We start from the raw sequence: 57,671 nt of genomic DNA, 5'->3' as shown, positions 1-57,671 counted from the left end.
AAGGCAGAGGAATCAGTTTGCCTGTTTGAGGATCTCTTTCGCTATTATATTGTGTAATGGGCTGGCCTTCGAAACGGGGTCCCCAGATGTTATAGTCATTATCGTTGATACCACCACCACGACCGTCTACAAACGAATATTGAAAATTACTTCCCGGACCATATTCAGTTTGGTATTTAGGTATGGCATTGAAACCGGTTTGGAGCTGCGTGCTGGAGTTGAAGTCAACAGTAAATCCTTTTTTTCCTGAAGAACCCTTTTTCGTCGTAATGATGATAGCGCCATTCTGGCCTCTGTTCCCATATAGAGCTGCCGCACTGGCTCCCTTTAATACAGAATATGTTTCGATATCATCAGGGCTGAGATTCCAGGAATCCGTATTGATTGGCACTCCATCAACAACATAGAGCACCCCGCTGCGGCCCCTTAATGTAACAGTTGGGTTAGAAAACAAATCGGGACTTTGAGCGATCGTCAGACCCGCAACTTTACCCGTCAGTGAACTGATTGCGTTCGGTTCACGGGCTTTTACCATTGTCGCGCCTTTCACTTCCTGAACCGCATAACCCACCGCCTTTTTCTCTTTCTTGATACCCAACGCCGTAACAACGACCTCGCTCAGCTGTCTTGGATCAGTGTTTAAAGCGATATCGACGACGCTTCTTTTTCCCGGTTGAACCTCCTGGCTCACAAACCCAAGAAATGAAAAGATCAGTACGTCGGCGTCGCTACCCATATCAATCGAATAGGAACCGTTCGCATCGGTAATTGCTCCTTTTGAAGTTCCTTTGATCAATACGTTCACCCCTGCAAGCGGTTCACTGGTAGCAGCGTCTGTGACTTTACCGGATACCTTCTCAACGGCGTTTGGCAAAAATGAACCTGTAGAAGTATACGCTGATGACGTTGTAACGTCCATTCCGGCGTATGAAGAAATTGCAGGAAAGCAAAGCCCGGCAATCAGAAGCAAACTGGATGGCCCAAAACCCGTTTTCCAGTGGGGGTTCTTCAAAAAGTAAACCTTGTTTTTCATAGGATAGAGTTAGATTTTTACTATCCTTAATCAAAAACTGACCCAGAGGCCGGTGTGCTCAAAATCAGTAAGTTAACTGACGTAAGTTTTTAAATTTTGATGATTTAATGAATTTTTGATGATATTTAGTCAAAAAATTGACATTCGATTCTTTTAGTTAACATTAAGATAATTCTGCGTAATTAAAATTTACCGAAGAATCCACCTTATTATCTGTAAAATTCAATTGTTTTTTTTGAGAAATTAAAAAATACTGGAAGTAACTACTGATCACAAAATGATCACATGATAGCAAAGAAGATATACTGATGATTATTCATCAATACCGTCAGGACGCCGGATTTGCAATTTTCGGATGCGTGACTGAAGCGTTCGCTCATTGATTTCCAAGAGCCTTGCTGCACCCTGATCACCCGTAACCCGCCAGTTGGTTTGCTGAAGCGTCCGGAGGATATGGCTTCGTTCATTTTCTTCGAGAGATTTGATGATTCCGTTTTGGTCCTGGCTTTTTGAAGAAGCGGATGGATCTTCCAGCAGCCAATTATCGACTTTGAACTTGTCACCGGTACTCATAATGATACCCCGCTCTATGACATTTTCAAGCTCACGGATGTTGCCCGGCCAATTATGCGCCTGGAGAAGCTGATATGTCTTCTTCGATATTCGACGGATCACTTTTCCATTTTTAACGGCATACTTTCTGACAAAATGCCTCACCAACAGGGGAATATCCTCTTTTCGCTCACGCAGCGGAGGAGTATGTAGCGGGAAGACATTCAAACGATAGAACAAATCGGCACGAAACCTTCCCTGCTGAACTGCGGCTGCAAGGTCAACGTGCGTAGCGGCAATTACCCGAACATCCACTTTCGTCGTCCGGGTCGCGCCCAGTCGATCAAGCTCCCCTTCCTGCAGAACCCGCAACAGTTTAGCCTGTAGTTCCAGTGGAAAATCGCCTATCTCATCCAAAAAAATGGTTCCCTGATGGGCCAACTCAAAGCGACCCGGGCGAGCTGAAACGGCCCCAGTGAACGCTCCTTTTTCGTGACCAAACAACTCGCTTTCAATCAATTGAACAGGAAGAGCTGCACAGTTGATTTTTATGAATGGTTTTTGCCGACGATGACTTAGCCGGTGGACAGCCCTTGCAAGCAGTTCCTTACCAGTCCCCGTCTCACCAGTTATCAGCACCGTTGCATCAGAAGCCGCCACGCGCTGGGTTCGGTGTAAAACTTCTTGAAAAGCCGGACTGGAGCTTACGATATCATCGAAATTGAACGACTGGTTCACCTCTTCCCTAAGCAGCTGATTTTCTTCTTCCAGCAACATCGTCAGTGTCTCCACCTCTTTAAGTGCCGTACTGAGATTTTCATTGGTTAACTGCAAATGCTGGATAAGCCGCGCATTTTCCCGTTGTAACACCCGAATTTGAAGAGCCCTTTCGAACAGCTTATGTAGTTCGTCTTCCACCCAGGGTTTGTGAAAGAAATGGAAAATTTTGCCTTGATTAACTGCGCGAACAAGCGTTTCCAAGTCGCCATATCCAGTCAATAAAATGCGGGCAGGTTCGGGATTTAATTCGTAGATCTGTTCAAAAAATTGAACTCCCGACATACCTGGCATCCGCTGATCGGCCACCACAAGATCGACCTCCTGTTGCTTGAAAATTGCTAAACCTTCCTCTGCTGAAATCGCCGTCAGCACATTATACTCCCATGAAAACGTTGCAGCGAAGAACTTTAAATTAACTTCCTCATCGTCAACATACAAGATCGTATAGGGTTTCAGCTCCATCCTTATATCTGTTAATAAATATTAAACTTAGCTCCTAAAATACGTATATTAGTTAAGCCAGTGTTAAATTTGTTGGCAGACTGATAAAAAATGTGGTCCCGCGTCCAGATTTACTTTCTACCTCGATGGACCCATCATGTTTTCGGATAATTCCGTAAGTGATAGACAAGCCGAGCCCGGTACCCTCCCCCACCTGCTTGGTGGTAAAAAATGGATCGAAAATTTTGTCCAGAATGCTTTGAGCAATTCCTATACCGTTGTCACTAATTGTGATCTCAACCGCCGCTCCGTGCTGTCTTGTTTTAACTTCGATATACCCTTCCGTCTCATCCGTTTTCGCTTCGATGGCCTGAATAGCGTTTGTAATCAAATTCATGAAAACCTGATTCAACGGTCCTGGATAACAAGCCATTTCCGGAACTTGATCATCATATTTCTTTATAAGTCGTATATCGGAGTCCTTGAATTTGAATTGCAGTAAGAGCAACGTGGAATCTAGACAGTCATGGATATGGGCCCGGGTACGTTCCGATTCATCAGTGCGGGCGAAATTGCGTAAGCCACTGACGATATCAGCCGTTCGTTTAGCGCCAAGCCTGATTCCATCTATAAACTCTCCCAAACTGGCTTTTACAATTTCGTAGCGGTTATTTTTCTTGACTAACGCAACGCTATCCAGAAGACTGGCCTTATCAATGGACGAATCTTCCATTTTCTCCATCTCAGTCATCACCGCCATGAGGGCTTTTATGTTTTTCTCCAGACCATTGATGCCCGTAAAAATGAAATTAACAGGGTTGTTAATTTCGTGCGCAATGCCCGCTGTTAGCAGACCAAGGGAGGCCATTTTCTCCGAGTGGATCAAGGTATCCTGTGCGAGCTTTAAGTCTGAAAGTGCGCGCTCAAGCTGGTGATTCTTCCCAATTAACTCCTCGTTCATTCGCTGTTTGGAACGGCTTGCACGCACTACAAGGGTAATAATCACAATGATGCCGATTACTAACAATCCTAATAGATATAGCGATAACGTCTGAGTTTTTATCTGGATAATTTGCTTGTCCAATATCTCTTTTTGCTGTTGAATTTTAGAACGCTGACCGTCGATCAGCCCATCGCCTTTTTCCAGTTCCAGCGATTGCTGCGCCAGACGCTCCTCATAGTAGTTCAGGAAATAAACCAGTTTACCTACCTTGTTAGCAGCCTCCTGAACAGAAACAAAATCCGCGTCAGATGCATCGACAAACCGAGCCGGATTGACCGCACCCCAGTTCTCCTGAACATGGTGCCATATCGCAGGATCTTCACGATTCAGACTGAGAAATAAACTCCTTAAATGTTGTTTCAAATTGTCGGGTAAATCTCGACGAATCACCACCGGACTTTGCATGATCGGGTACGAAGTCCAGATAATCTTTACTGCATTCTTTGACAATTCGCCGCTCGTTTGATAATTGATTAAATCATCATAGGAAACAAACGCCGCGTCGGCCCGCTTTTCGATCACAGAACGGATAGCAGCAAGATGCCCACCCGAAAAATTGACGCCTTCAAATTGAGCTTCCGGATATTGTACTCCCATTGTAGCCAACTGCATCCTCGGAACAATGTGTCCCGAAGTAGAAGCGACATATGCGAAATCTATCTTCACTTTACCCGCTTCATTTATGATATCATAAAGATCGCGATATGGGCTGGAAGGTCTGACAATCAGACAGCTTCTGTATGTTTTAGCTTTCCCGCTGCTATCACCTAAAATTACGAAGGGCTCGATATTCGTGATATGGTCGCTCTTGGCAAAAACATACTGGAACGTATTCATCATAGCCAGATCTACCTTTCCCTCCCGAAGCAATTCGTGCATTCGTTTCGTTGAAGGTATATTCTCATATTTGACCGGGATCTTAAGTCTGGCAGAAATATATCTACAGAGCAGTAAAGTCCGCTGTTCATCAAAATACGACGAACCTGTGATTCTGAGTGTATCTTGCTGCGTCAGCGCTACCCTCGGAAAGCAAATGAACAATAGCATCAAAGCGATTACCCGCGAAAGTAATTTATTCATATCAATTTAACAGACAAGCAGAAAGATAGTCACCAAAAGCGATTGAGAGGCCGTTGTAGCCGGAAAATTATTAGGAATCACTTCTAATATGGTGAATTACCCGTGCTTGTCGTATGATAAAAATTACTTTCAGCCAACCTAATTTACTAACCAGCTAACACCCCTTACCAACGCAAGGACAAAGAAACGTCGCCCCGGAACGCGGGTTTGCAAAATATAGTCGTTCCCTGGTTTCCAGTCGAAATCTGGCACGATAGAGAGCAATTCCAACTCATCCATATCAGTACCAGCAAGATGCGAAATGCAGAACTGTGTACCAACGAACGAAAACAACAAATGGCGACAATCATTATAAAAGCCTACAGAATCGGATTTTCAACAAGCTTGTTCTTTTCAAGAAAAATTCCATTAAAACGATTCTTCCATCCTTCAATGATGGTGTACATGACGGGCACAAATACCAGCGTGAAGATCATCGAACTTGTTAAGCCTCCGATAATTACCCAGGCCATTCCGTTCTTGGTTTCGGAACCCGCATCCGACGAAAGTGCCATTGGCAGCATGCCCAGAATCATGGCAAGAGTTGTCATCAAAATTGGGCGTAATCTCTCCCGTCCTGCTTCAACCAGCGCATCTTTTACAGACCTGCCCTTCTCTTTTTCTTGATTGGTAAAGTCCACAATAAGGATGGCATTTTTGGCTACCAGCCCTAAAAGCATAATAATACCTAATATGGAGAACAGGTTGATAGTATGTAAGGTAAGCGCCAATGCCAATATGGCGCCGATAATAGCAACAGGTAAGGAGAATAATACCACAAAAGGGTATACAATACTCTCATACAATGCCACCATAATAAGATATATCAGCAATATGCCAATACCGACCGCCATAAACAGGCTGCTGAATGCCTCGCTCTGGTTCTTCCCGAACCCGGCCTGTACCACCGCCGTACCTGCGGGAAAATTCACTTTTTCAAGCTCCTTTTTGATATCATCCGAAATACTGCCTGAAGGGCGGCCTACCGCAATGGCATTGATAGTAACCGAGTTGAGCCGATCTTTTCTTTCGAGTACTGATTGGCTCGATGTTTCGGTAATAGTGGCAATCGCTTCCAGCGGAATGCTTGCTCCACGTGAATTTTTCACATTGAATCTTCTTACATCTTCAATGGACTTGGTATTGGAACCATCTAGTTGCAGGTTGATCGCATATTCTTCTCCATCATCCCTGAATTTGGCGTTGTCATTCCCACTGAATGCATATTGCACGGCACTGCCTACATCGCCTACCGTCACGGCGTAGTTGGCCATTTTGTCGTGGTCCAGCATGATAGAAACCTGAGGTTTGGCTTCCTTGCTGCTGTACTGCACATAGTCGGTACCGGGTGTTTTTTCAAAAATACCTTTAACAATAGCCGCCGCCTTCATGATGGAATCCCTGTTCACGCCGCGAACGTCCATCTGAATATCGAAACTTGCATTGCCTGTCATGCCCACTGTTTTTATGGTGGGCTTCACACCAGGTATCTGCATGATTTCATCTCTTACCTGCCTTCCAAAATTTACAGTACTTACCGAACGTTCGTTTACATCCGTAAGCTGGATGGAAATTTCCGCAAGATTGCTGTTGGATGATGCGTTTGCTCCCATTCCGGCACCGCTTTGCGTGCCTACTTTTGAAAATACATTTACCACCTCAGGGTGTTTGAGTATGATGCTTTCTATCTGTGCAACCTTTGAATTTGTTTCTTTTAAAGGCGTATTACCCGCCAGATCAATTTGTATGTTCAGTTCACCACGGTCAGACTGCGGTATAAATTCGGTACCCACAAAGCCGGCAGGAATTAATGCAACAGAACCGATAATCATCAAGAAAATCGCAATAATCACATATCGTCTATGATTCAATGACCATTTCAGAATGTTTGAATAAAACTCACGGAAATCGTCGATCAGCGATTCGAACCAGCGATTGGTCTTTCCCCATAAGGAAGTCGTGCTCAAATGCGGAAGTTTCGCCCAGCGGGATGCTAACAAGGGCGTAAGTGTAAAAGCCACAAACAAACTCATCATCGTAGAAAATACCACTACAAGTGCATATTCTTTCACAATATTGCCAATCATGCCGCCAACGAATCCAAGCGGTAAAAAAACAACAACGTCTACCAGCGTAATGGCCACAGCGGTAAAGCCTATTTCATTGCGGCCTTCCAACGCAGCGGTACGCTTATCTTTTCCCATTTCCATGTGGCGGAAAATGTTCTCGAGGATCACGATGCTGTCATCTACCAATACACCTACTACCAGTGAAAGGCTCATCAGCGTCATCATATTCAGCGAAAAATCAAATACCCACATCAATATAAAAGTGGGTATCATCGCCGAGGGCAATGCCACCAATACGAATGTTGAACTGCGGACGCTGTGTAAAAAGAACAACATCACAAATGCCACGATGATAATGGCGAGCACCAAATCGTGAACCACCGCATCTGCGGAAGCCTGTGTATATATGGACTGGTCGGAAGCGATATGATAATCGAAATTATCGGCGGCATAGTCCTTTTTAAGTTCCTCCAGACGCTCTTTAGCCAGCTTGCTTACCTCCACGGTATTGGCTTCTGTTTGCTTTTTTATTTCGATACCGATAGCAGGCTCGCTGTTCAGCCGGTTTAATTGCGTTACCGTTTCTTTTCCATCGGTAATAGAAGCTACATCTTTCAATAAAACCCTGCTTCCATCATCGTTCTGACGTAAAACTATAGCTCTCAACTGCTCCACGGTTTGAATCTTTGCATTCAAATCGAGTGAATAACGGTTGTTTTCACTTTGAATTTTACCGGACGGAAATGAGGCACCACTGGTACTTACAACAGAGTTTACGTCGAGCAACGACAGATTATATGCTTTCAGTTTATCATTATCTATTTCAATATTGATTTGCCTTTGTGTGCCACCGATCACGGTTACATCGGATACGCCGGGTACATTCGTAAGTAATGGTTTTATTTCATTATCGATAAAGTCATACAGTTCCGTATCGCTCATGTCGGAACTGATACTTAATTTCAATATGGGATCATCGTCTGAGCTCATTCGGCTTACTACCGGGTCGTCAACGGCTTCTGGCAGTGTGGCCAGTATCTGGTTTATTTTTCTTTCCGCATCCAGCTGCGCGTCGCTTGTACTCACACTGTTGGTTAATTCCAGCGAAATGGATGACGAACCTTCCTGAGAGCTGGAACTGATGGCATCAACGCCTTCAACGGAAGAAAGGGCGTCTTCCAATGGTTTCGTAACGCTGGTAAGCACTTCCTCTGGCGACGCGCCTCTGTAAGTGGTATTGACCGAAACCATATTGGTCGTAAACTTGGGAAGCAGGTTCAGGCTAAGGGAATTGTAGCTGATAATGCCAAACAAGATGAGCGTTACAAATATTACCGTTATCAGTAACGGACGTTTTATGCTTAATTCTGTGATACTCATTTTTTCTAATTTCTTTTATGATATACAATAACACAACCCGGCCTTCCGACTTACTTTACCTGTATAATTTGCGCTTTGCTGCCGTCTGATAAATTGATCTGGCCATTGGTTACCACCAATTCACCAACAGACAAGCCCCTCTTTACTTCTATGTAATCGCCTTGCTCAACACCTGTAACCAGACTCCTTTTTTCAACCGCGCCATTTTTAAAGACAAAAACAACCGGGTTTTTCACACCTTCTGTCAATGCGTTTTTATTAATCATAATGGATGATTGCTTTGTCGCCTGACCTGTAAATTCAACGTTCACATATAGCCCGGCTTTTAATTGCAGCGAACCAGTGTTAGCTATGGAGAGCTGGACGGTATAGTTGTGATTCTCGTCACCCTTGGGGCTTATATATTCCACTATACCCGTAAAAAGGGCACCGGAATAAGACGCTGACGTGATGTTGGCCTTCTGCCCTTTCTTTATATTCAAGATCTGGCTTTCTGGTACACTTACATTGGCCTTTAAGTTATCGACGTTGGTTATAGTCGCCAAAGTTGAACCGGTCGTAACATACTCGCCGGCTTTCTTTTGTCTTTCGGTAATCACCCCATTCGCCGGGGCTATGATACTCGCCCTGCTTATTTGTGTACGTAGTTGGGCTGCTTCCAGCTTCTTTGCATCCAGTTCATATTTTGCATCCGTTACCGCATTGGCATTGGTGGCGTTGCCCGCCAGGAGCACTTTATTTCTTTCGTAATCGGAAGTAAGTTTGGTAATGGACAGCTCAGCTGCTTCCAGTTTTTGCTGGCTCTCAGTAACGTCGATGTGCCCGACCACCTGACCTTTTCTTACATATGTGCCCAACTGTAAGTTAAGGCTGCTGATCTTTCCGGCGGTTTCCGCAGATATACTTGCGTCGTCATCGCTGATCAGGGTAGCAGGCTGCATAACAGAGCCGTTCATCGTTTTCGACGTAACTGTATCTACGGTTACTTTAATGGCTATATTGCTTCTGTCGACCGGCTTTTTGGCATCTTCCAGCTTGTTTTTATTAGCCATCAATCCGATAGTGATGGCTATCGGTATCAATGCAATGACTAAGATGGTTATGATTCTTTTTGATTTCATTGGATGATAGTGTTATTTAAGTTGGTTTACAAATTGCGAGATAGTACCGGTACTCTTATAGTAGCTCAACTGGGCGTTAAGGTAATCGAGCAGCGTGGTAGTGTAGTTGGTCCTTGCCTCCTTATAGGAATAATCAGCGTCGAGCAGGGAAGATAATGTGGTCGTGCCTTCCCCGTATTCCACCGTTGAGGCCTCCATCATTTCCTTGGCAAGCATCAGGTTTTCTTTATTCTTTTTTAGATTGATGTATGTGCTCGCAACATCGGTAGCGGCATTTTCCACATTAAGTTTATAAGTCTGCAGATTCAATTTGTTGGTGAGCTGCTGAGACTTGAAACTGAACTGGCTCTGAGCCAGTTGACTTTGCTTTTTAAAACCGCTAAAGAGCGGTATGGTAGCTTTCACTCCGATCACCGAGTAGTCATACCAATGAGTGAGCGAAGGAACAAATTCGGTACCGAATGCCGTACCTCCATACTTCGCGTATACAGAAAACGTCGGCAGGAAGGCCGCCTTCTTTTGAAAAACATCCAGATTTTTCAATTCAAGATTTTTCTGGTCGATCTGAAAATCGACTAAATTGTTTCCGTCGAAGCCACTGCCTTTGGGTAGGTACACCTCGCTCACATCGATACTACTAACGCTGTCGCCGATCGTTATGGACGTCTCGAGGTCAATACCCATATTGTTTTTCAATTTATTTATGGCCAACTCGTAAGCGTTTCTGTTCGCCATTATTTCCGACTGCACATTGTTGTAATTGACCCGGGCGCGATCATACTCACTCTTCTTTACTACACCTTGTTCGTACCTGAGTTTAAGAATACCGACCATCGTCTCATACTGCTTTTCACTCTCTTTAAGCAACCTACCCTTCTCCTTATACGTCAGCGCCTGATAATAGGAGGAAGCCGTGTTATAAACTAGCGTTTCGTTTTCCTTAGATACCGTCAGATCGGCTACTTCTCTGTTCACCTTAGAGGTCTTTATTCCAATTGAAGCACTTTTATCAAATATGCTTTGATCTGCCTGTAGGGATGCCGAGTTACTAAACTTATTTCCAAGCTGCAGTTTGGTCTCCGTGGGAGAGAAGCTTCCTGCCGGAATCACGTTTGTCTGGAGTTTCAGATTGTAATCCAGGCCAATGCTGCCCGAAACTGACGGCAAAAATGCAGCCTTGCTTTCCCTAACCTTTTCTGCAGCCGACTGCGCAGCATTCTGGTAAATTGCCGTACTGGGATGGTTCCGTAATGTATATTGGATACAACCCTTAAGCGATAACGGCTGGTCCTGGGACCTGGCCTGTCGTGAAAGGAGGACAAAGGCTAATGCAATCACCATGCATTTTCCCATTAAATAAAACTTCATATATTATTTTTTTAGTTGACTAACAAGAAAGTTGATTTTATCAATTATTCAGACAAAAAAAATTATTCGGTTTTTGCTTTCATTTTATTCAATACCGAATCAAAAACTTCGAGATCCTTCTGCGAAATACCCTCCAGCAAACCATTAAAAATATCAGCCTCGATCTGCCTGAATGTCTCGACTTTTTTCAAACCAGCCGGGGTAAGTACAATCGCTTTTCTTCTTCTGTCCTCATTGTCAGGCACCCGTACGACCAATTTCAGTTTTTCGAGAACATCAATTTGCCGCAGCACGCCGGATTTGTCCTTTTTCATAATGTTTGCCAGATCATGCTGAATTACATCCTCCCGTCCGTATAATATGTTCAGCAGAAAAAAATATTCCATCGACAAGGCAGATTCTTCACCACTTAACGCCTCATCAATGCGCTTGCCGATCGACTTAATCAATTCTCCCATTTTAAGACCTATGTTCATCCCTATCTGGTATGTGGTTCGTTGCACATACAAAGGTATAAATAATGTTGACAAAGTCAACTATCTTAATTTGAGTATATTATTTTTTATCGGTGTCACCCGCTTTAAACAATAGGGCACGAATTGAAACCAAGCTAATATGCAACCCATCATTTAAGTTTTGATCATCTTGAGCATTTATAAATCTAGTCCTGTAATACGAATCCCGTCTCCGATCGAAAGAACTATTATTCTGTCAGAAATTGAGTCTATGATGATTTTCAAAATTTTTATAGTCGACTCAGGAACAACTGTCGATGCTGTCAAATGGTCTCCGATATGCCAGAAGTGAATACCATTTCCCTGCCCATTTATTCGTAATCTGTTATTATCCAACATTATCCGGTAGTTTCCATGTTCGTTTTTTGACACGGTCGTAAGATACTTTGACAGCGCATAAGTACTTAACGATATTTTTACTTCCATGATAAAAAGCGTCTTGATCTGTAAATTCTGATCCACGGAACAGCCCAATGTTTGTTTGTTATCCCCGACCTCAGCTTAAGTTGCGTTCGGAAAAAAACTTGCGCTGGTGGCATCATGAAAAGCTGCAGATTAAATATCATAGATTCGGAATAAGGTCTTGTCACCGCTTCGCGATTCTGTTTTCTGTTAGGCATATTCAGCTATAATAATCTCAGTCCTTTGGACTTTCCAAGATCTTGTCGCCGTTCAATGTCAGACAACTCCCAACCTGCACCATTATGCTTTTTGCAACTCATAAATAGTCTTAAAGCCATCGTAAAACTGGTTTCCTACAGGTATCTCCTTTTGAGCCACCCATATTTTTCTTTTTTGGTATGCTTCTATTTTTTCAACAGACACAATGTAAGACTGATGAACCCTGCAAAAAAGATCAGGTGGTAAAAGCGCGTAGATACCTTTCACATTCATTCGGGTTAGCAGCGGATTGCATCTTGAATTGGTGAATATTTTGACATAGTCTTTCATGCCCTCAATATAAAGAATGTCAGCATACAAGATCTTGATTGTCCGATATTCTGACTTGATATACAGTGCCCCCTGCTCATCAGTTGTCTCTCTGGCGGTCACTCTCAACTGATGCATCGAAAGTGCTTTCCCGGTCGCTGAAACGAGCCTTTCGAACGAAATCGGCTTTAATAAATAATCAACGACATTTAGCTCAAAGGCCTTCACAGCGTATTGTTCGAAGGCCGTCGTAAGAATGACCATCGGAGGGTTTTGCATCTGAGAAAGCAACTGCAGACCTGAAAGTCCTGGCATATGTATGTCCAGAAAAATCAAGTCAAAATCTACATAATCCATTACTCTTCTTGCATCAGCAGCACTTCGACAGGTCTTAACCAAATTCAAAGTACCAATTTTGCGAATGTCATCTGACAAAATCTCCAGGGCAAACGGCTCATCATCTACCGCTAAACATTTCAACTTATCCATGCGTCAGGCTTAGTTTAAGGACGACACTAAACATATTTTGATCTTGATTGATCGTTAAAGTATGTGTTCCGGGATAGTGAAGTTCAAGTCTCTTCCTTACATTCGGCAATCCCTGCCCCGTGCCCGGTACCTGCTCATCGTTCGTTAAGTCGAAACACTGATTTACACATGTAAATAACAATTCACAACCTTTCACTATGAGATAGATTGATATTCGGGAAGGCAGGTCAGAATGGACACCAAACTTGAACGCATTCTCAACAAAAGGCATCAAGAGCAGCGGTTCAATTTTAACACCCTGGTAGTAACCGCTGCAGGTAAAGTCGACCTCCGCATCCTGATGAATCCTTAGTTTTTGTAAATTAACATACCTGTTAAGATAAGTTACCTCATCGGTCAGGTCCACTTTATGAAGGGAAACCTGGTAGAGCATATACCTCAGAATCTCAGACAGTTCCATCACCGAAGTCTCAGCCAGGTCGGACTTAATTCGGGTAAGCCAGCGAATATTGTTGAGCGTATTAAAAAGGAAATGTGGGCTGATCTGAAGACGGAGAACGGCCAATTCAGCACTGGTTTTTTCATAAAGTATTTGCTGACTGAATTGTTGTTGACGCAATCTGTCTGTTAAAACGGCCCATAATGAGCTGGAAAGCACAATCAGTGCAAATAGTATCAGATTTGCCAAAATCTGTCGTGGATTTGGAAGACCATTTCCTGACAATTCCTTTAAAAAGGGATCATAGGTCTCCGTTTTCGCAAAGTACACCTGTAGATCAGCTCTGATCGCCTGAAGCAACAAATGATCCAATAATATCACCGCTAGGAACAACAATATCAGATATGAAAAGAACCCAAATAAGTTTTTTGTTGATAATAATCGGGGTGTTAAATGATAGAGGTTCAGATAAAATACGCCAATCAGGAGCACATTGATAACGGTCCTGGCGATGAGCAGGTAACTGACATAATATTGGGGAAGTTGTTTGAAAATTGGAATTGGCAAGATCAAAGGAGAAGCAAAAAACACAAGCCATCCGGTTACATGCAGCCAAAACCGATAATTTAAAAGATAATTTGGCCGGATAAGTTTTAGCATGGGTAGTTTGGCTATAATCGAAGTTGTTCTCTTGTGTATACTGATAATTAGACCCTAGCGTTGCAAAAGCAGGGATATAGCTCTCAAATGAATAAATTTCAAAACTTCACCCGATAAATTACTCCAAAGTTGAACCTGTTCTCTTGAATACCAATCAACTGATAGTCTGTAAAACCATATAAATCAACGGATTGTCTTTTGGTAATCTCCACTTCGACGCCTGCTTTGTTGCGAATCTGATCAAAACCTGTTCCTGTTCTATAAAAAAGATCCGCTGACAGGTATGGCTTAAACCTGCTATGGTTGGGGTATGAAATTTCAAGCTTATTTCGGACATAGCTTTTGTCCTGCCCCTCACCGTCACTATCGTCCTTAAACTGGTTTTGGTATCTTAACCGGTAGTCAAACTTAACCTTCCACCATTTCTGGTCATATGACAAATCTGCGTAGAACCGATGAAAAGGTTGGTAAGTATATTTGTAAAATTCGTCATTCCATTTCCTCCGGGAAATGTTCCGGTAATAACCAGTAATCTCCCATCTCTTACTGATCTTATACGACAATCCGAGCTCCCCCAGTAATGCACTTCTGACAGCCAGATTATCTCTATAACGTACCTGAGCATTCATATGAATAGAAAATGAACGCGTTATATTTTTCTCAAGATTGATTCCCGTCCACAATCCCATTTCGGGAGCCTGTGCATAGTTAAAGCTGTGTATGCCAACTGTGAAGAGGACAATTAAGAAAAATTTATGAGGCAAGTACTGTTTCCTGCTGCGTAGTTTCAACATAGCTGATGGGTTCACTCTGGTGGTAGTAAATGGTAATTTGTGCCGAATCTTTAAGAAAGTCGAGGTCTTTGATCTCGACCCTGTGGATTACAAGTCCGGTCCTTGCAGTCAGGTCGCGAATTAAATCCGGTCGCTTGTCTGGCATAATCAATTCGATGCGGTCGTAAAATACGGTCTTGGCATATTCCCTTTTAATGAGCCAATTACTTTCCAAAAGGTATATACAAAATAAAATCATGGAATTTATGAGGGCGATCTCATCCCAGCCACCTTTGATAATCGCAGCGATAAGCCCCACTGAAATCACCACAAAGAGATAGGTCATGTCCTTCGCCGACAATCCCTCGGTTCTGTATCTCAGCATTGAAAATACTGCGAATAGCCCGAAAGCAGCACCTATCGACATCTGGACTTTATTAAGCAGATAGGTGATCAGGAAAATAATCAGATTGAAAGCAAAAAACGTGAGGAAGAGATCCGCCTTTCGATAAATTCTGTAATAGATGACACGTATCAGTACAAAAATTGTCAGCAGGTCGGTTCCGAGCCTGAGAAAAAATTTGGCAGAAAGTTTATCGAACCATTGGAACCCCGGAAGTGCGTCCTGAGAAAGTATTTGCTGGAGTATGTCCATAACTTGTTTTATTCAGCTTGTAAAAATCATTGAATCTTCTTTTGAACCGATTGTATCGAATTTGAGGATATAAACTGATGATACCGATACAATATTTGCTTAAAGAGCCTTTCTTGAATTGCTCATTTTTCATCAAATCAAGAAATGGCGAAGGGCAGTTCCTATCTTGTTTTACCTCTGCAACGACAACCTGAGAATATGCACTACACACGAATTGGTTGTGAAAACAAAGGTTCAGGTCAAGGGTGACCCGCTCAGTCCCTTTGTGATTAACCAATGTAATTCTTTGGTAATCCACGCGTAGCACAGCCCTCAGAGCGCCAGGATCGAAAGGAAGAACACCGCTTAAAAAACAATTGCTTTCCAGGTCGATACTGGGCAGATCAGATATCCTCCCCTTTGATTTGATCCGGATCCGATTTTTGATCGTACGCCCTTTGTTATTTTTGAATTTGACTTCGGTAAAAGATAATCCTGACTCCACATAGCTTCGCTGCCTGACCTTATACCGGTTGAGCCTGCCTCCAAGATGTTCCTTATAAAGCATCAAGTCGGGAGTGTCATAATAGAGCGTTTGATACTGGCAAATTCTGAGCTGGTCAATCTCAACTACCCGGTAATTTTCCTTTAAGCTGCCAAGTATTCGGGGCAGTCGCGCCGCAGGGATTACAAACTTTGAATCAATCCTATCCATCAGCCTGACGTTCTCCATTTCAGCCAGCGTAACCGGCGGCAGGTCTTCAACTTTCTTCCTGATATCATGTATCAATAATTCAGTCATTGTAGCGATACTTTTTAACCAGGATGAGTTTTCCGGAAGGGTCGAATGTTTTCTTTTCTTTTTTCAATCCCCTACGATCCAGTATATACGTAGACTTGCTAACCAGTGCAAGTTTTCCGTCGTACCGCATTTCACCTATTCTTTCGCCTAGCTCGTTAAACTGATAAGTTTCTTTTCGAAGAAGCTTGTTGTCGGCATCTACGACAATCTCCTCGGACTTATCTTCAAACTGATTGAATTTGCTTATTATTTTTTCCTTTATCTTCCCGGACTTATCATATTTGATCTCCTCGACCGTATTTCCATGTTTATCAAATTTTTGGTGAGAGTCATTGCGTACAATCTCCTTTTCTCCGGTGTAATCCGTAATTGTGATGGTCGTGGCAGCAATGTTATACTTTTTCACTTCCTTTTTCTTCTGAGCGGCACACAAAGTGACACTTGCGAGGGTTAAAACCAACAGCAGATATTTCATCTTTCGCACGTTTATGTTTAAAATTACTTGAGGTAAGTCTTTACGGCCTCGTTACGTTTGGAAACGTGCTCTTTAAGGGTAGTGAGTTCCTGTTTAAAAGCCGTTGCAGTAGTATAACTGTAATTGGTTTGTTCTACCGCATCGGGTCCTATCACATACGGAGAGATCAAATTCGAGTAGCGGTCAAACAACTCTGACATTTTCGAATAGGTAAACACCTCATCGTTAAATGCGCGCACATATTCCTTATAACTTTGCTGATAAACGGCATCGTCCATCATGTACCTGATGAGCGGCCAGCTGCTGTTCACCTCCGACAAGGATAACGACAGGCCCTGTCCCACACCTCCTATTCCTCCCCCGTTGCCGCCGGTGCCTCTGCTGCTCATAGCTTCATTGTTATCCCAGGGAATCCAGGTGAGCCCTTTGCCTGTCAAGTTATATAAATAGTGATTATGTGCCATACTCCCGTAAGTGTCCCAATTGACCATCGTTGTATTGACAGCAAGCCATTTCATAAAATAATCTGCATTAAAAGTCTTCTCCAGATTTGCCCGCCAGGCTGTTGGATTACTCGTTCGCTCGCTGCTGTTAAGCGTGGCAATAGTGCTCTCCACATCACTGTAATCGTTCTGAGTTTTGTTATTTTTCTTTTCGAACTCGCTCTGTGTAAAGCTCTTGAAGGTTGACTCCGGCTTATAAATATTTCCTGAACCCTCGCCAAACTGATCTTTCACCATGGTGTCATCAATAACCTCAACCGCTGTGTAGACACCAAAATACTTCAGGCCGTCGCCAAGGTCGATATATACCTTGTAAAAAGCTGTTTTTGCAGATGCTACGCCTGCCATCCGAAAAATGTCCGATGCAACCTTCTCCCTGATCAGTGAGTTGTCGTTATAACCCGGAGAAAACGAAAGTTCGTTAAACCCGTAAAAACGCTGATTTTTGATCTCCGGGTATTGGTCTTCAAATTCATCAAAGTCGAGGCGGAACGGAAGTTTGTAATTACCGGTTCGCCACGCGCTCGACAGGCTTGAGTTTCCTTTGAGCCGGAATCCGACCTTATACCATTCCTTATCGCCGTAGGTTAACGATACTGCAACGTAATTGGGATCGCCGGTTCCGAAGTTGCCATTTCCACCGATATTCCCGTTTCCCCCCGGAAAGTTTACATTAGTCGTGTCCATACCCGGCATTGGTCCTAACCCGGTTGTGTCAACAGGTATTTCTCCTCCAGGAAAATCACCACCGGGCGTCTGTCCGCCTCCTGCTCCAAAATCAGAACCAAATTTGCTCTGCATATCGGTCCTTATGGCTTGCCAGTCGCTGGAAGTCATTCGTATCTCAATGGTGTTAACCTTCTCTTGAGGAAGGACCTGCTCATAATCAGGAGCTGTTTCATTACCGTGACTTTCACTGGTCCAATCCGGCGTAGCACTACCCGAATCCGGCTCTTTGCACGAAATAGCAAGGCACACTAGAAATGCGCCAAAACATAAATTGAATCTCATCATAATTGGTGTTTGTCTGCTTAGATTCAATTACGATGTATGATCATGTCTTGTTGCCAGTGCCGCCCGATTGTAGAAAATGAAGTAAAAACTGTATATATTCAGGTTTAATATCCAGTTTAGAAATAAAATTTCTTCCCTCTGCCGGATACGGCAGCTACATTAAAAAAACCCACCACGGCTGATCCGTTAGCATTGGAATTTACGATGTTGGTTGACACGTTGGAAAGCGGAGCAGAGGTAAATAGCTCTGATATACCGCCCATTCTATCGGCCTGAGAAATAACCTCTGCCAGGTAGTTAAATGATACCAGGTTAATTGAATGAATCTCGACATACATCGAATCCCCGTTGACCAGAGGAGAAACAGGTCTATCGTCATCATCTACATCGTCTGCATTCATCCCCACTCTAATGGGCGAAATGAATGTCACACCATCAAAACCGCTGCCTGACGAAGTTCCAGCATCATACGCCGTAATAATTTCACTTGCTTTATTAAGTAACTGTCCATCTTTGTAAGCCCTTATCCAGTAAGTATCTCCTTTGCCCATCGGATCTGTTGCCCAAAATTCTGCACGGTAGATATCGTCCAACATGCCCGGTCCCTCCTGATAAGATAAGGTAAGACTGTCTACCGGTGGAACACGGTTCATTACAGATTTGGCTGTATAAGTTTCTCCCTTGTAGACCACTTTTAGCGTATAGCTTGTCCCAACGACGCCAAGTGTCTCCCCCTTTGCAGGATGCCAGCTGTAAGCTCCGTTCACGTTGCTACTGTCTTCCGTAAATTCAAATATCCTCCCATCGTTATCGGTAACCGTTACAATAGCCCCGGAAACAACGGGCGGCAGGTTTTTATTGTCAAAATAATCCTGGGTAAGTGTAAGATAAATATGCTGAGTTTCAGGCTTGTTATTAATCCAGGCATCTATATTCAGTATTGGATCGGCCGAGGAAGTTTGTAAATCAATTTCATCGTCACACGCCCATAAAAGCAGGGTCCCGAATAAGCAAAAGTATCTCAAACAGGTTTGAATGGCTGTCGATATCATATTATATTCCACGCTTTTTTTAAAATTTAAAGTTGTACGAAACGGACGGAACCATAGATCCTATGATAGATACCCGGTGCGCCTGAGTCTGTATTGGCTGATAGGCAGTAACCCGGTCGGATGATTGGGTAAAATAGGTTGAAAATGCATTGCGACGACCATATACGTTATAAACTGAGAAAACCCAGTAATCACGGTTTTTCCTTGGTTGGCCATTGTTTTTCAGTATTTTGCCTTCCATTCTCAGCGAAAGATCAAGCCGGTGATAAGCTGTTAACCGAGCGTCGTTACGGGCGTTATTTGTATTGTAAGGAATTAGAATACCCTGTGATATATAGCGTTGATTTGGGTAAGTTGTAGGTGTACCGGTTGTCAGTGCAAAATCAGCAGTGGTGGACCATTTTGGATTAATGGTATAGGAAGCTACAATTTTCAGATTATGGGTTTGATCGAAACGGGTGGGATACCATTTTCCATTGTTAATCCCATCAACTCTAAGTTCCGAGCGGCTCAATGTATAACTCACCCAGCCGGTAATCAGCCCCCTTTTCTTTTGGAGGTACAGTTCCAACCCATATGCCCGGCCATTACCACTCAGCAGATCACCTTCCAGGCGGTCATTGTTCAGAAGTTCAGCTCCATTGATGTAGTCAATCTCATTGACCGTATTGCGATAGAAGGCCTCGGCCGAGAACTCATAATCCGCATTCCGTCCAAGATCGCTGAAATAACCTACAGTATACTGGTTGCCCACCGCTGGTTTGATGTTATTGGTACTCGGTGTCCAGATATTAAGCGGGTTGGAGGCGCTGGTATTGGAAATAAAGTGCACATACTGCGCCGTGCGGCTAAAACTTGCTTTGACCGATGTCCTGTCGTTAACCTGGTATTTCGCGGAGATGCGAGGTTCCGGATTGCTGTATTTTGCGATCGATTGCCCGCTTTTATATTGTTTTTCGGCAATCGCGGTTCGTTTTCTGCCTGGAATGGTATCGTTGTAAGTATATGCCGTGCCAGGCCCAAGATAATTAAAAGACGAAAATCGGAGGCCATATTGCATTTCCAGCTTCGAGCCTAATTTGAGCCTGTGGCTGACGTATCCGGCCAGCTCCAAAGCATATTTTTTGGGCTGGCTGCTATCAACTGTCTCTCCATTGGTAGTTCCCACTGTATTGGATGGACTGAACTGATAATACGAACTTTCCAGACCGAATTTTACTTCTGAATTACTATTGATGAAATAGCTAAAATCAGGTTTGAATACGTAATTGCTGATTGAGGAACTCCAGCTGTACTTATTGTTCTCGTCCTGATTGAAACCCAGGTTGTAATTGTAATTACTGAATACCGCTGAGACATTGGCAAACAACTTACTATTGATAACCGTGTTCCATCGTAGCGTGCCCGATTTGTTGCCCCAGTTGAATTTCGCATCGTCCGAAAGCCCGAAATTGTCACGGCCAAAGAAACCCGAGAGATACAGGCGGTTCTTCTGGTTTAAAGTGTAATTCGTTTTAAGAGTTATATCATAAAAGTTTAATCCAAAATTGTTGCTGGTCAGCAGCTTGGCGAGCCCGTCAATATAGGATCTCCGGACGGCTATTAGATAGGAGGCTTTATCCTTGACCAGCGGTCCCTGAACAGCCAGTCTGCTGAAAATAAACCCAACCCCGCCATCAACTTCCGTCTTTTTGTTATTTCCCTCCTTCAAACGGACATCAAGTACCGAGCTGATCCGTCCTCCATATTCAGCCGGGATCGCCCCCTTGTAAAGTTTTACATCCTTAACCGCGTCAGGATTAAAAACCGAAAAGAAACCGAGCATATGTGAAGAGTTGTAGACCGGCGCTTCGTCGAGCAACACAAGGTTCTGCCCTACACTTCCTCCGCGGACGTTGAAGCCTGATGAACCCTCACCAACCTGGCTGACTCCAGGCAGAAACTGAAGACTCTTGACAATATCAACTTCGCCCATAAGCGCCGGGAGCTTTTGAATGGTTTTGATATCGAGCTTATTCACACTCATTTCAAAGTTGCGGGAAGTGGATATCCGGCTTTCGTCAACGATCTTGACTTCATCAAGAGTCCTGGACAAAGCAGGCAATTCGATATCCACCGTAACATTGCTGGTCAGCACCAGCTCTCTTACGATCTTTTCATAACCTATATAGGAGTATTCCAAAGTATACTTACCCTGGGGTAGAGTTATGGAGTAGAAGCCATAGACGTTGGTAGCGGCACCAGATGACTGGCTTTCCTTCACAAAGATACTCGCCCCGATAAGAGTTTCGCCGTTGGACTTGTCCTTCATTGTTCCGCTGATTGTAAATTTGCTTTGTCCAAAGGCCGTAGTGGCGGCTGCAATGAAAAGTAGTAAAATACCACTATAAGTACTTAGGGAAAAAGACATATAATACTTGTTCATTTTTTATAGCTAAGGGGAAACGGAAGCTTTTTAAGGCTGTTAGCATTGATGATATAGCCTAACCCGAAGTTAAGATTCAGACCTCTTATCGCATCGACTTCACCAGCACTCTCAAAATTTGCAGAATGCAGGTACCGAAGGTGGGCTCCGACCGTGAAACGCTTTGTAACCCGTAGATCAATGCCGGTCCCTATGGTAGTATGAAATACCATTCTCATCTCAGAATTCAGGTTAGGTCTGACTCCCGAGGTCATTGAACCCGGATTCATCTTGCCCCCAAACACCATTACCTGCATGACACCTGATCCCAGTAAAAAATAAGGGCGGCCCCTGACCCTTGGAAGCGCATATTTAAAACCTAATGTGAGAGGCATGATCATTCCACCCCCTGTTCTTATACTACCGCTAGCCGTCATTTCCTGTGTTTGAGGTACTTTCAGTCTTCCAATGTCGATGAACCATGCCATAGAATCATTCATCCATTTTGTCAGATGTATATCCAAAAAGGAGCGGGAATTGTATAATTTAGCGTAGGTTCCATCCTTAATTCCGGTCTTCACAGAACCCAGCATCGCGAACCCGCCGTATCTGACCTCGAGAATCAAGCGGTTATGTAGCCGGTATCCTTTAAGAGAATCAATCGGATCCATCTTTTTTCGTACCGCTGGATCGTCCCATAGTGAATATGTAGAATCGGCATGAATGTTTTTCGACAGCAAATTCTGAACGCTGCTGAGTGAAGTCAGACTATCATTCATACTGGCCTTCCAGGTTTCATGATCGGTTAATACCTTGGGATACTGCTGCCGGAACTTTTGTACAATACATTCATTGTCTTTATCACTTACAATGAATACCCGGTTTCGGTTATGGTGGAAATTGTTATAGGTATCCGTAAGAATGAATTTTAAAAACCGTACCTCTTTATCGGCCGCAGCTTCGTCTTTACAATCCCAGACATTTTCGACAGCATTGGGAAAAATCAGGATTACTGGTTCTTTCATAGATTTCCAGGCCGCTTTAGCAAAAGCATCCCGAGCAGTTTCGCTTTTTTTATGCAAAATGATTACAACAGGCCTGTTACTATTGTATTCGTTGTTAGTGCTATTGGAATAATAAAGGAAGCTACGGCTTACCCCTTCAATGGTATGAACAAAGACACGCTGTGCAGAAGATTTAAGGGAAAAAAGAAGAAGTAAAGATATAAATATTCCGACCTGTTGCTTCTCTAAAAATAGCGGCATATTAATAAGGATGTAGTATTGCTTAATTCAATATCTACCGATACTTCCTTTTAATTCCGATTAGTGAAAAACCGCATACAAATAGAAGTTTTGTGTAGATAAACGAACCTAGGTGATGGGCCGGCCCACTACACTGATCCGGACCAGTCGGTCATCCTGTCCGGTGCAATTTCACTAACGCCTGGGCAAATCTTGCCGTTAATACTGTACAGGCCTTAGGAGTCATTCAGAAAAACTGTTTATCCTGGCGGCCGTGCGGACGCTTCTGGTATTCAGCCCTTCGATGCTCAGAGCCCCGCCGTACCCGTGGAAGGCATTGGAGATACGCCTGGGAAAATGTACGTGATCATAACTTATCAATTACCTTTCGACAAATGATGAAAGTGTCCCGACAAATCGGAAAGCCGGCTATAAGCAGTCAGGTGGTTACTTTGCTAATTGTGAAGATGCGTTTACCTTTGGACCTCAAAAAATCTTTGTAGAACTTCATACCTCTTGTGAAAAACGCATATAGTTTTCTATTTTTTTCTCTTTGCCTGCTCTGTTTGTCTTGCAAAAAGAAGCCTAACCTGGACGTAAACCCTGATATACCTGCAGATGTCTATGTCACTTTTTCAAACACATATAAAACATATGGCCAATACTGGAAAAATGGTGAGATTGTAAATCTGGCCACCCCTAATAATTTTGCAAATACCAGGGGAATTTTTGTATCGGACAACGACATATACGTTGTGGGGGACGCGTCAGCGAGTGGCAATGTCATATATTCCCCTTTTACTGGGCAATATTGGAAGAACGGCGTTGTATCAAATGTTGAAAATGGGATACCTGCGAAGCTATTATATGATGTTGTAGTTTCAGAGGGAGATGTATATATCACTGGAGATGGCCTTAATAGCGTGCAATCAAAAATGCAGGCTGCTTATTGGAAAAATGGCGTAGCAGTACCATTGAATGAAGCTAACGTTAGAGATTCCCGCGCACGAGGAATTTTTGTTGCTGGCAAAGATGTATACGTAGCAGGTTCACTTAACTTCCAAAATGAAACCGCCGTTTATTGGAAAAACGGGACAGTTGTAACCCTGGGCGACCCTCTGAACACTTCCTTCGCAACCTCAGTTGCTGTATCAGGCAATGACGTATATGTTGCTGGAAGTGAAAGCGGCAACATCGTTAGAAGAGCCAAATATTGGAAAAATGGGGTCGGCACTTTCCTCACAAATGGCTCAGAATTCGTTTCAGAAGCAGTTGATATAGCCGTTTCAGGTAAAGATGTATACTGCGTTGGAAATTTGCAGTATTACGACAACACCAGAGCTGCAAAACTCTGGAAAAACGGCATACCCCAAAGCCTTCCCGGGGCCATTCTGGTCTCCAGTGTTTTTGTGTTTAACAATGACGTATATGTGGCAGGTGAAGGTCTATATAACTCTATTAAGAGTCCTACGTATTGGAAAAATGGAGTACCGGTTATATTGCCCAATGAGGGTAATGGGCAACTTGCCAGTTCAATATTTGTAAAAAAACGATAGTCATTACACGGATGCAGCAGGAATATTCCAAACGATTGCCACAAAGTCCTGTTGGAAAGGCGAAAGGATTGGCTATTCCGCTCCGTGCCTCCCCTAATACCTCGGTTTTTAAGTGCAAATTTAACGAGCGGCACGCCCAGCAGTGAATATTGCAATGCATAAACGGTAGAGCAGCAGCGGGAAAAAATTATTCCCGCCAACGAAGTGCCTGTATAATTCGCTTCAAACAGCTATTATTTTTCCACAAGATCGCAATCCGTAACCAAGCCGTCGGAGGTCAGATGGACGAGTATATAGGTGTCCGGCTGATTGGACTTCAATTGGTAAGTTACGATTTCGCTTACGTCGCTTTCATGGCGTTGAATTCCCCGGCCAGCGACGTTTTCTGAATGAATAAAAGTTAATGATTTCAAAGTTTCCGGCTCTCGCATTCCTCCTGCAAAATCGCGTTTGGCTCCCAAAGTGAGGCCTGATGCCTCTTCCAGTATTTTACCACCTTTTACCATAGCCTGCAAAGCCGCCATGATTTTGGGTGTGCGCGACGGATCAGGATCGGCATTGATTTTATGGGGATCCGTAAGCGGCCCGATACGTGGCACTGTTCGCTCATAGCCTTGTTCTTTATCTTTAAGCGTGAAGCCGGTTACATTTCCATTGGCGTCGGGAATGAATGTCACAGAAACATTACGGTCAGTCGATGTAAACGTATTATTTGCGACGGGCAGAAATTCTTCATCAACAAAACCATCTTCTATGGTAAAAAGTCGCTGATTCTCTGCTTCAAAAGTGACAATTCGATTATTAAATAATTCATACCGACCTTCGAAGGCCGTTAAAGTTTGGGAATCCACAGCTACTGCGGCCGGTTTGGTCTTTACAGGAAATCCATCCCAGTGGTAATAGCCAGCGATAAAATCAACAATCCTGTTCATCATATGCGAGTTGTCGTTCGCATTGATCATGATCACAATGCCTTGTCCTTTGCCCACGCTAGCGGTAAGCAACGCATCAAACCCCTCGTCGCGCCCACTGTGACCGAAGCGGAGCGTAGTACTGTCACCCTGCAAAAAAACACCAAGACCATCCCTGTTTTTCTGTTCTGTCAACATCTGGCGGGTCATGGACTGAGATAATACATGTCCTGGTTTTCCAGCATAAGCACTCTGAATACCAATCGCGAATAAAGCCAGATCGGACGGTGTAGTCCACAATCCTGCTGCTGCCATCTCAGGATAAACGTGCCAGCGACCTTCTACTACACTTCGATTGTTGTAGTGACCGGATGCCGTCAATTTTGCCAGTTCTGGAGGTAAAGGTTGTTGGTAGGTACTGTTTTTCATACCAAGTGGCGAAAGAACATTATTTTTCATAAAGCCAGGAAAAACAGCACCAGTCACATCCCCTATCAGTTGTTGCATGACGGTGTAGCCACCACCCGAATACCTCCAACGGGAGCCCGGAACAAAGTCAACGCGAACCGGAGGCGTACTGGCCGGAGTTGTTCCATCCAGAATCTGAACTACCGAAGGGATCGTCACCCCTACAGCGTATCCCGGGAATCCGTGCACTGTAAGGCCGGTGGTATGACTTAGTATCCCGCGCAGTGTAACCTTTTTGTCATTTGTAAATTCATTATCAGGAACTTTCCAACTTTTAAGTTTTACATTAACGTCTTCATCCAGAAAAAGTTTATTATGTTCAACAAGATACAGAGCGCCCATAGCCGCAACCGATTTACTGACCGAGCCTGCCTGAAATAAAGTGCTCGTCGTGACAGGTATCTTTCCTTCCTTATCAATAAATCCATACGCCTGCGCCTTCAAGATTTTTCCGTCCTGAATGATAGCGAGGGACAAACCGGGGATACCCCGCTTCTGCATTTGGCTCCGGATGAAATCGTCCAGATCATCCGCGTTGACGTGAAATACAACTAATAAAAAGGAAATAATCAAAATGAGGCGTTGCTTTTTCATGGATGTTTTGGTCGAAATGGTCATTTATCTCAAATATCAATTAAAAAATTGTCACAGAAAGCATCGGCAGTCCAAAAGGTATCGCGTAGCGAAATTAGAGCAGTATATACGAATACAGTTCTTTCATTTCCTTTTTTGCTTTCAGGGATTTCAACCACAGCGGTGGCCCCCACTGCGGTGGCCGCAAAGCTAAAAGTTGTTATCCTGGCGTGTGTTAAGGATCGGTAAAAGAAGGTTAATGAACCGTAAAAATCTTTGCTTTCTTGCCATAAAACAGAATACTTAGTCTCGTTTCCATACACTCAATCTTATTTTTGGTTATCAAATCTACATTTCAATCTGGCTTCGGTCAAGATGTTCATTTACCGAACAACCTGCTGATTAATTTATCCCCTAAGGATTGAGAGAATTTGAATAATTTGAGCGGCGGGAGAAAAACAAAAAAGCTTGCAAACCTATGATTTTCAAGCTTTTAACTAATTTTGATTTGTTATCTGGCGGTCTGGACCGAACTGAATCTAATTCACAAAACGCTTATTTTCAATACTTTAAATGCTTTTAAAAATCTGTACTCACCAGATTTTGATTTTGCCGTCAATCTGGATTGAAAAAAAGACGAATTATTATTAACATTTCAAACCCTAAACATTTCATAATCCAAGCAAAGGGAGGTGTCGGTAAATTTCTTTTGATATATCTATTTTGCCCTTAAACACAATATAAGATCAGAATGCCTTTTCGTTGATCTGGATGCTTCAACACATACTGCTAGACGTCCGATGACTTTTGTAGATCCAGATCAGTTTGATATAGTAAGTCTGATGGATGAAAAAGGACTGCTGGTACGCGACAACTTGATCAACTATTCGCAATCAGCCGCTGAAAGCGAGTTTGAAGAAATGTATTTTGATGTTGGTACTCCGGAAAACGAACAGCTGCCATCGCTAGTGGAGTTTGATATTCCTTTCAAAATATTTGCCGAGCAGCTTGATTAAACACATATTTAATGGAAATCCTCTTGTAGAATTAATTTTTATATATTGTGTGAATTATTATAACGAACTTCATTTGCAAAAAGGGAACAATTTATTGGATCAATGCATATTTTGTACGCCAGATCAGACGCCCATATCCAAATCAAATGAAACAGGCAGTAGTTATCGCGTTTATTTGTTGGGTACTAAATATAGTTGTTCATGCCCAGAGTGTAAAATTCACCCACCTTACCACAAATGAAGGACTCGCACAAAGCCACGTCTCGGCAATACTGAAAGACAAAAAGGGTTTCATGTGGTTTGGAACTGAAGATGGATTAAATAAATATGACGGTTACGTTTTTACACATTACAAACATGACGCTTATGATAAAAACAGTATTTCGGATAGTTATATCCAGGATTTGCTAGAAGATAAGCAGGGCAATTTGTGGGTTGCGACTTCCAATGGGCTGGACAGATTTGACAGAAACAAAAACAGTTTTGTTCACTACATAACTCTGGATATCAACGACATTTTTGAGGATAGCAAAAACAGGATCTGGCTGGCTACGCAGCAAGGGTTGTTTCTGTTTAATCGGCAGAAAAAGACGTTTACACTGTTTTTACGCCCCGGGCACACGCAGGACAGCAAAACTAAAAATCCTGTCTACCGCATTGAAGAAAATAGCGAAGGTTCGCTGTGGCTGGGAACCGGAAACGGGCTGTACCAGGTCACAATCCGCAACGACAGGTATACCAGTAGAAGCATTGATATCAACTGCAGCAACTGTTCTCCGAAACCGCCAATCAGAGCTTTGAGTATGGACCATCGTGGGAATTTGTGGATTGGCACGAAAGGGGAAGGCATGTTTGTTTACAATCCTAAGAATAAGTCTTTCCATCACTTTTTCCATAGACCGACTGATCCCAATTCTATTGCGCAGAACGACATTCTTTCCATTCTTGAGGCCAGGGACGGCAAACTTTGGATAGGGACTGAAAATGGGGGAATCAGTGTTTACGACAGGCGTAAAGGGCAATTTCTGAATTACAAACACAAACCCAACGATCATGCTTCCTTAAGCAATAATTCTGTATACACAATCTATCAGGATGAAGCGGAAAATATTTGGGTGGGAACCTATGCCGGTGGCGTCGATCTCTTGCCGAAGTTTGGTGAAAAATTTCTTTCTTACAGGCACATACAGGGGGACCCGGGGAGCCTTACCGATAATGTAGTGCTCTCATTATGTGGGGACAGTTCGGAGAATAAAATATGGATTGGCACAGATGGCGGAGGCCTGAATGTATTTAACTATGACCAGAACACTTTTAAAAGTTACCGGCACGATCCCCGAAATGCAAATTCAATCAGCAATGACTATGTGATTTCTATCGTACGGGTTTCTGCCGATGTACTGGGATTGGGATACCACGAAGGCGGCTTCGATCTTTTTAACACCAAAACAGGCATTGCGAAACACCATTTGCCAAATACCAAGGATGCAAATAGTCTTTCCATTGCTGATGTCAACAACCTTTTTACCGATATAGACGGGAATTTATGGATCGGGACCTGGGGCGGTGGATTGAACTATTACAACATCAAAAGCAAGAAATTCAAACATTATCGTACTGACCCCGGTGACAGTACGAGTATTAGCTCGGACATTGTGACAACTGTTTTCCAGGATAAGAATCGGGTAATCTGGGTAGGAACCTATAACGGGCTGAACAAACTGGAAAGTGACAATCAGCATTTTACACGTTATCAGCGCAACCCGAAAAATATCTCTGGCCTGTCCCATAATAAGGTGCAGTGCATTCGGGAAGCGGCTGGCGGCAATTTGTGGATAGGAACTGTGGGGGGAGGGCTTAATTACTTTGATACCCATAAACAAACATTCAAAGCCTTTACCGAAAAAGACGGCCTGGCCAGTAACGTGGTTTTTGCAATGCTGGAAGACTCAAAGAAAAACTTGTGGCTGAGTACAAACAAAGGAATCTCGCGGCTCAATATCGCAAGCAAAACCTTCCGGAATTTTGGGGTGAATGACGGGCTTCAAAGCAATGAATTCCGTGACAACTCGTGCTTTGTTACCAAAGCCGGGCAGATGTTTTTTGGTGGCGTGAATGGTTTCAGCACATTCTTTCCCGACAGTATCAGGTATAATGCCTTCATTCCCCCGGTTTATCTTACCAGCTTCGAGATCTTCAATAAAACGGTTGCCGTGGGTGATAAATCCGCCATTCTGAAAAGCGATATCAGCGATACGAAGTCTATTACTCTTTCTTACAAACAGTCCGTATTTACATTTCAATTTGCCTCACTCAGTTATACTATTCCTGAGAAAAACCAGTATGCATACAAATTGGAAGGGTTTGATCCAGATTGGAGTTATGTTGGAAACAAGCGGACGGCCACTTACACAAATCTTGACCCCGGAACTTACACTTTCAGGTTCAGGGCATCCAACAACGATGGGGTATGGAATAACAAAGGCAATTTTGTAAAAATTATCATTACCCCGCCGTTCTGGCATACCTGGTGGTTCAGGCTGATTTCGCTGATTGGCATTACCGGCCTGTTGATCCTTACTTACAAACTCCGCACCCATTCCAGCCGCAGGCAGAAGAAATTGCTTGTAACAAAAGTCAGACAGCGCACCATGCAACTCGAAGCGGCGATCGAAGAAGAAAGGAAAGCAAAACAAGTCGCGGAAATCGCGATTGAGGAAGAAAAAAAAGCGAAGAAGGAGGCAGAGTTGGCCAGCCTTGCAAAAAGCTCCTTTCTGGCTGTCATGAGCCATGAGATCCGGACTCCTATGAACGGGGTAATTGGTATGGCTTCGCTGTTGGCGGAAACCGACCTGGATGAAGAACAACTCAATTACACAAGAGCTATACAGGCTAGCGGTAGTAGCTTGCTCACTGTGATCAATGATATTCTGGACTTTTCCAAAATAGAGTCCGGGAATATGGAACTGGAAGAAAGAGCTTTCAATCTCAGGAACTGCATCGAAGATGTGATGGATGTTTTTATGCCAAAAATGGTCGAGTCGAGGCTAAATCTGTTGTATAAAATCAGTCACGATGTGCCCGAGCAACTGATTGGCGACGGGCAGAGGCTTCGTCAAATTTTGATCAACTTGATAGGGAACGCCATTAAGTTTACCAACGAGGGCGAGGTGATGTTGCGTGTAAGCCTGGATGGCAGGTCAGATGACAACCAGGTCGGATTGTACTTTGAAGTCAGGGACAGCGGGATTGGTATTTCCGAAAGCAAGAGGAATCGCCTGTTTAAGGCTTTTTCACAGGTAGACTCTTCGACAAGCCGACAATACGGCGGCACTGGCCTGGGTCTCGCCATTTGTCAAAAGCTGGTGAACCTTATGGGGGGAACCATTGGTGTGACCAGCAATGAAGGCGAGGGCAGTACGTTCTATTTTTCGATTGTTGCCAGGAAGCAGATTTCACTGGATCAAACCCAGCCAGGCGATCAGCCCCATTCTGGAGCAACCGAAATCCAGGTCACGGACGATAATAGCAGTAGTCGTAAAATTTTGTATCAGGATTTTTCCAAAAAATATCCTTTGAAGATATTGGTTGCAGAGGATAACAAAGTGAATCAAATTGTGATCCTGAAAGTGTTGGGTAAGCTTGGCTACCAGGTTGAGATGGTTACCGATGGCCTGGAAGCTGTGAAAAGGACGATGCAAAAAAAAGAGTTTGACTTAATATTAATGGATGTACAGATGCCTGGTATGGATGGTCTTGAAGCGACTAAAAAGATCAGGGAAACTAACCCTGCCAGGCCTTACATAATTGCTATGACGGCCAATGCTCTGCAGGAAGATCGGCAGCAATGCCTTGCCGCAGGGATGAATGATTATATCAGCAAGCCGGTAAACCTGGAAGAACTAATGGAAATGCTGGAAGAATTGTCACAAAAAATACAAGGATGACAAGTTCCCTGGCAAAAACGTGCTCCGCTTTAGGCCGCCCAGCCCTGCGCTTGGAGAGTAGGTCAACCAGTCGTCAAACGGATGAACTGGCAGAAACAGGTACACATCCGCGCTCGCTTTACCGCTTGTTGCGGTTTGTGCTAGTGTTGGCATTTTTACAGAGGATGCAACCAAACGCTTTGGAATGACTGTACCAAAGCGGAAGATGGCCTTGAGGCGATCAGGACACATCATCCCCAGGTCGTCTTTCTTGTTATTGAGATGCCTAACATGAATGGATTTCAATTGCTGGATACCCTGGAATACATCGATTTTACTAACGTCTTTGTAGCCGTGTAAGACAAGTTTGCAGTAAAGGCTTTTAAATTCAGTGCGCTAGACTACCTTCTTAAACCTACCGATCCCAAAGACCTGATGCTGGCGGCACAAAAAGCAGAGCGTAGCTTTGGGATCAGCCAGCAGCAACTTGATTTGCTCCGGCAACAGATGCAGACAGCCTCACCTTTTCCCGAAAAATTTGCTTTACCCTACGTAAACGGAATTATTATCGTCGAGCTCAAAAACATAATCTGTTGCCAGGCTGATGACAATTATACCTTTTTCCATCTGGTAAACGGACAAAAGTGCTCGTCGAAAAAACTTCAACGAGTTTCCTGATGTAAATTTTGCTGACCCAATGTTAAAATATGCTGACTTATCGGGTGATGGGCTTCAGTATCTTGTCCTCTGATATCAACCTTTCAAAAGTGACGAGCTTACAGGCTAACCGGATCATGTTAGGCAAAATTGAAGTTCCATTGGGAGGCAGCCATAAGCATGAATTCCTCAAAATATTGGGTGTTTAGCCTAAAATTCAAACCCTGATCATTTTTTTAAACGGTCGATAAGATTATAAGTGTACCGCAAAGGCGTATCTCTTCCGTTAACATAGTCAAGCACATTCGGAATTACCTGATAATCAGGAATAACACCCCTATCAGTATAAAAGGATGCTTCGACTTGATTTAGATATTTTAATCCTGGAATAATAACCTGAACGCGGCTGTTCGGCAGTTCTATTTTCATTGTTTGACCTGATGTATTTCCCAAATACCCTCCGCCTGTTTCTTCACCTATGAATATCGCTCTTTCATTACTTTTTGCGATCGCGCAAAATTCGGCAGAGACAGAAAAAGTCAGACCATTGATCAGGACAAATACATTACCTGCAAATCTATTTACCTGCGGAGACAATGTTCCAAGTAACAGATTCTCTTCCCTTTTAAAAACCTTGCTGGTCGACTCTATCGACGCATAATACCTGAATGGTTTACTTGTCAGGTATGAATAAAGAAGTGCCCCATACTCATCCTGACCGCCTGCATTGTCACGCAGGTCAATTACCAGATTATGAATCCTCCTTTCGTTCAACTCTGAAAAGCTCTTGGCAAGAAACTTCTCAAAATCCTGCTCTGCTGCTTCCAGTCGGCGCCTGTCAAAGGTTTTAATAGTAAGCAGCCCAACACCCTTCCACGGATATTCCATACTTAGCATCTGAGTGTTCTTGCGGTAGGCCCCGATTTTGCACTCGAAATCGCTGGCGAGTCGTGCTGGGATCTGGACTTTGCCAATTTTACCATTGCTCTTTTTATAGGTTATTGAAAAAAAGTCTTTAATCCCAAAAATCCAGCAATACAAAAACGGGAATGCTCCATTATTATTAAGGGTCTGGCTTTTCTTGGTTTCAATACTTCCATCGGAAGGGAGATAGTTGAATAACTTCTTTCTGACTTCTAAAATCGGCTTGTCGTCAATCGATAAAATTTCAGTTCCCACTGGGAGGCTGTCGGTATTATTGCAGCTAACAAACGCCTTATTATTAACAAAATACAGATATAGCGGGAACAGTTTTGTCGATTCCAAATACCTTTCAACCAAAATGGAAGAGATATTCGAACCCGTATGCCCGTCCTGAATTTCACTGATTGCAAACAGTACCATTTTGGCAAATTCCAGCCTGGTTTGTGGTCCTGTTATCGAAAGCAAGCAGCTATCAAGTACAGCTTCAAGCATCTCCCTTGACTTAAAGCGGTATAACCCCGGGTGCTCGCGATGAAGATAATTACGAAAAACGACAAAATCCATCGCCAGCATTTCCGGGCTGATCAGTGCCTCAAAGTCGCTGATGCCTTCTTTTTTGCTTTCTGGTCCCATAGAGGAGATGCGAGTAAAACAAGAATCCTTCCCATTCAATAGCACAACAAAATCATAGCTATTATCGGGAACAACTTGAAAGGATATCGAGTCGATATCAGTGTAAAATGTAAGATTGTGTTTGGTTTCAGGCCTCAAAACCTGGTAGACATCGGGCTTTTGCTCTGGAGAAAGGCTCCAGATTCCCTCGCGGATTACATATCCGTCTTTGATCTTTACATGGGTGGCGCTTGCTTTGATAATTGGCAAATTATGCTGCGCATTGCATATTATTGACAAGCTCAACAGAAAAAAACAGATAATACCTACCCCTACCCAAAAAGGGTTAACTCCGATTAGTTTCATAATTTTATAGGATTTGATTTCGTACTATTTTTCCGAAAAATGGATATAGCGGTAGTAGCCTAGAAATGCAGCTGCCAAACTGAATGCAATTATTGCAAATGAAAGAGTGCCCCAGGGAAGCGTATAATTGATTAGTGTTAAGCCAATTCCCAGCCCGGAAAAAATGAAAGTCCATTTGATGCTGGATTTCCTTTCCTTCCAAGGTTTGTCATTTAAAATTACGGCGGCAAGTTCTTCCGGCACCCTTAGCTCCAACGCCTTTCTTTTGATCTGATAATCAAAAAAACGGCTGAACATTTCCAGGATAAACACCATCGCTAACCCAAGGCAAATGATGGCAAGGCATATTTTAAGCATATCGCTATCAACAAAAACCTCACTGACTGTTTGAGCATTCGAGTTCCAGGGAACTATACCGGCAAAAATCGTAAATGTTATCTTTTTCATATTTTATGCTTATATCGGATTAGACAGCCGCGAATCCTTTTTGTTTCAAAATTCAGTTGAAATTTAATTGCCTCAATTCCCCCTGAAATTCCCGGTAATTCTCGATGACCAGAAAGAGGGTCAAAGCGGCGACGAAAGCTGTCGCCGCATAAAGCGTGATTGAGCTCTCACTGCTAAGAAGATCGAGCAATGGTTTGCCAAAAAGAAAAAAAGTAGTCCCCAGAACAATAACTGAAAACATCCAAATACAGCCAATGATTAATCTTTGCCTAATTGGGTTGGTTTTAGGTTTTATCAGTTGGCTCATCACCAGCTTAGACAAATCGAATTCCAATTGCGGTTTGGATTGCTGTCCAACTACATTAAACAGCAATGTATACTCCCGGACTCTCATCTGACAGCTCTCACAATGCCGGGTGTGCTCTTTCGCGTCCTGACCAACAGCCTCCTCATGAAAGACGTGCTGCTGAATTTCGATATCGGTTAAATGAATTGTTTTCATAACATCCCGTTTTTATACGCAGTTAATAACTGATCCTTTAATACTTTCCTTGCCCTAAAAAGATAACTCTTAACTGTTCCCTCTGGAAGGCTTACAATACGACCGATTTCGATGTAGCTCATCTCTTCCTGGTGATATAGTGTGATGAGGGTTTTATAAAGCGGTGAAAGTTTATTGATCTCATTTTCCAATATTTTTGACCTTTCACTATTTATCAGTTGCTTTTCCAGGTCACTCTCAAAAATATCCGAGCCATCGGCAAACCCGTCTTGCCAATCCTCAACTTCATTTTGCAAACTTGGATGGTCAACAACGGTTAGTTTACTTTTTTGCAGATAATTGGAGCATGTGTTAAATGTGATCTGCCATATCCAGGTAGAAAGCTTTGACTGGAATTTAAAACTGCCAAGCTTATAAAAAACTTTTAAATAAACGTCCTGAGCAATATCACGGCGGTCTTCCGAATTAACCACCATTTTAAAAATAATCTGCGTGACCAATCCTTGAGTGCGATCGATCACAGAACGGAATGCCTCAGTGTCGCCATGTAATATACGGGCCACTAAAAGCTTTTCGGCAAGTCTGTCATTCGCATCGTCGTCCATCGATTGGATTAGACAGAGGGCTTGTAAAAAAGTTGCAGATCAGACAACCAAGCTATCCTTGGCGGAAGAATTTGACAGCCCGCTTTTCCTGAATTTGGAAACAAAAAAGCCAAAGGAAAGACAAAAAAGCGTAAGCAAGGAAACGTTAATGAAGGATTCAGGATAATGGGTGATGCGCAGGTCGGGTTCAACGAAATGCACAAATGCGGCAAGACCGGCTAGGGATAAAAATAAAAAAGACAAAAAAGACATCCGGAAAAAGTCAAACCCTTTACATCCCGAAATCCTCCGTTTCCACAGCCACCTGCCAGCGTAAACACTGCAAATAACTATCGAAAACCCAAAAATGGCCATAGCTTCCCTGTTCTGAGACAAAGGTAACGACAGGCTGTACAAAAAGAAAAGCAGCAGAAGGCAGCAAAACGAAACATGGACCGCAGTCCGTGTTCCAAACCAGTTGCCGAGACCTGTTAAAAAAGTTTTCATTCGCGTTCAGTAAGTTAAAGTACAGAATTCAGTTTCACACTTTTGCCTTAATGCAAGTTTCGTCTTTTTCGCATTTTTTCAAAATCGTGAAGTTCCCTGCATTTATTCCTAACCGTTTTATTCCGAGAGGTACCGGAAAGTGTTACAATATTGCGATTTGCAAAAACAACGCCTTTATAATCGGGATCAAAAGCTTAAAACCGCCATTTTGACCCATCATCTTTTGCATCACCTGATACTCAAAACCGGACTCTGGTGCTCATATTCGCACAAATCGATCGCATTTTTTTTATAGCCATTGTGACCTTGCTCCTTTCAGCATCTGGTTTGTTTGCGCAAATTTCATTGAATACAGACAAGCGCAGCAAAGAAATTGGCATGCGTAAAGTTCTCGGGGCTTCCTTATCCCAGATCATTGTATCTGTAAATCAGCAGTTCGTGCGCATCCTTTTGGCTGTATTTGTGGCTGGCTCGACTTTCGGTATCTGTTTACCAGCAAGTTCATTTTTCAATTCATCTTCAAATATCATCCCGATGCAGGGCCGGAGCCATATATTGGGACATTCCTGGCCGTTACGCTTTGCTGCTCCATTATCATAGGTTCGAAAGTGTATTATGCTGCAACGGCAAATCCGATAGAAAGCCTACGTGCAGACTAGTCCCTTTTTTAATATCTCAGGCTTGACGATTAACTTTGCGACATAAATTAAGTATTAAACACCCTGAACAAGATTGGGGTGTTTTTATTTGTATTCGACCCTCGGTTTTCTTTCGTTTTAACATAAGAGAGATAAATCAAATCTATGAAGAAGGCTGTTTTCATAAAGTGTTTTATTAACTTCAATTAGAAAGGTTTAAATATTGCCAGTTAAATTCTGTCGATTAAGTCTTTTTCCCCCTTTATACTGGTGGGTCCAGTAGGCAACCTTCATAGACACGAACCCTACTCCAGCACCGACCAAAACGTCACTAATATAATGTCGGTTATTGGCAACCCGGAGAATCCCTACCGAGGAAGCTACAGTATAGGAAGCATATGGCATCCATTTATATGTGCCTTTGTATTCTTCGCTCAGGAAAGTTGCTGCCGCAAAGGCCTGTGTGGTGTGCCCGGAGGGAAAAGAGTTATAAGAACTCCCATCCGGCCGCTGGATATGGAATGCCTTTTTCAAAACCGTAACCGTTGAAATGGCCAGGATCTCGCCCTTCATAAGAATTACCGAACGGTTGACAAAATCCGTTTTGGATTTAACCCCCGCTGCATCCAGTCCATAGGCAACTGCCAAAGGAGAGAACTGAAGATAATCATCCAGCCTTGTTTTAAACCTGGGAATATGTTCATTCCGCTCTTCGGCTATTTCATTTTTGATCGACTCCCGAGAATGGCCATTAGCGATGAAGCCTGCCAGTATAAGAGCAGAGGGTGCATATAGCTGACGAAATGAAAAACGCAGCTCCTTCCGGGTAGAATCTGCGGATTGCGAAAATGCTGAAAAATGTAATACAACCAGAATAAGAAGCGTAGCCTGGACCTTTTTCATGATAGGAAAGGAAACAATTTGATTTTTATATACCTATTTAATCTCAATTCTGGCTGTAATCATCACATCTGCTTCACTCAGCTTTAAGCCTTCGGCGTTCTTTTTTTCATTTTCAGACTATCCGCAGGATATTTATTTTTCAGCATCGTCATTTGCTGCTTTGCCCAGTTGATCATCACCTGGCGTTGCTGATCGGTCAGATTTGCCTCTTGATGCAGCCCTAAAAATGTATAGGATTTCAGCGGCATTTCCTTTTCATCTACCATTTCAATGATCTCATCGAATTTATGATTCTGGACGGCAACCGGAAGTTTTGTGAAAGTGGAGAAGTTCAATTCTCTTTTTCCCTCCTGAACGTGATCATCCAGAAACCAGGCGACTGGCTGGATATTGACATACCAGGGATAAGCTGTTTTATTACTATGACAATCATCGCATGCCACCTTTAGAATTTCCTTTACTTCACCGGAAACCGGGTATTTCAACGCAATGTTGTGCGTCTGATCATCGGAAAGATTTTTCTCCGGCCTGAAAAATTGTATGATCACCAGAATGGCAAACAAACCGAGTGCTATTTTTTTGAACATAAGAGAGATGATTTATGGTGAATAAAGGTGAATGCTATTTAACCTGCTACGGAAACACCAATCAGTCTTCCGATTCCAAAAGTGACAGCAGCGGCTGCAAGTCCGAAAAGAACCTGCCTGAAACCAGAATACCAGACACTTTTCCCGGTAAATAAGGTGATGGCTGCCCCGATCAGAAACAGTCCGAATGCACTGAAAACAGTACTTGCCAGTATCGCCTGAATACCGCTTAGAAAAAAGTACGGAGATACAGGAATGATTGCGCCAACTGAAAACAAAAGAAAGGAAGTCACGGCGGCTTCCATCGCAGAACCTTTCAGATCTTCCACATTAATGCCGAGCTCTTCTTTGATCAGAATTGCCATTGTATCGTCCTTACTCGCCATGATGTCACGAGCCATTTTCAGGGCTTGTTGCTGCGGGATTCCTTTTGCCTGATAAATGAGTGCAATTTCCTTTTCTTCACCGGCGGGATTGGTTTCGAGTTCGTCCATTTCCAGCTGCATCTGATTCTCACTGAGCTCCTGAGAACTTTTAACAGAAATCCACTCGCCCAGAGCCATCGATAAAGCACCCGCCAGAAGACCGGCGAGGCCTGTCAGCAGTATTTCCCTTTGCCCTATGGCAGCACCCGCAATTCCCATCACCAGACTGAAATTGGAAACAAGTCCATCATTTCCGCCTAATACCGCAGCCCGTAACGCATTGCCTCCGACTGACCTGTGTCTTTTTTCAAACCGGGTAAGCGTTGATCCGGCAATCTTGGGATTGTTATCCAAAATATTTTTCAATATCGCCACATGCGCTGTGTCGGAAATTGAACTTACAGATTTGTTCTTATTTCTAGCACTGGCAACAGACGACGAAATACTCTTTTCCGTATCCAGAAGCACCCCCAATATGTAGTCATATCCAAAAATTTTACCGATCGTTTTCAGGATTTTCGCTCTCGCAGACGGGCCCGGTAGTTGCGACAAATGCAGCTCATTCTTAGCCATAAATGCCAGTGCATGGCCATGCTCTATTTCACTCATCTGGCTGAAAACGCTTGCCACATTTTCGTCTTCCTCGTTTTTTGCAAGAATTCCGTACAGGAAAGATGCGTCAATTTCGGTTTGAATGTTTTTAAGACTGACCATGGTTTGTTTACAGTTTAAAATTGATGTGCAAAGTGGATTGTCCTTTGCCAGTTAAATACTACTCTTCCGATTTATTCTTCAAATACATCAGAAGCGAATATGCACCGTTGACCACACAGAGCTGGTTGTCAAGTTTTTCCTTTGAAATAATTTCCGTAAATCCGTTCTCAGATGTTCCGGTTTGGACCTGCTTCATTTCAAAGCTGCTTTTGCCTTTTGGGATAAAAATGTACTGCCTGTTTTCATACGTCACAATGGCGTCGTCGGGCAGCACAAGCACGGAGCGGCTGTTGAGCTGTATGTCCGCATTCATAAACATACCGGGCAAAAGTTCGGGCTCGTAACTTTCAAAGTGCGAATGCACCTCGGCGGTTCTCTCAGCAGACAGATCCTTGCTGATCAGGATAATTTCACATTGATATTTTTTATCTGGCGTGTTGTTAGTGTAAGCCAGAATCTGCTGACCAATCTTTATTTTATCCAGATCCTTTTCAAAAACTTTAAGGGCTAAATGGATGTCAGTCGGATTGATCAGTTCAAAAAGCACTTCTGTAGGCGAAACGTAGCGGCCGATATTGACATTCACCTTGGACACGTAACCACTAATGGGTGAATAAATGCTGATGCTTCTGGTAATATTATCCTTTGTTAAATGATCGGGATTGATGCCGGCCAGTTTAAGTTTTTCATATAGCGATTTCATCATCACCTGCTGGCTCTGGTAATCAGACTCAGCCTGCTGAAAGATCTTATCACTGCTTGATTTGCTTTTGTTAAGATCTTTCTGGCGTAGATAGTCACTTTCCAGAAAAACAACCCTTGCTTTACCGGTCAGGTAATCCTGCTGTAACTGGATGTACTGCTGATCTTCCATGACAGCCAGAATTTCTCCTTTTTTGACACGGGTTCCGGGCAACAATTTTGTGGTTTTCAGGTATCCACCTAAAGGCACGCTGATCGACACGATGTTTTGCGGCGGAACATCAATTTTTCCATTTAGTTTCAGAACCGAGGAAATCTGTTTTTGCTCTGGCAGTGCGGTTTTAATATCCGCATTTTTAATCTGCTTGTCATTCAGTGACGCAACATTGGAGTCAACACTCTTTTCAGCCGTTACGTTTCCATTTTCAGCCTTTTTGGTACAGGATGGAAAAAGTAAAATCAGTAAGCTATATATCAGATATTTCATCATGGCGATGTTAATTTTGAAGGTAATAATTAAGTTCAATGGCTTTGCTATTCAGGTTCATCACCGCATCCAGATAAAGGCTCCGGATGGAAGTGGCGTGGCCTATAAGCTGCACCCATTGCAGATAATTGATGCTTCCGCCTGCTAATTGCTGATTGGCGGTTACAGTAATCAGGGCAGCATTTTTCAGTCCACTCGTTTCGTAATACTGCACGGCGGTCATGAATTTCCTGTATTCTGTCAGAGCTGAAAAGTACTGTGATTTCAGTATCTGGGCACCGGCCTGATAACTTTGCCGGCTAATATCCTGGTTGATCCGGGCAGAATTTATACGTGCCTTCTGAGCTCCTGCAAAAATGGGAATACCAACCCCGATCTGCCCAGACTGGAACCGCTGAGAACTGCCATAGGTTTTGTCATCCGCACCGGTTCCACGCATGCTCATGTTGTTGTAACCTACAGTCAGCTGCGGTAAAAGTCTGGCCTTTTCAACATCAATATTGGCCGCAGCAATCTGCTGCTGCTGCGAAAGAAACCGCATCTGAGGGTGATTTTCGAAATGAATTGAATCAGGAACTGCAACCGGATTGTACAGATTACCATGTAATTCCGGCTCTGGATTATCCGGCGAATTGAGCAACAATTGAAATTGCAACCTTGATAATACTATATCGGATTCGAGCTGCTGACGCTGCATTCTGATATCGGCAAGCTGGGTTTCCACGGTGGTTTTTTCAAGAATATCGCTTTCCCCCTTTTCAAAACGCTCCTTTGCCCTTTGATAAAAACCAGAATAAAGGCTATCCAGAGAAATGAGCAATTCTTCCTTTTTCTTTTGGTATAAAAACATGTAAAAAACCTGCGCGACGTTTTTTCGCAGTTCATTTTCTCTTACCGCCACATTGAGAACACTGGCCGAAAGTTCGCTTTGCAAAAGCGTTTTTTGTCTGGCGTAAACAACTGGCAGACTAAGCGATTGTGTAATGTTAAAGCGCGTGTCTGTATAAAAACTGTTGATTTGTCCGGCCTCCACCTGAACGCCCGTTTGAGGTAATACCACCGCCGTTTTTATAAGCGCTTTCTGGTACTGGGTTCTGAGTTTTTCCGTTTTTAAATTCTGATTGTTGGCCAGAGCAATGTCTGTGGCCGTTTTCAAATCAATTTTATTTTGAGAAAAACCGCTTGAAATTCCAAATAGTATCATGGCCGGAATCAGCAGTGAGACCAGTTTTGCTTTACCATTCATTTTAAACTTAAAACCATTTTCAAAAAACAGATACAGCACCGGAAGTACAAAAAGTGTCAGAAAAGTTGCGACCAGAAGTCCGCCGATCACGACAGTGGCCAATGGCCGCTGCACTTCCGCCCCTGCACCATTACTGATTGCCATGGGAAAAAAACCAAGTGAGGCGACAAAAGCAGTCATCAATACCGGACGTAGCCGATGTTGTGTACCTTCCAGAACAGCTTGTTTAATGTCCTTTTGTTCTTCTTTTCTGATCCTGTTGAATTCTGCAACGAGTACGATCCCATTTAAAACCGCGACACCAAAGAGCGCAATAAAACCAATTCCGGCACTGATACTGAATGGCATACCGCGAAGGGCCAGAAAAAATATCCCGCCAATAGCAGATAGCGGTATGGCTGAGTAAATCAATAATCCGTCTTTTACTGAATTAAAAGCAAAAAATAAAAGCACAAAAATGAGCAGTAGTGAAACCGGCACAGCGATCATCAGCCGCTGTTTGGCCGCGTTCAGGTTTTCAAAAGATCCACCGTAGGTAATATAGTAACCCGTCGGCAGTTTTAGGTTTTGGTTGACCTTGATTTGCAGTTCGTTCACGATCGTTTGCACATCCCTTCCAGCAATATTAAACCCGACCACAATCCGTCTTTTTGCGTCTTCCCGCTGGATCTGATTTGGGCCATCCTGGATTTTTACATCCGCGAGTTGATAGAGTGGAATCTGTATTCCGTTGGGCGCGGCTACCAGCAGGTTACGGATATCTTCCAGACTTTTCTTACGTTCACCGCTGAGTCTCACCACCAGTTCAAACCTTTTTTCTCCTTCAAAAACCATCCCGGTACTCTGCCCGGCCAGGGCGGTATTTACGGTTTTATTGATGGCAGAAATATCCAGACCGTACTGCGCCAAAGCGTTGCGGTTATAATGAATTGTAATCTGCGGCATACCGGAAACGGCTTCAACATACAAATTTTTTGTGCCTTCAACCTGGTTAACCATCGCTCCGAGTTTCTTTGCATAAAGCGCAAGTGTATCAAGGTCTTCGCCGAAAATTTTGCAAACCACATCCTGTCTTGCGCCTGTCATCAGCTCATTAAAACGCATCTGGACAGGAAACTGAAACCCGGCTGTAATGCCTGGAACTTCTTTGAGCGCTTCTCCCATTTTTTCGGACAGTTCAGGAAAAGTTTTCGCTGATGTCCAGTCTTTTTTGTCCTTCAAAATCACCATCATATCGCTGGCTTCCATTGGCATCGGATCGGTCGGGACTTCCCCGCTTCCTATTTTGGTAACCACTTTTAACACCTCAGGAAACTGCGTTTTCAGAATATGGGCTGCTTTCGTTGTATTTTCTATCGTCGTTGTCAGGCTGCTGCCGGTGAGAACACGAGTGTCTACGGCAAAATCACCCTCTTCCAAAGCCGGAATAAATTCGCCGCCCAAGGTAGTAAGCAGGTAAAGCGCCGATCCAAAAAGGATCAGCACCGACATGAGAATCATTTTAGGATGACCGATTACCCGTTCAAGTGCGTAGCGATATTTTTTGGCAAGTTTGTCCATGATCCGGTCAGAAAAGCCGGGCTCCGTTTTGATTTTTTTGCTCAGAAAAACAGCACTCATCATCGGAATGTAAGTCAATGACAAAATGAACGCACCGAGTAATGCAAAGGCAACCGTTTGCGCCATAGGTTTGAACATCTTCCCTTCAATTCCCTGCAAAGTAAAAATCGGCAGGTACACGATCAGGATGATCACCTGGCCGAAAACCGCGCTGTTCATCATCCTGTCTGCGGACTCATTCACTTCTTCGTCCATCTGCTGCTGGCTGATCCGTGCCAGACCGGCAAATTTTTTGTTGTGCGTTATCTGGTGCATCACCGCTTCTACGATAATAACGGCACCATCAACAATCAGTCCAAAATCCAATGCTCCAAGGCTCATCAGGTTGCCGCTCACACCGAAAGTATTCATCATAATCACCGCAAAAAGCATGGCCAGCGGGATCACCGAAGCGACCAGCAGACCGGCACGGAAATTTCCAAGAAACAGCACGAGCACAAAAACGACGATCAGCGCACCTTCCAGCAGATTTTTTTCAACAGTTCCAATGGCATTGTTTACCATTTTGGTCCGGTCCAGAAAGGGTTCTATTACCACACCTTCGGGCAATGTTTTCTGAATTTGAGCGACTCGTTCTTTTACATTTTTAATAACCTCGCTGCTGTTCGCTCCTTTAAGCATCATCACCACCGCACCGGAAACCTCTCCTTTGTCATTGTAGGTCATTGCGCCATATCGGGTTGCAAAGCTGGTCTTCACATCGGCCACGTCGCGGATAAATAACGGCTGACCATCGGTCAGGGATTTAACAGCAATATTTTTGATATCATCCAGGTTCTCCACCAGTCCTTCGCTGCGAATGTAAAGCACGGTCGGCCCTTTTTCGATGTATGCTCCACCTGTATTCTGGTTGTTATTTTCCAGCGCCGTAAAAACATCATTGATCGTAATGTTATAAGAAAGGAGCTTTTGCGGGTCAATTTCAATAGAAAACTGCTTTAATTTCCCTCCAAAACTGCTCACTTCCGCAACGCCTTTTACCCCAAGCAGCTGACGACGCACAATCCAGTCCTGGATCGTCCTCAGATCTGTTTCGTTATAACGGTGTTCAAAACCTTCTTTCGGGCGAACGACATACTGGTAAATTTCTCCAAGACCGGTACTGATCGGCCCCAGCTCGGGCGTGCCGATACCAGGCGGGATAATTGTCTGAACTTTTAAAAGCCGCTCTGAAACTTGTTGTCGTGCCCAGTAGATATCGGTGGCATCATCGAAAACGATGGTAACCAGCGACAAACCAAATCGGGAAAAACTGCGGATTTCTTTTAGTCCGGAGATATTGCTGTTGGCCTGTTCGATGGGGAAAGTGACTAATCTCTCGATATCCGTTGCTCCGAAAGATGGTGCAACGGTAATGACCTGAACCTGGTTGTTGGTAATATCGGGCACCGCGTCAATCGGAAGCCGGGTAAGCTCATAGCTTCCGTAGCCGATCAGGGCTACGACGAGCAGGCCTATGATGAGTTTGTTGCTGACAGCGAAGCCAATAATTTTATTTAGCATGAATTGTATTGTTAATCTGAAATGTAATCAAAATTGGATATGAAGTTATTGTGCTAGCAATTGGGTGCATATCCTTTTAAAAAACGGGGATCAACAAAACTTTGGTGGCTGCCAGATTCCCGACAAACAAAATGTGCTCCTATATGCGTCTCGATAGAAACTGGTGTGTCTCAAATGATAGCAGAACGAGTCAGGCTGAAAGAGAAATGCAGACTGTGGCAGGATGGGCGCGATCCAGATCGCAAAATGATCCTGACCAGACAGGAATGGTAGTTTTTTGTCCAGATCGTAGTCCGGATGTCCGGATATTGCTTGCTGGTAGTGCAGGACAATAAAATCAATAAAAGTAGATTTTTGATTCCATTTCTGATGCTGGCCGTAATGCTCAATGAGCATAGGTATTTTTACCAGTTCGATCAGATGAAAGTTCGAGAACAGGTAAATGACCAGCAACAATATGGAAATCTGCTTTTTCAAGAGAATACTTTTGGTTAATCTATTGGTGAGATTATGCTTAAAGCAACCTTTCTAGTTCGTCAGGCCGCTTTTTTAGGAGTCAGCACAAACTTGTTTTTAACGGCAATAGACTCTGCAATTTTAGCCAGCACCAGCGTCGGGACTTCAATTTTATGGTCGGTAAGTTTGACATCAAAGCCGCAGGTAATCGTGATTTGCCCACCTGATACAGCAAGCTGACCTTTGAGTGTCCGGCTTTGTTTCACGCCATGCATGTCCATGATCCCTTCTACACTTACTGCATAACTGCCGTCTTTGCTGTAATCTACTTGCTCCTTAATTTTTCCGGTAAAAACTGCCGCCGGATATTTCTCTGTTTCCATGTAGTTTTCATTGAAGTGTTCTTCCATGAGTTTATTTGGAAAATGAAATCCGCGCTGTTGCATTTTAATTGCAATTTCCCCATTTGCTGTGTTCAGAATAACCAGCACCTGTTTGTTAACAGCTGCTATGTTTTCGAGCGGTGTTTCGGAGAAAAAACTCGTCTCGCCAGTTTTGGTCATGTACAATTGTCCATAACATGTAACGGCTATGAGCTGGCTGGTCATGACGATCAGCATCAGTTTAAATGTTTTAGTATCCACTGGCGTTGCGTTTTTTACTTTTGTCAAAACTGAATGTGCGGGCTACGTTGAAGCCATAGAAAATGTCCCCGCTGTTCCACTTTCCGGTTGTTTGTCCAATGAACTGTTTCTCGATCATTCCTCTTGAATTTGTCAGGTGCAGCTGGAAAACGTGTCCGCCAGTTTCGATATCAAAACCAAGCGAAAGGGTGTTTGTAAATCTTGGATCCCGCTGTGTTGTACCTGCGAATGTTTTTGGTGTATACCAATATTCGACGTTGAATGAAGTCCGTTTGGTCAGTTTGTAGCGTCCTCCCATCCCCAGCGCATACAGATTGTTGGCATCGATCTGGTTTTCTGCCAAATTCCTGTGCATGATTGTAGGTGTTAATTGCAGCGACAATTTCTCGCTGAACTTCCGTGCAATCAGTGCCTGAAAAGTGTAAGTCTGCCTTTGGGCGATCGTGTAAAAAGGAAGATCTGTTGATGAAGTGCTTGAATTATGTGCATCGCTGGCAAAAAGCGTAACTGAAACCGGCATATTCCTGTATCCCGATGACTGTTTTAAGAGCCGGTATTTGGCAAAAACATCGATGGTTTTCTGATAGCTGCTTCTACCGATCCCGACCATCAGCCGGTCTGTGATGCCGTATTCCAAAGCCAGCCTGATCTGGGATTCGTCCAACCCAAAGAAATTATTCGCACCCGAATTGACTGCGCCAAAACGGTGGGAAATGATAAAATCCATATTGTTTTTCCCGACTGTTTCTACGGAATGCCCGTTAATGATGCGGGTTCCTTTGAAAGTAGCCGCACTGTAAACGGTCGCAGAATCCTGAACTTGATCTAATTGTTTCAATAAATCATCCTGTGCAAATACAGATGAGCCCGTGAGCAACATGGCAACGGCTATAAATTTTTTCATTCTGGTGTTATGTTATGCGGTAATGGTCAAAATATTGCCTGTCAGACTGGTTGTATAGACACGGATGCCCTTTTTCCCTTCACTGTTCAGTCCTTTGCCGGAATTGTCGTATTTGGCTCCATGCGCAGGACAGTAAAAATGATCTGACTGGTACATGATCTGATTTTTCCCTTCGTGGCTGCATGTAAGCGTAGCAGCAATATATTCCGCGGTGTTACTTTTGGCTATTACGACACCGTCTTTGACTACATAACCTCCATTATTTTTCAATGCAGCATTTTCCGCTGCGGTTAAATCCAGCGTCAGGTTTGTAGGTGCCGGGCTCACACGTTCATTTGTGCAGGATTGCAGGTTTGCCCCAAAATAAACAGCGGCCAGGGCAGATCCTGCAAAACCCAGTTTTCTCAAAAATTCGTGACGGTTTATATTATCGGCTTTAGTGTTATGCTCCATGATCGAAATCGGGTTGATGTCCTATGAATAATTTCTCAAATGTATTCGGGGCTGCCTTAGTGTTTCCTCAAGATATTCTTAAGGTTTGCTTAAGATTTCAATTATTTGAAGTAATCCCGCCTAATTGAAAAGTTTAATCTGCCTTATTTAATCTTAACAAATGTCCTGAATAACACATGTTAAAGATTACACACAACAAACCATAAGTTGTATAGATCACAGATATTACTAACAGAGGCAGAAGACTTGGGGTCAGCCTTTTAATGTTAAAAAAGAAGTTCGGCAGTGGTACCGTGACTGATCTCGCTATTGATCTTAAAGCGGATATCCAAGAGCTGACACATTCTTTTCACGATAGAAAGCCCTAGCCCGCTGCCTTTAATCTGGGGATGCTGCAAGGGGCTGGCGCGATAAAAGGGTTCCTGTATTTTATCTATTTCATCGGCGCCAATACCAATTCCGCTATCGATCACAGAATAGGTCACGTTTTGACCTATCTGACTGATCACAATTTTGATACTTTCTTTACGTATCGAATATTTAACGGCATTGGAAATCAGGTTTTCGATGATGATATCAAGCATGTACGGATCAGCATAAACGTTCGCGTGATCATCGGTTATCAGTTCTACCGACAATTCCTTTTCCAGAATTTGCTGCTGCTGACGTTGCAGAATGGAGCTTGTCAATTCCGAAAGGTCCACACGCTGATGATCCATCGCCTTTTTCTGACTTTCAAATCGTGCCAGAAGCAATAATTGATCAACCAGATAACTGATCCTGTCAATCTCTTTGATCGACAAAGCGACTTTTTCGACATATTCCTCTGCAGTTCTTGGCTTCCTGATCAAAACTTCCAGCGTGCCTTTGATGACGGCCAGTGGTGTTCTCAGCTCATGGGAAGCATCGGAAGTAAACTGCTTTTCACGTTCAACTGCGTTTTCGATCCGATCCATCAGATCATTGATCGTGATCACTAGTTTTGTAAGCTCGTCTTTTCCGCCCGGCAACGGAACGCGTGCTTTAAGATTTTCATTGGTTATTTTACCGGCCGTATCGATCACGCTAAGGACAGGCTGAATACTCTTCCCGGCTATAAATCTTGTCACAAAAAAGAGAACGATCAAAACAAAGGGGAAAGCAGTCAGCAGCACTGACTTAAGATTGTCCAACACCCTTTCAGACTCGGTTATAGGAATCGCAACGATCAGATAACCAGAGGGTTTTCCATTTTCTTTTAATGCCACCTGGATCTGGGCAATGGCCAGTCCTTTCAATCTGGTTTGAAAAAACACCTTGTCTTTCTTAGTCAGATCTGCACTCAAATAATCCAGCTTCAGGTTTGGAGACTTTTCAATGACTGCTCCGTTCCTATCCGTTATCTGCACAAATACCGGATTAACTTCCAGTTCACGGTGTTCTTTTTCAAACCATTCCTCTTTATCGGCAATATAAGGCACACCATCCTTTACACCCACCTCGTAAAAGTGTTTATCCGCCTGGAGATTGATATCTTTTTCCAAACCGTTAAAAACCGTAAGGCTTACAATATGATAAATGACAAAAAAAATAACAGCCACCAACAGCGCCGTGCTTAGTGTAAAGTTGAAGGCAATTTTATTTTTAAAGGAAGTCGTCATATTTTCCTATTCAAATCTCTTTTGCAATATAACCGATACCACGGATGGTCTGAATGTAATCCTCTTCCTTTGCAAGTTTGAGCTTTTTCCTCAAAGCGTTCATATAGACATCGATCACACCCGTGTTATAGTCAAAATGAATATCCCAGACACTCTCGATAATCCGGCTGCGCCTGCAGACTTTCCCTTTGTTTCTCAAAAGATATTCCAGCAGTGCGAACTCCTTTTGTGTAAGTTTTATCTCTTCCGTTTCTCTGAAAACCTGATGCGACAGCGTATCGATGCGAATGGGGCCAAGCGTGAATTCGGCCTGCTCACCCGTGACTGGTCGCAGCTGAACCTTAATCCGCTCTAAAAGCTCGTCGAAACTAAAAGGCTTTTTGATGTAATCGTTGGCTCCCGACTGCAATCCAAATATGGTATCCTGAACGGTATCGCGGGCTGTTAGGAATATGACAGGCGTTTTTGCAAAATGTTTTCTGAATTCACGGCAGATCTCCACGCCACTTTTCCCAGGCAACATCCAGTCTATCAATAACAAATCATATTCGCCGGTAAGCGCCATATCCAGGCCCGTTTTACCATCCGTCGCAGTATCCACAGCATAAGACTCCTCCTCCAAACCCTGTTTTAGAAAATTTAGTATTCCGATTTCATCTTCTATTATCAGGATTCTCATAGGTTTTCATTCAAGTCTGATTCGATGATTGCATGTAAAGCTAATTGATTGTAATTAACTCCGCCTGTAAATTAATAGCCGTAATCCTATAAATTGACTTAAGGATTTCTTAAGATCGTCTTAAATTTTGCCAGAGTTATCAAGGATTTTTAGCGGAATTTGGGGAATTATGGGGTAGCAAATTTGAAACATTGCCTTGCTAAAAATTTTGTTTTAAGCGCCCCCCTGGAGCAGTTTATCAGAACTATATACAAGCTAAGTACCAAATAATATAAACATTTCAAAGCATAAATTACTTAACCGCTCTCGTACACGCACCTACCCCACTCCAGATATAGATCACCAATTTTGTCAAGAAAATAGCAATCATTGGTGGTATTGTTTTCCTGATCGTCTGGGGGATTAATTTCTTCCGCACAGGTCAGTTTTTAGAAAGTCTGCTAAAAGCCTTAACGGTTGCGAGGGTTCATTCAAACCGTGGTTTTAAAGTAATCATCTGTTTGGAAGAAAATAATCTCTAATTGCTTAAAGTACAACATTTTGTATAATGATCGTTTCAACAACAGGCACGTTAAACTGTACTTCGGTTTGCAGTGCTTGTGGGAGGTAAACCAAAGCCGCCCAAGTGCTTCATCTTTTTTATTATTAATACGAAAAGAGCCGATAGGCTCGAACCGCAGGCCATACGCTATCTCAATGGGCGATAAAATAGTGCCTTAGCTTCAAAATGATCGCAGCTACCATTAAAGATCCAATTATGCCATAAAGAATTATCATCAAAACTGACGGCCTTGGTTGTTTTGAAACCTTCATGAATGAGCGGTATGGAGACTTCGCCGGTTTGCTACGATTAGACGAATTTGGGATAACCTTTTTGCTTTTCATTTGGCACTGAAGTACGAATCCAATGGGTGGTCACAAGTAGACCTACAAAGATGGCTGAGATCTTATTTTGTTTTTGCCTACCTGTTGCACTTTTAATTGAGCTAATTTTGCAGTATTATGAGATTAGCTCTTTGCATATTAGCTTTTTACACGGTAGTACTTTCCTGCATTCCATGCCAGGACGAAGTATTGCGTGTCTCATATGAGCAAACTACCACTACCCTCAATACAAATTCCGATCATCAGGATCAGGGCATTGTTGACCTTTGCTCCCCATTTTGTATTTGTGCATGCTGTGCTGGCATAACGCTCCAAGACCCCGTTATGTCTTTGCCGGAAGTAGCATCTACTCCTTTTTTTAGTGACCCGGATTTTACCTACGCTGCTCGCAACGACGGCGGCGAGATGACATCTATCTGGCAACCTCCCAGGATTTAGTGTAACCCATTTATTTATGGTTTGCTTTATAGCTGTGGCTTCTAAGTCATGGTTATAGGCTCATTCTACACTAATTCTAAGTCCAGATGTTAGATAAGGTCATTCATTTTTCAATTCATAATAAGCTTGTTATCGGCATATTTACCCTGGCACTTGTCGCCTGGGGCATTTATTCGCTGACTCAGCTGCCCATTGATGCCGTGCCGGATATTACCAATAACCAGGTACAAATCATTACAAGCAGCCCTTCCCTGGCCGCGCAGGAAGTAGAACGTTTAGTTACGTTTCCTGTTGAGACGGCCATGGCCACCATCCCGAGCACGGAGGAAATCCGCTCAATTTCAAGGTTTGGACTGTCAGTCGTAACCATCGTTTTCAAAGATAATATTGATGTTTATTGGGCGCGGCAGCAGGTCTCAGAGCGCCTGCAAAGTGCTGTGGAGCAGATACCGCCAGGCGCCGGATCGCCCGAGCTTGCGCCGGTAACAACCGGTCTTGGCGAAATATACCAGTATGTCCTGCACACCAAAAAAGGGTACGAGAAGAAGTACCCACCTATGGAGCTGCGGAGCATCCAGGACTGGATTGTCAGAAGGCAGCTTTTGGGCACCGAAGGGATTGCAGACGTAAGCAGCTTTGGCGGTTTTTTGAAGCAGTACGAGATAGCAATCGACCCTTTCAAATTAAGAAGTGCCCAGATCTCGATGGCTGAGATATTCTCGGCACTTGAACGCAACAATCAAAATACCGGCGGGGCTTACATTGACAAAAAGCCCAATGCCTATTTTATCAGAAGCGAGGGACTGATCACAAACCTGAAAGACATTGAAAGTATCCAGGTCAAAGAAACTTCAAACGGTCTTCCCATACTGATCCGCGATATCGCAACGGTGCAGTACGGCACCGCCGTGCGGTATGGCGCAATGACCCGCAACGATGAAGGCGAAGTGGTAGGCGGGCTGGTATTGATGCTTAAAGGAGCAAACGCTGCCAAGGTGATCGGCAATGTAAAGGAAAGGATAGAGCAGATCAGCAAATCGCTTCCGGAAGGCGTGGTCATCGAGCCTTTCCTGGACCGCACCAAACTGGTCAACAATGCCATTGGCACCGTTTCAAAAAACCTGATCGAAGGCGCTCTTATTGTCATTTTCGTGCTGATCCTGCTGCTAGGTAACCTTCGTGCCGGGCTTGTAGTTGCTTCGGTAATCCCGCTGGCAATGCTTTTTGCGGTAAGTATGATGAACCTTTTTGGTGTGTCAGGTAACCTGATGAGCCTGGGCGCAATTGATTTTGGCTTGATTGTCGATGGTGCCGTTATCATTGTTGAAGCTACCCTGCACCACATCATGGGAAAGAAATATACCCACCGGCTTTCCCAGCAGGAAATGGATAACGAGGTATATGAATCAGCCTCCAAGATCCGGAATTCAGCTGCATTTGGTGAAATCATTATCCTGATCGTTTACCTGCCGATCCTTGCCCTGGTAGGCATTGAAGGAAAGATGTTCCGCCCCATGGCGCAAACCGTCAGTTTTGCCATACTGGGCGCTTTCATCCTTTCGCTGACTTACGTGCCGATGGTGTCAGCTTTGTTTTTAAGCAAGCAAAATGAGCATAAACCCAATATTTCAGACCGCATTATTGCCTTTTTTCACCGGCTCTACCTGCCTGCATTAGCCTTTGCACTTCGTAGAAGGGTGATTGTGGTCGCGAGTGCTCTGGGACTTTTCGGAATCAGCCTTTGGATGTTTTTGAATATGGGTGGCGAGTTTATCCCGCAGCTCGACGAAGGTGATTTTGCTGTTGAAATGCGCGTGCTGACAGGTAGTTCGCTTTCCGAGTCTGTGGACGCCGTGCAGAAAGCGGCTGGTGTATTGCGAAAGAATTTTCCGGATGAAGTCGTGGAAGTGGTAGGCAAGATCGGTGCTTCCGAGATACCCACAGACCCTATGCCCGTAGAAGCCGCTGATGTAATGGTCATATTAAAAGAAAGATCCATGTGGACAAAAGCCAAAGGGCGGGAGGAGCTCGCAGAGAAAATGCAGGCCACCCTTACCCAGACCATCCCTGGTGTAACATTTGGCTTTCAACAGCCAATCCAGATGCGTTTCAATGAGCTGATCTCAGGGGTAAAGCAAGATGTTGCCATTAAGATTTTTGGCGAAGACCTGGATGTCCTGGCCCAGCAGGCAGCGAAGATAGGCAAACTGGTCGCCTCTGTTGAAGGGGCCGAAGATCTGTATGTGGAAGAAGTCAGCGGCCTGCCACAGATCGTCGTTAATTTCGACCGTGCCCGCATGTCGCAGTTTGGCATTAGCATTGAAGATGCGAACCGTACCATCAATACGGGCTTTGCAGGAAGCAGTGCAGGCCTGGTTTATGAAGGTGAAAAAAGATATGACCTGGTAGTCAGGCTAAAAAGCGAGAACCGGCAAGCCCTTGAAGATGTGCAGGGATTGTTTGTCACCACACCGCACGGGGAGCAAGTCCCGCTGAGCCAGATCGCTACCGTAGAGATGAAAACTGGTGCTAACCAGATCCAAAGGGAGGACGCCAAGCGGCGCATAACAGTAGCTTTCAATGTCCGTGGCAGGGATGTAGAAAGCATTGTCAAGGAGCTTCAAACTAAAATAGATAACCAGATAAAATTGCCTACGGGTTATTATACCACCTATGGAGGCCAGTTTCAAAACTTGCAGGAAGCCAACACCCGTTTGGGTGTTGCAGTGCCCATCGCGCTGCTGCTGATCTTTGTACTGCTTTATTTTACATTCAACTCGCTTCGTCAGAGCCTTTTGATCCTTTCAGCGATCCCGCTGTCAGCAATTGGTGGAATCATTGCCCTTTCACTTCGGGGAATGCCTTTCAGTATTTCAGCCGGCATCGGCTTTATCGCCCTTTTTGGCGTGGCCGTATTAAATGGCATTGTGCTGATTGCAGAGTTTAACTCACTGCGCAAGGAGGGGATGACCGATTTAAAGCAGGTCATTTTTCAAGGTACTGAAACCCGTTTGCGCCCGGTATTGATGACAGCACTTGTGGCATCACTTGGATTTTTACCGATGGCCTTGTCTAATAGCTCTGGCGCGGAAGTGCAGCGCCCACTGGCGACTGTGGTAATCGGGGGCCTTGTGTCGGCAACATTATTGACGCTGCTGGTACTGCCGGTGCTCTACCTGATTGTCGAGAAGCGTTTTGGCGGTGCTGCAATGAAACAGGCCGGGGCACTTGTGCTTGTTTTTGGTGCAATTACTTTTTCTGCCCCAGCTGTAAAGGCGCAGGACTCCACGCATGCAAGCCGGAAAATATCCCTGGAAACAGCCATCAGTGAAGCGACCGGCAAAAACCTGGAAGTAAAAGCAGGTATTTACCAAATCGATTACCAGCGTTCATTGATTGGTACTTCTGTGGAGATCGCAAAAACGGATCTTTCCTGGATGGGAGGGCAATACAACAGCAACCGGTTCGATAACCAGTTTAATATTTCCCAAAGTTTGCCCCACCCAAAGGTAGGCGCAAAAAGAAAAGCGCTGTTGTCTGCCCAGATTAACGGCGCGCAAGCCCGGCTTGAAGTGACCAAGGCAGAGCTCGTCCGGCAAATCAAAAGCAATTATTATCAGCAGGTACGCTTTAAGCAGCAGCAGCAGCTATTGATTGCCGAAGGGCTGCGGGCAGACCGTTTTGTCAAGGCCGCAGCGCTGCGCTTTAAGACTGGCGAAACAAGCCAGCTTGAATACTCGGTAGCCGAAAGTGAGCAGGGTGAAATCCAGGCACAGATCATTCAAAACCAGGGTAATTTGCTAGTCTTACAGCGGCAGCTGCAGACATTGATCAATGGCGCCGGACCGGTGGAAGCCCAGACCGATACACTGGAAAGACGTGATCTTGGTCAGCTCCTGACAGATACATCGGGCATTGGTTTAAACCCCTATTTGCAGTACCTGAGCCAGCAGGTTGCCATCGAAAAACAGTCTACAGCTCTTGCACGCACCAGCCTGCTACCTGATTTCAGCATAGGATACTTCAACCAATCTTTAATCGGTGGACAGAATATCAATGGTACCGAAGTTTTTTATGGGGCCGGAAAGCGTTTCCAGGGGGTTCAGCTGGGCGTGTCGATCCCGGTTTTTAGCGGTGCTTCCAAGGCACGCATAAAAGCCTCGGAGCTCAATGAAAAGGTGGCCCAGAACCAGGTGGAGCTTGCCCGTGTGCAGCTAATAGGCAGTTTTCAGCAGGCCATGCATACCTACCAGAGTGCGAGCCAGAGCCTGGCTTTATATGAACAAAAAACTTTGGTTTTGGCCGGTGTCATTGCAGGCAATGCCACAAAGGCTTATGAAGCAGGCGAGATTGGTTATGTCGAGTTTTCCCAGGCACTTACCAGGGCTTTAAACATCCGGTCTACTTACCTGGACTTACTGGACAGTTACAACCAATCGGTCATTGAAATTGAATTTCTGTTAGCCAAACAGCAATGACCCACTTTAAATTATCAATCATACTAATGATCCATACGATGAAAAATATATTAATTGTCTTGTTTCTGCTTACAGGGATTTGGTCCTGTGGTAAAAAACAGGAGGAAAGCCAGCAGCCAGCCCATCAGGATGAAGAGCACCATGAGGGGGAAGAAGGTAATGTAGTTGAGCTCACAAAAGCGCAGTACGAAACGGCAGCTATTCAGCTGGGCGCGGCCAGTACCCGCAATTTGAGTGATGTTGTCACGGCTAATGGTGTGATCGATATCCCGCCACAAAACTTGGTAAGCATATCAGCACCACTGGGCGGGTTTGTCAGAAAAACCGAGCTCTTGCAGGGGATGCGCGTCAAGAAAGGCCAACTGCTGGCCACAATCGAAAACCCTGACTTTATCCAGATCCAGCAAGACTTCCTGGAAACGGAAAGTAAGCTCGAATACGCGCAGCAAGAGTACAGCCGTCAGCTGGAATTGAGCAAGGAAAATATCAATGCCCAAAAAGTATTGCAGCAAGCAACATCGGAAGTAAAGACCCAGAAAGCACGGCTGGCGGGGTTAAGAGAAAGGCTTGTTACGGCGGGCATCAACCTGACTACCTTACAGAAAGGAACTATTGTCAATAGCGCCACGATACATTCCCCTATCAGCGGATCGGTGACGACGGTGAATGTGAACCTGGGTAAATATGTCAACCCGACCGATGTCATGTTTGAAATCGTTGACACCGACCACTTGCATGTGGAGCTTTCCATTTTTGAGCAGGATATCCCTAAAATCAAGCTAGGACAGCTGGTGCGCTTTACGGTCAGCAACAACGCAGGCAAAGAATACCTGGCAAAAGTTTACCTGATCAACCAGAAGATCAATGAAGACCGGACCGTGCGTGTGCATTGCCACCTCGAAAAAGACGAAGCCGGCCTGTTGCCACAGAACTTTGTGAAGGCAGTCATCGAGATCGGAGCAAATCCTGTGCTTGCGCTCCCTGATCAGGCCATTGTTGATTTTGAAGGTGCATCCTATGTTTTTATACAGCGCCCGGAAGCTGCTGGCAGTGATAGTAGTTCCGAGCAATCTGAGGGAATGGCTTTTGAGATGGTCCAGGTGACCAAGGGCGTATCAGAAAACGGGTATACCCAGATCAAATCCCCACAGGGATTTGAGGACCAAAAGATTGTGCTTAAAGGTGCCTATGCGCTGCTATCAACACTTAAAAATTCTGAGGAAGAAGAAGGAGGCCACTAACCTATGAACCAGATCATCCTTGGCAGTATTGCACTTAGCCTAATCCATGCGCTGATCCCCAGCCATTGGCTCCCATTTGTGACCATTGGCAGGTCAATGGGGTGGAGCAGGCGGCAGGTTTTAAATACAACCTTTTTGGCCGGGGCGGCGCATACATTAAGTACGACCATCTTTGGTTTGATGGTCAGCTTTGCAGGCTTTCAGCTTTCAGAGAACCAAAGCGTCATCGCAAGCAAGATTGTACCCTTGTTTTTACTGCTTCTGGGGACCTGGTTTATCATGCAGCATTACCGCCATCAGGCACATAGCCATATCGACGAAAAGTTATTGAAATATGGCAGTCATCGCAGAATACTGTTGTCACTGATGCTGATGATGTTTCTCTCACCCTGCTTTGAGATCAATGCCTATTTCTTAAACGCGGGGGCCATTGGATGGTATGCGGTTTTGACAATTGTATTGATTTACAATGTGTTGACCTTGTCAGGTATGATGTTGATGGTAAGCCTGGGAAGTAAAGGCGTTAAAAGCATCAATATCCATTGGCTGGAACATTATGAGCAGCTCATCACCGGGCTAACGCTTATTAGCCTAGCCATATTAAACTTTATTGTAGAAATCTAAAAGGGACTATATCATGGAAAAAAGCCAAAACAACGAGCCTGAAAAGCAGGAGCCAATTGATACAGAATTAGCAAAAAAGCAGCAACACGAAGGCCATGATCATGCAGAAGGGGAAGATCATGATCAGGAAGATGATGATGACCACGACCATAGCGAAGGCGATGGGCACGATCATAGCGGTCAAGGGGGTAGCCAGAGCCTGATCAAAAGCCGGTGGGCATTATGGCTGAGCCTTGTAATCCTGCTTAGTTTTTTGCTGGTAAGCAAAGTGCTCGAAATCCCGGTAACAAAGCCCGTCGAGATAGGGTTAATGGTGGCTGCCTATGTGCTGGCAGGCTACAAAACAATTCAAATTGCGTTCAGAAGGGTTAAGCGCGCAGATTTTTTCAACGAGTTTACCTTAATGACAACTGCCACGCTTGGGGCGTTCTATATTGGTGAGTTTGCCGAAGGTGTTGCGGTGATGATCTTTTACGAGCTGGGCGAGCTCTTCCAAGACCTGGCTGTTAACCGCTCGAAACGCTCCATTAAAGCGCTACTGGACGTTCGTCCCGA

General features: G+C 44.0%; 45 protein-coding genes (2 of these 45 cut by a window edge). 10 read left to right on the top strand and 35 right to left on the bottom strand.

What is annotated here, in order from left to right:
• The 18 genes from AC1XUD_RS20060 to AC1XUD_RS19975 all read right to left on the bottom strand — a co-directional run.
• Window positions 1-1,033 carry the start of a SusC/RagA family TonB-linked outer membrane protein gene (locus tag AC1XUD_RS20060; RefSeq protein ID WP_483362804.1) on the bottom strand. The gene continues 2,219 nt to the left of window position 1, outside the view, so only the first 1,033 of its 3,252 coding nucleotides appear in the window; its start codon is at window positions 1,031-1,033; its stop codon lies beyond the left edge, outside the window.
• Window positions 1,034-1,345: 312 nt separating this feature from the next.
• Window positions 1,346-2,827, bottom strand: coding sequence for a sigma-54-dependent transcriptional regulator (locus AC1XUD_RS20055; protein ID WP_483362803.1), 1,482 nt, complete (start codon window positions 2,825-2,827; stop codon window positions 1,346-1,348).
• Window positions 2,828-2,879: 52 nt separating this feature from the next.
• On the bottom strand, window positions 2,880-4,889 hold the full coding sequence (locus tag AC1XUD_RS20050) for a sensor histidine kinase (protein WP_483362802.1): 2,010 nt from the start codon (window positions 4,887-4,889) through the stop codon (window positions 2,880-2,882).
• A 359-nt stretch (window positions 4,890-5,248) separates the two neighbouring features.
• Window positions 5,249-8,377, bottom strand: a complete 3,129-nt coding sequence (locus tag AC1XUD_RS20045; protein ID WP_483362801.1) for an efflux RND transporter permease subunit — start codon at window positions 8,375-8,377, stop codon at window positions 5,249-5,251.
• Between the two features lie 50 nt (window positions 8,378-8,427).
• The gene (locus tag AC1XUD_RS20040) at window positions 8,428-9,498 is read right to left on the bottom strand and encodes an efflux RND transporter periplasmic adaptor subunit (protein WP_483362800.1); all 1,071 of its coding nucleotides are present in this window, start codon (window positions 9,496-9,498) and stop codon (window positions 8,428-8,430) included.
• Between the two features lie 12 nt (window positions 9,499-9,510).
• On the bottom strand, window positions 9,511-10,866 hold the full coding sequence (locus AC1XUD_RS20035; protein WP_483362799.1) for a TolC family protein: 1,356 nt from the start codon (window positions 10,864-10,866) through the stop codon (window positions 9,511-9,513).
• Window positions 10,867-10,928: 62 nt separating this feature from the next.
• On the bottom strand, window positions 10,929-11,342 hold the full coding sequence (locus AC1XUD_RS20030) for a MarR family winged helix-turn-helix transcriptional regulator (RefSeq protein ID WP_483362798.1): 414 nt from the start codon (window positions 11,340-11,342) through the stop codon (window positions 10,929-10,931).
• 177 nt (window positions 11,343-11,519) lie between these two features.
• Complete coding sequence (locus AC1XUD_RS20025; RefSeq protein WP_483362797.1) at window positions 11,520-11,843, bottom strand: hypothetical protein; 324 nt, start codon at window positions 11,841-11,843, stop codon at window positions 11,520-11,522.
• A gap of 240 nt (window positions 11,844-12,083) precedes the next feature.
• A complete protein-coding gene (locus AC1XUD_RS20020; RefSeq protein WP_483362796.1) occupies window positions 12,084-12,800 on the bottom strand; it encodes a LytR/AlgR family response regulator transcription factor in 717 nt (238 codons plus the stop codon).
• Window positions 12,793-13,899, bottom strand: coding sequence for a sensor histidine kinase (locus AC1XUD_RS20015; RefSeq protein WP_483362795.1), 1,107 nt, complete (start codon window positions 13,897-13,899; stop codon window positions 12,793-12,795). The genes AC1XUD_RS20020 and AC1XUD_RS20015 overlap by 8 nt, the downstream gene beginning before the upstream one ends.
• A 98-nt stretch (window positions 13,900-13,997) precedes the next feature.
• Entirely contained in the window at window positions 13,998-14,693 is a 696-nt protein-coding gene (locus tag AC1XUD_RS20010; RefSeq protein WP_483362794.1) for a DUF2490 domain-containing protein, read from the bottom strand.
• Window positions 14,653-15,327, bottom strand: coding sequence for a DUF4956 domain-containing protein (locus AC1XUD_RS20005; protein ID WP_483362793.1), 675 nt, complete (start codon window positions 15,325-15,327; stop codon window positions 14,653-14,655). Before AC1XUD_RS20005 ends, AC1XUD_RS20010 begins: the two co-directional genes overlap by 41 nt.
• The gene (locus tag AC1XUD_RS20000) at window positions 15,266-16,108 is read right to left on the bottom strand and encodes a polyphosphate polymerase domain-containing protein (protein WP_483362792.1); all 843 of its coding nucleotides are present in this window, start codon (window positions 16,106-16,108) and stop codon (window positions 15,266-15,268) included. Before AC1XUD_RS20000 ends, AC1XUD_RS20005 begins: the two co-directional genes overlap by 62 nt.
• The gene (locus tag AC1XUD_RS19995; RefSeq protein WP_483362791.1) at window positions 16,101-16,583 is read right to left on the bottom strand and encodes a hypothetical protein; all 483 of its coding nucleotides are present in this window, start codon (window positions 16,581-16,583) and stop codon (window positions 16,101-16,103) included. Before AC1XUD_RS19995 ends, AC1XUD_RS20000 begins: the two co-directional genes overlap by 8 nt.
• A 23-nt stretch (window positions 16,584-16,606) precedes the next feature.
• On the bottom strand, window positions 16,607-18,100 hold the full coding sequence (locus AC1XUD_RS19990; protein WP_483362790.1) for a CotH kinase family protein: 1,494 nt from the start codon (window positions 18,098-18,100) through the stop codon (window positions 16,607-16,609).
• Window positions 18,101-18,216: 116 nt separating this feature from the next.
• Entirely contained in the window at window positions 18,217-19,164 is a 948-nt protein-coding gene (locus AC1XUD_RS19985) for a DUF4249 domain-containing protein (RefSeq protein WP_483362789.1), read from the bottom strand.
• A 7-nt stretch (window positions 19,165-19,171) separates the two neighbouring features.
• Complete coding sequence (locus AC1XUD_RS19980) at window positions 19,172-21,562, bottom strand: TonB-dependent receptor (protein ID WP_483362788.1); 2,391 nt, start codon at window positions 21,560-21,562, stop codon at window positions 19,172-19,174.
• A gap of 11 nt (window positions 21,563-21,573) precedes the next feature.
• Window positions 21,574-22,821: a hypothetical protein gene (locus AC1XUD_RS19975; RefSeq protein ID WP_483362787.1), complete on the bottom strand. Its 1,248-nt coding sequence runs from the start codon at window positions 22,819-22,821 to the stop codon at window positions 21,574-21,576.
• 545 nt (window positions 22,822-23,366) lie between these two features.
• On the opposite strand from AC1XUD_RS19975, the gene AC1XUD_RS19970 reads away from it, so the two are divergent.
• A complete protein-coding gene (locus tag AC1XUD_RS19970; RefSeq protein ID WP_483362786.1) occupies window positions 23,367-24,356 on the top strand; it encodes a hypothetical protein in 990 nt (329 codons plus the stop codon).
• Between the two features lie 233 nt (window positions 24,357-24,589).
• Here AC1XUD_RS19970 and AC1XUD_RS19965 read toward each other — a convergent pair whose 3' ends face one another.
• Window positions 24,590-26,329, bottom strand: a complete 1,740-nt coding sequence (locus AC1XUD_RS19965; protein WP_483362785.1) for a serine hydrolase — start codon at window positions 26,327-26,329, stop codon at window positions 24,590-24,592.
• Window positions 26,330-27,108: 779 nt separating this feature from the next.
• On the opposite strand from AC1XUD_RS19965, the gene AC1XUD_RS19960 reads away from it, so the two are divergent.
• The 3 genes from AC1XUD_RS19960 to AC1XUD_RS19950 all read left to right on the top strand — a co-directional run bounded on the left by AC1XUD_RS19960 (window position 27,109) and on the right by AC1XUD_RS19950 (window position 32,116).
• The gene (locus tag AC1XUD_RS19960; protein ID WP_483362784.1) at window positions 27,109-27,324 is read left to right on the top strand and encodes a hypothetical protein; all 216 of its coding nucleotides are present in this window, start codon (window positions 27,109-27,111) and stop codon (window positions 27,322-27,324) included.
• Between the two features lie 146 nt (window positions 27,325-27,470).
• Window positions 27,471-31,271 (top strand): hybrid sensor histidine kinase/response regulator, encoded by a 3,801-nt coding sequence (locus AC1XUD_RS19955; protein ID WP_483362783.1) that lies wholly within the window; start codon window positions 27,471-27,473, stop codon window positions 31,269-31,271.
• Window positions 31,272-31,957: 686 nt separating this feature from the next.
• Window positions 31,958-32,116, top strand: a complete 159-nt coding sequence (locus tag AC1XUD_RS19950) for a hypothetical protein (RefSeq protein WP_483362782.1) — start codon at window positions 31,958-31,960, stop codon at window positions 32,114-32,116.
• Window positions 32,117-32,135: 19 nt separating this feature from the next.
• Here the strand turns inward: AC1XUD_RS19950 and AC1XUD_RS19945 are convergent, their stop codons facing one another.
• From AC1XUD_RS19945 to AC1XUD_RS19925, 5 genes are read right to left on the bottom strand one after another with little or no spacing between them, the layout of a single operon-like run.
• Window positions 32,136-33,809 (bottom strand): S41 family peptidase, encoded by a 1,674-nt coding sequence (locus tag AC1XUD_RS19945; RefSeq protein WP_483362781.1) that lies wholly within the window; start codon window positions 33,807-33,809, stop codon window positions 32,136-32,138.
• A 24-nt stretch (window positions 33,810-33,833) separates the two neighbouring features.
• Window positions 33,834-34,256, bottom strand: coding sequence for a hypothetical protein (locus AC1XUD_RS19940; RefSeq protein ID WP_483362780.1), 423 nt, complete (start codon window positions 34,254-34,256; stop codon window positions 33,834-33,836).
• Window positions 34,257-34,308: 52 nt separating this feature from the next.
• On the bottom strand, window positions 34,309-34,758 hold the full coding sequence (locus AC1XUD_RS19935; RefSeq protein ID WP_483362779.1) for a hypothetical protein: 450 nt from the start codon (window positions 34,756-34,758) through the stop codon (window positions 34,309-34,311).
• Window positions 34,755-35,363 (bottom strand): RNA polymerase sigma factor, encoded by a 609-nt coding sequence (locus AC1XUD_RS19930; RefSeq protein ID WP_483362778.1) that lies wholly within the window; start codon window positions 35,361-35,363, stop codon window positions 34,755-34,757. The genes AC1XUD_RS19935 and AC1XUD_RS19930 overlap by 4 nt, the downstream gene beginning before the upstream one ends.
• A 39-nt stretch (window positions 35,364-35,402) precedes the next feature.
• Entirely contained in the window at window positions 35,403-35,849 is a 447-nt protein-coding gene (locus AC1XUD_RS19925; protein ID WP_483362777.1) for a hypothetical protein, read from the bottom strand.
• A 255-nt stretch (window positions 35,850-36,104) separates the two neighbouring features.
• On the opposite strand from AC1XUD_RS19925, the gene AC1XUD_RS19920 reads away from it, so the two are divergent.
• The gene (locus AC1XUD_RS19920; RefSeq protein WP_483362776.1) at window positions 36,105-36,449 is read left to right on the top strand and encodes an ABC transporter permease; all 345 of its coding nucleotides are present in this window, start codon (window positions 36,105-36,107) and stop codon (window positions 36,447-36,449) included.
• Between the two features lie 254 nt (window positions 36,450-36,703).
• Here AC1XUD_RS19920 and AC1XUD_RS19915 read toward each other — a convergent pair whose 3' ends face one another.
• The 11 genes from AC1XUD_RS19915 to AC1XUD_RS19865 all read right to left on the bottom strand — a co-directional run bounded on the left by AC1XUD_RS19915 (window position 36,704) and on the right by AC1XUD_RS19865 (window position 49,450).
• Window positions 36,704-37,390 (bottom strand): phosphatase PAP2 family protein, encoded by a 687-nt coding sequence (locus tag AC1XUD_RS19915; RefSeq protein WP_483362775.1) that lies wholly within the window; start codon window positions 37,388-37,390, stop codon window positions 36,704-36,706.
• An 83-nt stretch (window positions 37,391-37,473) separates the two neighbouring features.
• The gene (locus AC1XUD_RS19910) at window positions 37,474-37,977 is read right to left on the bottom strand and encodes a heme-binding domain-containing protein (protein WP_483362774.1); all 504 of its coding nucleotides are present in this window, start codon (window positions 37,975-37,977) and stop codon (window positions 37,474-37,476) included.
• 38 nt (window positions 37,978-38,015) lie between these two features.
• Window positions 38,016-39,116: a VIT1/CCC1 transporter family protein gene (locus tag AC1XUD_RS19905; protein ID WP_483362773.1), complete on the bottom strand. Its 1,101-nt coding sequence runs from the start codon at window positions 39,114-39,116 to the stop codon at window positions 38,016-38,018.
• 58 nt (window positions 39,117-39,174) lie between these two features.
• Complete coding sequence (locus tag AC1XUD_RS19900; RefSeq protein ID WP_483362772.1) at window positions 39,175-40,308, bottom strand: efflux RND transporter periplasmic adaptor subunit; 1,134 nt, start codon at window positions 40,306-40,308, stop codon at window positions 39,175-39,177.
• Between the two features lie 7 nt (window positions 40,309-40,315).
• Window positions 40,316-44,674, bottom strand: a complete 4,359-nt coding sequence (locus AC1XUD_RS19895; RefSeq protein ID WP_483362771.1) for a CusA/CzcA family heavy metal efflux RND transporter — start codon at window positions 44,672-44,674, stop codon at window positions 40,316-40,318.
• Window positions 44,675-44,764: 90 nt separating this feature from the next.
• A complete protein-coding gene (locus tag AC1XUD_RS19890; protein WP_483362770.1) occupies window positions 44,765-45,151 on the bottom strand; it encodes a hypothetical protein in 387 nt (128 codons plus the stop codon).
• A 59-nt stretch (window positions 45,152-45,210) separates the two neighbouring features.
• On the bottom strand, window positions 45,211-45,774 hold the full coding sequence (locus tag AC1XUD_RS19885) for a YceI family protein (RefSeq protein WP_483362769.1): 564 nt from the start codon (window positions 45,772-45,774) through the stop codon (window positions 45,211-45,213).
• Window positions 45,764-46,678, bottom strand: coding sequence for a DUF5777 family beta-barrel protein (locus tag AC1XUD_RS19880; protein WP_483362768.1), 915 nt, complete (start codon window positions 46,676-46,678; stop codon window positions 45,764-45,766). The genes AC1XUD_RS19885 and AC1XUD_RS19880 overlap by 11 nt, the downstream gene beginning before the upstream one ends.
• Before the next feature lie 12 nt (window positions 46,679-46,690).
• Window positions 46,691-47,131, bottom strand: coding sequence for a Rieske 2Fe-2S domain-containing protein (locus AC1XUD_RS19875; protein WP_483362767.1), 441 nt, complete (start codon window positions 47,129-47,131; stop codon window positions 46,691-46,693).
• A 266-nt stretch (window positions 47,132-47,397) separates the two neighbouring features.
• Window positions 47,398-48,771, bottom strand: coding sequence for a sensor histidine kinase (locus tag AC1XUD_RS19870; RefSeq protein WP_483362766.1), 1,374 nt, complete (start codon window positions 48,769-48,771; stop codon window positions 47,398-47,400).
• Window positions 48,772-48,781: 10 nt separating this feature from the next.
• On the bottom strand, window positions 48,782-49,450 hold the full coding sequence (locus AC1XUD_RS19865) for a response regulator transcription factor (protein WP_483362765.1): 669 nt from the start codon (window positions 49,448-49,450) through the stop codon (window positions 48,782-48,784).
• Between the two features lie 1,002 nt (window positions 49,451-50,452).
• Between AC1XUD_RS19865 and AC1XUD_RS19860 the strand changes: the two genes are divergently transcribed.
• From AC1XUD_RS19860 to AC1XUD_RS19840, 5 genes are all read left to right on the top strand, one after another.
• Window positions 50,453-50,773 (top strand): DUF6660 family protein, encoded by a 321-nt coding sequence (locus tag AC1XUD_RS19860; protein WP_409014532.1) that lies wholly within the window; start codon window positions 50,453-50,455, stop codon window positions 50,771-50,773.
• An 86-nt stretch (window positions 50,774-50,859) separates the two neighbouring features.
• The gene (locus tag AC1XUD_RS19855) at window positions 50,860-55,251 is read left to right on the top strand and encodes a CusA/CzcA family heavy metal efflux RND transporter (RefSeq protein ID WP_483362764.1); all 4,392 of its coding nucleotides are present in this window, start codon (window positions 50,860-50,862) and stop codon (window positions 55,249-55,251) included.
• A gap of 38 nt (window positions 55,252-55,289) precedes the next feature.
• Complete coding sequence (locus AC1XUD_RS19850) at window positions 55,290-56,492, top strand: efflux RND transporter periplasmic adaptor subunit (RefSeq protein WP_309993594.1); 1,203 nt, start codon at window positions 55,290-55,292, stop codon at window positions 56,490-56,492.
• Window positions 56,493-56,495: 3 nt separating this feature from the next.
• Window positions 56,496-57,116: a hypothetical protein gene (locus tag AC1XUD_RS19845; RefSeq protein ID WP_309993591.1), complete on the top strand. Its 621-nt coding sequence runs from the start codon at window positions 56,496-56,498 to the stop codon at window positions 57,114-57,116.
• Window positions 57,117-57,129: 13 nt separating this feature from the next.
• On the top strand, window positions 57,130-57,671 hold the 5' portion of the coding sequence (locus AC1XUD_RS19840; RefSeq protein ID WP_483362763.1) for a heavy metal translocating P-type ATPase. 1,489 nt of this gene lie beyond the right edge of the window; 542 of the gene's 2,031 nt are visible here — the first part of the coding sequence; the start codon lies at window positions 57,130-57,132; its stop codon lies off the right edge, out of view.

This window comes from Dyadobacter sp. HNCC25DJ184 (genome assembly GCF_056895215.1).
The sequence above is the reverse complement of the archived record's forward strand: the minus strand, read 5'-3'. Positions and strand labels throughout refer to the sequence as shown.

Excerpts from the sequence above, each read along its gene's own strand:
- AC1XUD_RS19965 (WP_483362785.1), bottom strand. The coding sequence starts at position 26,329 with ATGAAAAAGCAACGCCTCATTTTGATTATTTCCTTTTTATTAGTTGTA.
- AC1XUD_RS20045 (WP_483362801.1), bottom strand. The coding sequence starts at position 8,377 with ATGAGTATCACAGAATTAAGCATAAAACGTCCGTTACTGATAACGGTA.
- AC1XUD_RS19860 (WP_409014532.1), top strand. The coding sequence starts at position 50,453 with ATGAGATTAGCTCTTTGCATATTAGCTTTTTACACGGTAGTACTTTCC.
- AC1XUD_RS19995 (WP_483362791.1), bottom strand. The coding sequence starts at position 16,583 with ATGAAATATCTGCTGTTGGTTTTAACCCTCGCAAGTGTCACTTTGTGT.
- AC1XUD_RS19925 (WP_483362777.1), bottom strand. The coding sequence starts at position 35,849 with ATGAAAACTTTTTTAACAGGTCTCGGCAACTGGTTTGGAACACGGACT.
- AC1XUD_RS19935 (WP_483362779.1), bottom strand. The coding sequence starts at position 34,758 with ATGAAAACAATTCATTTAACCGATATCGAAATTCAGCAGCACGTCTTT.
- AC1XUD_RS19875 (WP_483362767.1), bottom strand. The coding sequence starts at position 47,131 with ATGGAGCATAACACTAAAGCCGATAATATAAACCGTCACGAATTTTTG.
- AC1XUD_RS19850 (WP_309993594.1), top strand. The coding sequence starts at position 55,290 with ATGAAAAATATATTAATTGTCTTGTTTCTGCTTACAGGGATTTGGTCC.
- AC1XUD_RS19960 (WP_483362784.1), top strand. The coding sequence starts at position 27,109 with ATGACTTTTGTAGATCCAGATCAGTTTGATATAGTAAGTCTGATGGAT.
- AC1XUD_RS20030 (WP_483362798.1), bottom strand. The coding sequence starts at position 11,342 with ATGAACATAGGTCTTAAAATGGGAGAATTGATTAAGTCGATCGGCAAG.
- AC1XUD_RS19940 (WP_483362780.1), bottom strand. The coding sequence starts at position 34,256 with ATGAAAAAGATAACATTTACGATTTTTGCCGGTATAGTTCCCTGGAAC.
- AC1XUD_RS19845 (WP_309993591.1), top strand. The coding sequence starts at position 56,496 with ATGAACCAGATCATCCTTGGCAGTATTGCACTTAGCCTAATCCATGCG.
- AC1XUD_RS19900 (WP_483362772.1), bottom strand. The coding sequence starts at position 40,308 with ATGATGAAATATCTGATATATAGCTTACTGATTTTACTTTTTCCATCC.
- AC1XUD_RS20010 (WP_483362794.1), bottom strand. The coding sequence starts at position 14,693 with ATGTTGAAACTACGCAGCAGGAAACAGTACTTGCCTCATAAATTTTTC.
- AC1XUD_RS19990 (WP_483362790.1), bottom strand. The coding sequence starts at position 18,100 with ATGATGAGATTCAATTTATGTTTTGGCGCATTTCTAGTGTGCCTTGCT.
- AC1XUD_RS20040 (WP_483362800.1), bottom strand. The coding sequence starts at position 9,498 with ATGAAATCAAAAAGAATCATAACCATCTTAGTCATTGCATTGATACCG.
- AC1XUD_RS19930 (WP_483362778.1), bottom strand. The coding sequence starts at position 35,363 with ATGGACGACGATGCGAATGACAGACTTGCCGAAAAGCTTTTAGTGGCC.
- AC1XUD_RS19915 (WP_483362775.1), bottom strand. The coding sequence starts at position 37,390 with ATGAAAAAGGTCCAGGCTACGCTTCTTATTCTGGTTGTATTACATTTT.
- AC1XUD_RS19905 (WP_483362773.1), bottom strand. The coding sequence starts at position 39,116 with ATGGTCAGTCTTAAAAACATTCAAACCGAAATTGACGCATCTTTCCTG.
- AC1XUD_RS19880 (WP_483362768.1), bottom strand. The coding sequence starts at position 46,678 with ATGAAAAAATTTATAGCCGTTGCCATGTTGCTCACGGGCTCATCTGTA.
- AC1XUD_RS19895 (WP_483362771.1), bottom strand. The coding sequence starts at position 44,674 with ATGCTAAATAAAATTATTGGCTTCGCTGTCAGCAACAAACTCATCATA.
- AC1XUD_RS19870 (WP_483362766.1), bottom strand. The coding sequence starts at position 48,771 with ATGACGACTTCCTTTAAAAATAAAATTGCCTTCAACTTTACACTAAGC.
- AC1XUD_RS19910 (WP_483362774.1), bottom strand. The coding sequence starts at position 37,977 with ATGTTCAAAAAAATAGCACTCGGTTTGTTTGCCATTCTGGTGATCATA.
- AC1XUD_RS19865 (WP_483362765.1), bottom strand. The coding sequence starts at position 49,450 with ATGAGAATCCTGATAATAGAAGATGAAATCGGAATACTAAATTTTCTA.
- AC1XUD_RS20005 (WP_483362793.1), bottom strand. The coding sequence starts at position 15,327 with ATGGACATACTCCAGCAAATACTTTCTCAGGACGCACTTCCGGGGTTC.
- AC1XUD_RS19945 (WP_483362781.1), bottom strand. The coding sequence starts at position 33,809 with ATGAAACTAATCGGAGTTAACCCTTTTTGGGTAGGGGTAGGTATTATC.
- AC1XUD_RS20035 (WP_483362799.1), bottom strand. The coding sequence starts at position 10,866 with ATGAAGTTTTATTTAATGGGAAAATGCATGGTGATTGCATTAGCCTTT.
- AC1XUD_RS20050 (WP_483362802.1), bottom strand. The coding sequence starts at position 4,889 with ATGAATAAATTACTTTCGCGGGTAATCGCTTTGATGCTATTGTTCATT.
- AC1XUD_RS19975 (WP_483362787.1), bottom strand. The coding sequence starts at position 22,821 with ATGCCGCTATTTTTAGAGAAGCAACAGGTCGGAATATTTATATCTTTA.
- AC1XUD_RS20055 (WP_483362803.1), bottom strand. The coding sequence starts at position 2,827 with ATGGAGCTGAAACCCTATACGATCTTGTATGTTGACGATGAGGAAGTT.
- AC1XUD_RS19955 (WP_483362783.1), top strand. The coding sequence starts at position 27,471 with ATGAAACAGGCAGTAGTTATCGCGTTTATTTGTTGGGTACTAAATATA.
- AC1XUD_RS19980 (WP_483362788.1), bottom strand. The coding sequence starts at position 21,562 with ATGTCTTTTTCCCTAAGTACTTATAGTGGTATTTTACTACTTTTCATT.
- AC1XUD_RS20015 (WP_483362795.1), bottom strand. The coding sequence starts at position 13,899 with ATGCTAAAACTTATCCGGCCAAATTATCTTTTAAATTATCGGTTTTGG.
- AC1XUD_RS20020 (WP_483362796.1), bottom strand. The coding sequence starts at position 12,800 with ATGGATAAGTTGAAATGTTTAGCGGTAGATGATGAGCCGTTTGCCCTG.
- AC1XUD_RS19950 (WP_483362782.1), top strand. The coding sequence starts at position 31,958 with ATGCTGACTTATCGGGTGATGGGCTTCAGTATCTTGTCCTCTGATATC.
- AC1XUD_RS20000 (WP_483362792.1), bottom strand. The coding sequence starts at position 16,108 with ATGACTGAATTATTGATACATGATATCAGGAAGAAAGTTGAAGACCTG.
- AC1XUD_RS19855 (WP_483362764.1), top strand. The coding sequence starts at position 50,860 with ATGTTAGATAAGGTCATTCATTTTTCAATTCATAATAAGCTTGTTATC.